The 56,665-nt window shown below is 54.3% G+C and carries 55 protein-coding genes, 1 pseudogene and 1 other annotated feature; of the genes and pseudogenes, 29 read left to right on the top strand and 27 right to left on the bottom strand.

Annotated features, from left to right (window positions below; all coding sequences use genetic code 11):
* The first annotated feature begins 82 nt into the window (after positions 1-82).
* The 6 genes from INF68_RS19725 to pdeR all read left to right on the top strand — a co-directional run bounded on the left by INF68_RS19725 (position 83) and on the right by pdeR (position 10,631).
* The gene (locus INF68_RS19725) at positions 83-994 is read left to right on the top strand and encodes an ABC transporter six-transmembrane domain-containing protein (RefSeq protein ID WP_193525402.1); all 912 of its coding nucleotides are present in this window, start codon (positions 83-85) and stop codon (positions 992-994) included.
* A gap of 4 nt (positions 995-998) precedes the next feature.
* On the top strand, positions 999-4,094 hold the full coding sequence (locus INF68_RS19720) for a multidrug efflux RND transporter permease subunit (protein WP_126786842.1): 3,096 nt from the start codon (positions 999-1,001) through the stop codon (positions 4,092-4,094).
* Positions 4,095-4,364: 270 nt separating this feature from the next.
* The gene (fabI, locus tag INF68_RS19715) at positions 4,365-5,153 is read left to right on the top strand and encodes an enoyl-ACP reductase FabI (protein WP_109843965.1); all 789 of its coding nucleotides are present in this window, start codon (positions 4,365-4,367) and stop codon (positions 5,151-5,153) included.
* Positions 5,154-5,306: 153 nt separating this feature from the next.
* On the top strand, positions 5,307-6,293 hold the full coding sequence (locus INF68_RS19710) for a CMD domain-containing protein (protein ID WP_126786841.1): 987 nt from the start codon (positions 5,307-5,309) through the stop codon (positions 6,291-6,293).
* 88 nt (positions 6,294-6,381) lie between these two features.
* A complete protein-coding gene (locus INF68_RS19705; RefSeq protein ID WP_109843963.1) occupies positions 6,382-8,316 on the top strand; it encodes an exoribonuclease II in 1,935 nt (644 codons plus the stop codon).
* A 323-nt stretch (positions 8,317-8,639) separates the two neighbouring features.
* Complete coding sequence (gene pdeR / locus INF68_RS19700) at positions 8,640-10,631, top strand: cyclic di-GMP phosphodiesterase (protein WP_029740520.1); 1,992 nt, start codon at positions 8,640-8,642, stop codon at positions 10,629-10,631.
* Here pdeR and INF68_RS19695 read toward each other — a convergent pair.
* Positions 10,628-11,497, bottom strand: coding sequence for a crotonase/enoyl-CoA hydratase family protein (locus tag INF68_RS19695; RefSeq protein WP_126786840.1), 870 nt, complete (start codon positions 11,495-11,497; stop codon positions 10,628-10,630). The two genes, pdeR and INF68_RS19695, sit on opposite strands and share 4 nt — an antisense overlap.
* Before the next feature lie 193 nt (positions 11,498-11,690).
* Between INF68_RS19695 and INF68_RS19690 the strand changes: the two genes are divergently transcribed.
* The 3 genes from INF68_RS19690 (at position 11,691) to osmB (ending at position 13,151) form a co-directional block, all read left to right on the top strand.
* The gene (locus INF68_RS19690) at positions 11,691-11,873 is read left to right on the top strand and encodes a hypothetical protein (protein WP_029740522.1); all 183 of its coding nucleotides are present in this window, start codon (positions 11,691-11,693) and stop codon (positions 11,871-11,873) included.
* A gap of 43 nt (positions 11,874-11,916) precedes the next feature.
* Positions 11,917-12,669 (top strand): DNA-binding transcriptional regulator YciT, encoded by a 753-nt coding sequence (locus tag INF68_RS19685; RefSeq protein ID WP_023312063.1) that lies wholly within the window; start codon positions 11,917-11,919, stop codon positions 12,667-12,669.
* Positions 12,670-12,932: 263 nt separating this feature from the next.
* Complete coding sequence (gene osmB, locus INF68_RS19680) at positions 12,933-13,151, top strand: osmotically-inducible lipoprotein OsmB (RefSeq protein WP_008501216.1); 219 nt, start codon at positions 12,933-12,935, stop codon at positions 13,149-13,151.
* 105 nt (positions 13,152-13,256) lie between these two features.
* Here osmB and yciH read toward each other — a convergent pair whose 3' ends face one another.
* The 5 genes from yciH to pgpB all read right to left on the bottom strand — a co-directional run bounded on the left by yciH (position 13,257) and on the right by pgpB (position 16,906).
* Positions 13,257-13,583, bottom strand: a complete 327-nt coding sequence (yciH, locus tag INF68_RS19675) for a stress response translation initiation inhibitor YciH (RefSeq protein ID WP_023312064.1) — start codon at positions 13,581-13,583, stop codon at positions 13,257-13,259.
* Entirely contained in the window at positions 13,583-14,320 is a 738-nt protein-coding gene (gene pyrF, locus INF68_RS19670; RefSeq protein WP_023312065.1) for an orotidine-5'-phosphate decarboxylase, read from the bottom strand. Before pyrF ends, yciH begins: the two co-directional genes overlap by 1 nt.
* A 185-nt stretch (positions 14,321-14,505) precedes the next feature.
* Positions 14,506-15,675, bottom strand: a complete 1,170-nt coding sequence (lapB, locus tag INF68_RS19665) for a lipopolysaccharide assembly protein LapB (protein WP_023312066.1) — start codon at positions 15,673-15,675, stop codon at positions 14,506-14,508.
* 6 nt (positions 15,676-15,681) lie between these two features.
* Entirely contained in the window at positions 15,682-15,990 is a 309-nt protein-coding gene (locus tag INF68_RS19660; RefSeq protein ID WP_023312067.1) for a LapA family protein, read from the bottom strand.
* 148 nt (positions 15,991-16,138) lie between these two features.
* Positions 16,139-16,906 (bottom strand): phosphatidylglycerophosphatase B, encoded by a 768-nt coding sequence (gene pgpB, locus INF68_RS19655; RefSeq protein ID WP_126786839.1) that lies wholly within the window; start codon positions 16,904-16,906, stop codon positions 16,139-16,141.
* Positions 16,907-17,103: 197 nt separating this feature from the next.
* On the opposite strand from pgpB, the gene ribA reads away from it, so the two are divergent.
* Entirely contained in the window at positions 17,104-17,694 is a 591-nt protein-coding gene (ribA, locus tag INF68_RS19650) for a GTP cyclohydrolase II (protein WP_008501210.1), read from the top strand.
* 37 nt (positions 17,695-17,731) lie between these two features.
* Here ribA and acnA read toward each other — a convergent pair whose 3' ends face one another.
* The 5 genes and pseudogenes from acnA to topA form a co-directional block, all read right to left on the bottom strand.
* Complete coding sequence (acnA, locus tag INF68_RS19645; RefSeq protein ID WP_126786838.1) at positions 17,732-20,407, bottom strand: aconitate hydratase AcnA; 2,676 nt, start codon at positions 20,405-20,407, stop codon at positions 17,732-17,734.
* 161 nt (positions 20,408-20,568) lie between these two features.
* On the bottom strand, positions 20,569-20,667 hold the full coding sequence (ymiC, locus tag INF68_RS23310; protein WP_032623144.1) for a small membrane protein YmiC: 99 nt from the start codon (positions 20,665-20,667) through the stop codon (positions 20,569-20,571).
* Positions 20,668-20,978: 311 nt separating this feature from the next.
* Entirely contained in the window at positions 20,979-21,119 is a 141-nt protein-coding gene (locus INF68_RS19640) for a YmiA family putative membrane protein (protein WP_213327741.1), read from the bottom strand.
* A 338-nt stretch (positions 21,120-21,457) separates the two neighbouring features.
* A complete protein-coding gene (cysB, locus tag INF68_RS19635) occupies positions 21,458-22,432 on the bottom strand; it encodes an HTH-type transcriptional regulator CysB (protein ID WP_008502814.1) in 975 nt (324 codons plus the stop codon).
* Between the two features lie 187 nt (positions 22,433-22,619).
* A pseudogene (gene topA, locus INF68_RS19630) lies at positions 22,620-25,167 on the bottom strand (type I DNA topoisomerase).
* Positions 25,168-25,566: 399 nt separating this feature from the next.
* On the opposite strand from topA, the gene INF68_RS19625 reads away from it, so the two are divergent.
* Complete coding sequence (locus tag INF68_RS19625) at positions 25,567-25,818, top strand: YciN family protein (protein ID WP_023312072.1); 252 nt, start codon at positions 25,567-25,569, stop codon at positions 25,816-25,818.
* 34 nt (positions 25,819-25,852) lie between these two features.
* On the opposite strand, the gene sohB is transcribed toward INF68_RS19625, so the two are convergent.
* Entirely contained in the window at positions 25,853-26,899 is a 1,047-nt protein-coding gene (gene sohB, locus INF68_RS19620) for a protease SohB (protein ID WP_126786837.1), read from the bottom strand.
* 251 nt (positions 26,900-27,150) lie between these two features.
* Between sohB and INF68_RS19615 the strand changes: the two genes are divergently transcribed.
* Positions 27,151-27,912, top strand: a complete 762-nt coding sequence (locus INF68_RS19615; protein ID WP_126786836.1) for a YciK family oxidoreductase — start codon at positions 27,151-27,153, stop codon at positions 27,910-27,912.
* Positions 27,909-28,499 carry a cob(I)yrinic acid a,c-diamide adenosyltransferase gene (gene cobO, locus INF68_RS19610; protein WP_126786835.1) on the top strand — a complete coding sequence of 197 codons (591 nt, stop codon included), beginning with the start codon at positions 27,909-27,911 and terminating at the stop codon, positions 28,497-28,499. The genes INF68_RS19615 and cobO overlap by 4 nt, the downstream gene beginning before the upstream one ends.
* Before the next feature lie 35 nt (positions 28,500-28,534).
* Here cobO and rluB read toward each other — a convergent pair whose 3' ends face one another.
* From rluB to rnm, 3 genes are all read right to left on the bottom strand, one after another.
* Positions 28,535-29,410 carry a 23S rRNA pseudouridine(2605) synthase RluB gene (rluB, locus tag INF68_RS19605; protein ID WP_023312076.1) on the bottom strand — a complete coding sequence of 292 codons (876 nt, stop codon included), beginning with the start codon at positions 29,408-29,410 and terminating at the stop codon, positions 28,535-28,537.
* Between the two features lie 96 nt (positions 29,411-29,506).
* Entirely contained in the window at positions 29,507-30,127 is a 621-nt protein-coding gene (locus tag INF68_RS19600; RefSeq protein WP_003856793.1) for an L-threonylcarbamoyladenylate synthase, read from the bottom strand.
* On the bottom strand, positions 30,124-31,005 hold the full coding sequence (gene rnm / locus INF68_RS19595; RefSeq protein WP_109843957.1) for an RNase AM: 882 nt from the start codon (positions 31,003-31,005) through the stop codon (positions 30,124-30,126). The genes INF68_RS19600 and rnm overlap by 4 nt, the downstream gene beginning before the upstream one ends.
* Before the next feature lie 139 nt (positions 31,006-31,144).
* On the opposite strand from rnm, the gene trpL reads away from it, so the two are divergent.
* From trpL to trpA, 6 genes are all read left to right on the top strand, one after another.
* On the top strand, positions 31,145-31,189 hold the full coding sequence (gene trpL, locus INF68_RS19590; protein ID WP_071524153.1) for a trp operon leader peptide: 45 nt from the start codon (positions 31,145-31,147) through the stop codon (positions 31,187-31,189).
* Positions 31,166-31,259, top strand: a sequence feature (Trp leader region). It overlaps the preceding gene by 24 nt.
* A 23-nt stretch (positions 31,260-31,282) precedes the next feature.
* On the top strand, positions 31,283-32,845 hold the full coding sequence (locus INF68_RS19585) for an anthranilate synthase component 1 (protein ID WP_023312078.1): 1,563 nt from the start codon (positions 31,283-31,285) through the stop codon (positions 32,843-32,845).
* A complete protein-coding gene (gene trpD / locus INF68_RS19580; RefSeq protein ID WP_126786834.1) occupies positions 32,845-34,440 on the top strand; it encodes a bifunctional anthranilate synthase glutamate amidotransferase component TrpG/anthranilate phosphoribosyltransferase TrpD in 1,596 nt (531 codons plus the stop codon). Before INF68_RS19585 ends, trpD begins: the two co-directional genes overlap by 1 nt.
* A gap of 3 nt (positions 34,441-34,443) precedes the next feature.
* A complete protein-coding gene (gene trpCF, locus INF68_RS19575; protein WP_126786833.1) occupies positions 34,444-35,802 on the top strand; it encodes a bifunctional indole-3-glycerol-phosphate synthase TrpC/phosphoribosylanthranilate isomerase TrpF in 1,359 nt (452 codons plus the stop codon).
* Between the two features lie 10 nt (positions 35,803-35,812).
* Positions 35,813-37,006 (top strand): tryptophan synthase subunit beta, encoded by a 1,194-nt coding sequence (trpB, locus tag INF68_RS19570; RefSeq protein ID WP_023312081.1) that lies wholly within the window; start codon positions 35,813-35,815, stop codon positions 37,004-37,006.
* Positions 37,006-37,815, top strand: a complete 810-nt coding sequence (trpA, locus tag INF68_RS19565) for a tryptophan synthase subunit alpha (RefSeq protein ID WP_023312082.1) — start codon at positions 37,006-37,008, stop codon at positions 37,813-37,815. Before trpB ends, trpA begins: the two co-directional genes overlap by 1 nt.
* A gap of 130 nt (positions 37,816-37,945) precedes the next feature.
* On the opposite strand, the gene INF68_RS19560 is transcribed toward trpA, so the two are convergent.
* On the bottom strand, positions 37,946-38,581 hold the full coding sequence (locus INF68_RS19560; protein ID WP_109843953.1) for a response regulator transcription factor: 636 nt from the start codon (positions 38,579-38,581) through the stop codon (positions 37,946-37,948).
* A gap of 619 nt (positions 38,582-39,200) precedes the next feature.
* Between INF68_RS19560 and yedE the strand changes: the two genes are divergently transcribed.
* The 3 genes from yedE to INF68_RS19545 all read left to right on the top strand — a co-directional run bounded on the left by yedE (position 39,201) and on the right by INF68_RS19545 (position 41,107).
* Positions 39,201-40,412, top strand: a complete 1,212-nt coding sequence (gene yedE, locus INF68_RS19555; RefSeq protein WP_126786832.1) for a selenium metabolism membrane protein YedE/FdhT — start codon at positions 39,201-39,203, stop codon at positions 40,410-40,412.
* Positions 40,409-40,642 carry a sulfurtransferase-like selenium metabolism protein YedF gene (gene yedF, locus INF68_RS19550; protein ID WP_003856774.1) on the top strand — a complete coding sequence of 78 codons (234 nt, stop codon included), beginning with the start codon at positions 40,409-40,411 and terminating at the stop codon, positions 40,640-40,642. The genes yedE and yedF overlap by 4 nt, the downstream gene beginning before the upstream one ends.
* 126 nt (positions 40,643-40,768) lie before the next feature.
* Positions 40,769-41,107, top strand: coding sequence for a hypothetical protein (locus INF68_RS19545; RefSeq protein WP_047174179.1), 339 nt, complete (start codon positions 40,769-40,771; stop codon positions 41,105-41,107).
* A 46-nt stretch (positions 41,108-41,153) separates the two neighbouring features.
* Here INF68_RS19545 and ompW read toward each other — a convergent pair whose 3' ends face one another.
* Positions 41,154-41,786, bottom strand: a complete 633-nt coding sequence (ompW, locus tag INF68_RS19540; RefSeq protein ID WP_023312086.1) for an outer membrane protein OmpW — start codon at positions 41,784-41,786, stop codon at positions 41,154-41,156.
* A 282-nt stretch (positions 41,787-42,068) separates the two neighbouring features.
* On the opposite strand from ompW, the gene INF68_RS19535 reads away from it, so the two are divergent.
* The 4 genes from INF68_RS19535 to yciA all read left to right on the top strand — a co-directional run bounded on the left by INF68_RS19535 (position 42,069) and on the right by yciA (position 44,338).
* Positions 42,069-42,473, top strand: a complete 405-nt coding sequence (locus tag INF68_RS19535; protein ID WP_021240310.1) for a YkgJ family cysteine cluster protein — start codon at positions 42,069-42,071, stop codon at positions 42,471-42,473.
* 25 nt (positions 42,474-42,498) lie between these two features.
* Entirely contained in the window at positions 42,499-43,242 is a 744-nt protein-coding gene (locus tag INF68_RS19530; RefSeq protein ID WP_032656704.1) for a YciC family protein, read from the top strand.
* 56 nt (positions 43,243-43,298) lie between these two features.
* Positions 43,299-43,838, top strand: a complete 540-nt coding sequence (locus INF68_RS19525; protein ID WP_023312088.1) for a septation protein A — start codon at positions 43,299-43,301, stop codon at positions 43,836-43,838.
* A 104-nt stretch (positions 43,839-43,942) separates the two neighbouring features.
* Positions 43,943-44,338: an acyl-CoA thioester hydrolase YciA gene (yciA, locus tag INF68_RS19520; RefSeq protein WP_008502796.1), complete on the top strand. Its 396-nt coding sequence runs from the start codon at positions 43,943-43,945 to the stop codon at positions 44,336-44,338.
* A 39-nt stretch (positions 44,339-44,377) separates the two neighbouring features.
* Here the strand turns inward: yciA and tonB are convergent, their stop codons facing one another.
* The gene (tonB, locus tag INF68_RS19515) at positions 44,378-45,100 is read right to left on the bottom strand and encodes a TonB system transport protein TonB (RefSeq protein WP_032668470.1); all 723 of its coding nucleotides are present in this window, start codon (positions 45,098-45,100) and stop codon (positions 44,378-44,380) included.
* 220 nt (positions 45,101-45,320) lie between these two features.
* On the opposite strand from tonB, the gene INF68_RS19510 reads away from it, so the two are divergent.
* Complete coding sequence (locus tag INF68_RS19510) at positions 45,321-45,617, top strand: YciI family protein (RefSeq protein ID WP_126786830.1); 297 nt, start codon at positions 45,321-45,323, stop codon at positions 45,615-45,617.
* A 41-nt stretch (positions 45,618-45,658) separates the two neighbouring features.
* Here INF68_RS19510 and INF68_RS19505 read toward each other — a convergent pair whose 3' ends face one another.
* From INF68_RS19505 to INF68_RS19495, 3 genes are all read right to left on the bottom strand, one after another.
* A complete protein-coding gene (locus tag INF68_RS19505; RefSeq protein ID WP_126786829.1) occupies positions 45,659-46,612 on the bottom strand; it encodes a helix-turn-helix domain-containing GNAT family N-acetyltransferase in 954 nt (317 codons plus the stop codon).
* Positions 46,613-46,705: 93 nt separating this feature from the next.
* Positions 46,706-47,341, bottom strand: a complete 636-nt coding sequence (gene leuE, locus INF68_RS19500; protein WP_126786828.1) for a leucine efflux protein LeuE — start codon at positions 47,339-47,341, stop codon at positions 46,706-46,708.
* A gap of 109 nt (positions 47,342-47,450) precedes the next feature.
* Entirely contained in the window at positions 47,451-47,624 is a 174-nt protein-coding gene (locus INF68_RS19495; RefSeq protein ID WP_086379783.1) for a YciY family protein, read from the bottom strand.
* A 144-nt stretch (positions 47,625-47,768) separates the two neighbouring features.
* Here INF68_RS19495 and cls point away from each other — a divergent pair, with 144 nt between their 5' ends.
* Positions 47,769-49,229 (top strand): cardiolipin synthase, encoded by a 1,461-nt coding sequence (gene cls / locus INF68_RS19490; protein WP_029741729.1) that lies wholly within the window; start codon positions 47,769-47,771, stop codon positions 49,227-49,229.
* Positions 49,230-49,262: 33 nt separating this feature from the next.
* Positions 49,263-49,592, top strand: coding sequence for an HI1450 family dsDNA-mimic protein (locus tag INF68_RS19485; protein WP_006810881.1), 330 nt, complete (start codon positions 49,263-49,265; stop codon positions 49,590-49,592).
* Positions 49,593-49,623: 31 nt separating this feature from the next.
* Here INF68_RS19485 and INF68_RS19480 read toward each other — a convergent pair whose 3' ends face one another.
* The 6 genes from INF68_RS19480 to oppA all read right to left on the bottom strand — a co-directional run bounded on the left by INF68_RS19480 (position 49,624) and on the right by oppA (position 56,091).
* Complete coding sequence (locus tag INF68_RS19480) at positions 49,624-50,493, bottom strand: ion transporter (protein ID WP_185874195.1); 870 nt, start codon at positions 50,491-50,493, stop codon at positions 49,624-49,626.
* Between the two features lie 14 nt (positions 50,494-50,507).
* Complete coding sequence (gene oppF, locus INF68_RS19475; protein WP_023312094.1) at positions 50,508-51,512, bottom strand: murein tripeptide/oligopeptide ABC transporter ATP-binding protein OppF; 1,005 nt, start codon at positions 51,510-51,512, stop codon at positions 50,508-50,510.
* The gene (locus tag INF68_RS19470) at positions 51,509-52,522 is read right to left on the bottom strand and encodes an ABC transporter ATP-binding protein (RefSeq protein ID WP_023312095.1); all 1,014 of its coding nucleotides are present in this window, start codon (positions 52,520-52,522) and stop codon (positions 51,509-51,511) included. The genes oppF and INF68_RS19470 overlap by 4 nt, the downstream gene beginning before the upstream one ends.
* Before the next feature lie 11 nt (positions 52,523-52,533).
* The gene (oppC, locus tag INF68_RS19465; protein ID WP_023312096.1) at positions 52,534-53,442 is read right to left on the bottom strand and encodes an oligopeptide ABC transporter permease OppC; all 909 of its coding nucleotides are present in this window, start codon (positions 53,440-53,442) and stop codon (positions 52,534-52,536) included.
* Positions 53,443-53,454: 12 nt separating this feature from the next.
* Positions 53,455-54,375 (bottom strand): oligopeptide ABC transporter permease OppB, encoded by a 921-nt coding sequence (gene oppB / locus INF68_RS19460; protein WP_008502786.1) that lies wholly within the window; start codon positions 54,373-54,375, stop codon positions 53,455-53,457.
* Between the two features lie 84 nt (positions 54,376-54,459).
* Entirely contained in the window at positions 54,460-56,091 is a 1,632-nt protein-coding gene (gene oppA, locus INF68_RS19455; RefSeq protein WP_193525401.1) for an oligopeptide ABC transporter substrate-binding protein OppA, read from the bottom strand.
* Positions 56,092-56,665 lie beyond the last annotated feature (574 nt).

The raw sequence follows: 56,665 nt of genomic DNA, 5'->3' as shown, positions 1-56,665 counted from the left end.
TAAACAGGCGCGCGGTAGAGTCTCTACCTCACTCTTTCACACAAAAATAACTCACTGCAAAGTCTGACATGACTTACCCATAATGATGAACAGTAATAATAATTTTCGTTCTTCTGAACCTGCCGGTATGATGCGCTCGCTAAAAAAACTCGCGATACGGCACCAGAAAAAACTGGTTGTCACTTTTTTCCTGGTGGTGGCCGAAAACGTGACGTTTTTACTTTATCCCGTTCTGGCTGGCATCGCGATAAATGCCATCCTCGCCGGTGAAACGCTTAACGCCGCGCTGTATGGCCTGATGGTGCTTTGCATGTGGTTCATCGGTGCGGCCAGACGAAGCGTAGACACGCGCACCTTTGCACGCATTTATGCCGGACTCGCGGTTTCCGTCGTCCAGGCACAGCGCAAATACCAGCTTAACCATTCGGCGATCGCCGCCAGGGTAACGCTCTCGCGCGAATATGTGGATTTCTTTGAAATGCACCTTCCCCTGCTTATTACCTCGCTGAGCTCACTTTTTGGTGCCGCAATTATGTTGATGTTTATTGAATTTTGGGCCGGCGTCATGTGCTTTGCGATTGTATTTATCCTGCTCGGATTTGTCTCAGGATATGCCCGTAAAAATGAATGGCTGTTCATGCGCCTGAATAATCGGCTGGAAAAAGAAGTGGATTATGTCCATAAGGCGGGCACAGCCACGCTTCACCGACATTACTCCACGCTGGCGCGTTTACGTATCGCATTATCTGACCGCGAAGCGTGGGGTTATTTGTGGGTTGGCGTGCTCGTTGCCGCGCTTTTTACGCTGACCATCGTCTGGATGACGCGCTCAACCGGCATCACCGCCGGACATATTTACTCCGTGATGACCTACATGTGGATGTTCGCGACGAGCCTCGATGACGCGCCGCAGCTTCTTGAGAAATTTTCGCAGCTCAGGGATATCGGCAAGCGCGTATCCACTGATGATGAAATTCACGTAACAGGACGTTAATTTAATGCCGCATTTTTTTATTGAACGCCCCGTTTTCGCTTGGGTAGTAGCGCTTTTTATCGTTCTGGCAGGACTCCTGTCAATTCCCCGTTTGCCGGTTGCGCAGTATCCGGCGGTAGCACCGCCTGGAATCATTATTTCCGTCAGTTATCCGGGGGCCAGTCCCGATATCATGAACACGTCGGTGGTATCGTTAATCGAGCGCGAAATCTCTGGCGTAGATAATTTGCTCTACTTTGAATCATCCAGTGACACAACCGGTTCGGCATCGATTACCGTCACGTTTAAACCGGGCACGGACATCAAGCTGGCGCAGATGGATCTGCAAAATCAGATTAAGATCGTCGAGCCTCGTCTACCTCAGGCGGTAAGGCAAAACGGGATTAACGTCGAGGCCGCTAACTCTGGCTTTTTAATGATGGTGGGGCTTAAGTCCGCGACGGGTCAATTTGAGGAAGCCGATTTAAGCGACTATTTTGCCAGAAACGTCAGTGACGAGCTTCGTCGCGTGCCCGGCGTAGGGAAAGTTCAGCTGTTTGGCGGCGAAAAAGCGCTGCGCATCTGGTTGGATCCCATGAAGCTCCACGGCTACGGGCTTTCGGTAAGCGATGTTCTTACCGCCGTTGGCCAGCAAAATGCCCTCGTTTCGCCCGGCAAAACGGGAGATGAGCCCGCCTCTGCAGGACAAGGGGTGGCGTATCCCATCACCGTGAAGGGACAGCTCTCCTCGGTAGAGGCGTTCAGCAATATCACCCTGAAATCTGACGCATCCGGCGCCCGCCTGAGGCTGTCCGATATTGCGCGGATTGAATCTGGTCTGCAAAGCTACGCTTTTGGTATCCGTGAAAATGGCGTGCCCGCAACGGCGGCAGCAATCCAGCTCTCGCCTGGTGCGAATGCGATGAGTACGGCTTCCGGCGTACGGGCGCGCATCGACGAACTTTCCCGGGTGTTACCCGAAGGAATGGCGTTTACGATCCCCTTCGATACCGCGCCGTTTGTGAAACTTTCTATCATGAAGGTTGTTCAGACATTTGTAGAAGCGATGGTCCTCGTCTTCCTGGTTATGCTGCTGTTTCTGCACAAGATACGCTGTACGCTTATCCCGGCGATTGTTGCTCCCGTCGCCCTTCTTGGCACCTTCACGGTGATGCTATTGAGCGGCTACTCCATCAATATTCTGACGATGTTCGGCATGGTGCTGGCGATAGGGATTATCGTTGATGATGCCATTGTGGTCGTGGAGAACGTTGAACGACTGATGGAGGAAAAAAGCCTGTCCCCGCGTGACGCCACGCGGCAAGCCATGCAGGAAATCACCCCGGCGATTATTGGCATCACGCTGGTGCTGACCGCCGTCTTTATTCCCATGGGGTTTGCGGAAGGATCCGTCGGGATTATCTACCGACAATTTTGTATTTCCATGGCGGTTTCCATACTGCTGTCCGCGTTTCTTGCCCTGACGCTGACGCCTGCCCTGTGCGCAACGTTACTCAAGCCGCATAAGGCAGGAAAGAGCGGAGGCGGAAGGTTCGCGGTCGGGTTTAACGCGCGCTTCCGTTCGCTCACCGCCTGTTACGAAGCCGGGCTGGGTGCCGTTCTGAAGCGAACCGGGCGTATGCTGCTCCTGTACGCTGCGCTTTGTGCTGCGCTGTTTTTGGGATTGTCTTCGCTACCGTCGTCTTTTCTGCCGGATGAAGATCAGGGCTACTTTATGTCCTCAATCCAGTTGCCTTCAGATGCCACGATGCAGCGTACCCTCAACGTGGTTAAAAAATTTGAAGAGGAAATTGCGACCCGGCCGGATATTGAAAGCAACATTATGATCCTGGGCTTTGGATTTTCAGGTTCAGGGCCAAACTCGGCTATGGCCTTCACCACGCTGAAGGACTGGAAAGATCGGCAGGGCTCGACGGCCCAGGGGGAAGCCGACCAAATACAGGCCAGCATGGCTAACGTCTCTGATGCCGTCACGATGAGCCTGCTCCCGCCGGCCATTTCGGATATGGGCACCTCGTCGGGCTTCACATGGTACGTGCAGGACAGAGCGGGACTGGGCTACGAGGCGTTAAAGCGCGCTGCCGACACGCTGGTCCTGCAGGCCAATCAGCGCCCTGAACTGAGTGACGTGTATATAGACGGTCTGCCGGAAGGAACAAGCCTTGCGCTCCAGGTGGACAGAGAAAAGGCGGAAGCGATGGGCGTCTCGTTTGATGAAATCAACCAGACGCTCTCCGTCACCCTGGGCTCAAATTACGTCAATGACTATACGAATAACGGCCGCGTTCAGCAGGTGATTATTCAGGCCGATGCGCCCTACCGAATGCAGCCTGAGCAGATACTGACATTATCAGTGAAAAACCGGATGGGGCAGATGGTGCCGGTATCAACGTTTGCCACGCTTTCCTGGCACGTTGCGCCGCAGCAGTTGACGCGTTATCAGGGATATTCGGCTATTCGCATTACCGGAAGTGCGGCGCCGGGAGAGTCCAGCGGCACCGCAATGAAGGTTATGGAGAGTTTGTCCAGAGATTTACCTCAGGGCATGGCGGGCGAGTGGGCCGGGAGCTCATTGCAGGAGAGAAAATCAGAATCTCAGCTTCCGGGCCTTATCGTCCTGTCGATACTGGTCGTGTTTATGGTCCTGGCCGCCCTGTATGAGAGCTGGTCTATTCCTTTTGCGGTCATGCTGGTCGTTCCGCTGGGCCTTATCGGCGCGGTGATCGCGGTGTCGGTTGCCGGCATGACGAATGACGTTTTCTTCAAGGTCGGCCTGATTACGCTTATCGGCCTGTCGGCCAAAAACGCCATTCTGATTGTTGAATTTGCCAGGCAGCTCCATCGCCAGGGGCAGCCCCTGCTGGCGGCAACCATTCATGCCGCCGGCCAGCGCCTGCGCCCTATTCTGATGACGTCGTTAGCCTTCACCTTAGGGGTTGTTCCGTTGATGCTGGCCAGTGGTGCGAGCGACAGTACGCAGCATGCCATCGGTACCGGCGTATTTGGCGGGATGATTAGCGGTACGCTTCTCGCCATTTTCTTCGTACCGGTTTTCTTTATCGTCATCGCGCGCTTCATCGACAACCTCAGGAAAGCGTGAATACCCTTACGGGATCGCGCTTCCTCGCTGGTTGGATGAGGCGAAGCTGTTGCCGGGTGATATACTGGACGAATGCTGAAATTTTGAGCCCCCGCGAGTCCGCGGCGCATTCTTCGGAGCAGGCGTCTTCGGAGAAGAGCGAGAAATATCGTGACACAAGGGGCTGTGAGTGGGCTATAATTTCGAGCTAATTTCGAATGATTTTGAAATACTGCCTGTAACGCTATGAATTACAAGGCAAAATTAGCAATGAATATAAGGATTAAAGCTATGGGTTTTCTTTCCGGTAAGCGCATTCTGGTGACTGGCGTTGCCAGCAAACTGTCCATCGCATACGGCATCGCACAGGCAATGCATCGCGAAGGCGCTGAGCTGGCGTTCACCTACCAGAACGACAAGCTGAAAGGCCGTGTTGAAGAGTTTGCCGCGCAGCTGGGTTCCAGCATCGTTCTGGAATGTGACGTTGCACAAGACGAAAGCATCGACGGCATGTTTGCTGAACTGGCAAAAGCATGGCCGAAATTCGACGGTTTCGTTCACTCCATTGGCTTCGCTCCTGGCGACCAGCTGGACGGCGACTACGTGAACGCGGTTACCCGTGATGGCTTCAAAATCGCTCACGACATCAGCTCCTACAGCTTCGTTGCGATGGCGAAATCCTGCCGCACGATGCTGAACCCGGGCGCAGCCCTGCTGACTCTGTCCTACCTGGGCGCTGAGCGTGCTATCCCTAACTACAACGTTATGGGCCTGGCGAAAGCCTCTCTGGAAGCCAACGTACGCTACATGGCGAACGCAATGGGTCCTGAAGGCGTGCGCGTTAACGCCATCTCTGCAGGTCCTATCCGCACCCTGGCAGCTTCCGGTATTAAAGATTTCCGTAAAATGCTGGCACACTGCGAAGCGGTTACCCCGATTCGTCGTACCGTTACCATTGAAGATGTGGGTAACTCTGCAGCATTCCTGTGCTCTGACCTTTCCGCTGGTATCTCCGGCGAAGTGGTTCACGTTGACGGCGGCTTCAACATCGCTGCAATGAACGAGCTGGAAATTAAATAAGCTGTGACTCTCTTCCCGCACGGGAAGAGAGTTTCTCCCCCGCACCGCCCCTTCGTTATTCCGTTCTGCTATTTGTTATCACCTAACAATATTTTTCCCTTTATCTGCCTTACGCCAGGATATTGATCGCCATTTTGAGATCAAGGAACGCACATGGAACAACGCCGTTTTTCCGGCAAAGGCCACTGGTATCACGAGACCCAGTCGAACCACGCGCAGACAGATGTTCTGCCTCTGGTGCCCGAAGCCGCTAACGTTGACGATCGTTTTTTGCTCGATTTAGCCCTGCCTGATGAGATTGTCGCCGCCTGTTCTGGCTGGCTTACCCCTGCCAGAGCCTTATGCCACCAGCTGTTTCCGCTCTCAATTCCCGTGAACCGCCTGCATACGCTCAGCGCCTACGATCGGCTCAGCACCGCGCTAACGGTCGCACAGGCCTGTGGCGTTCAGCGGCTCTGTAATCATTACGCCGCCCTCCTCGCCCCGCTTCCCGGCCCGGACTCCTCGCGTGAAAGCAACCGACGTCTGGCGCAAATTACACAGTATGCCCGCCAGCTCGCCAGCTCCCCTGATGTCATCGATGATAAAGCGCAGAACCAGCTTGATGAGGTTGGCCTGTCGACGTATGACATTGTGGTGATTAACCAGATTATCGGGTTTATCGGTTTTCAGGCGCGCGTGGTCGCGGTTTTTCAGGCGCTGTTAGGACACCCCGTTCGCTGGTTGCCTGGCCATCATATTCAGCCGCACACGCTGCCCGCGAGCCACGCCGCGTGGGTGCCGCTTTTGCCCGTCGTCGAGCTGCGCTATGCGAGCGCGCATCAGCTTGAGTCGCTGTCCCGCTGGCAGGCAGAATCCGCACTGGAGGCGCTGACGCCGGTCCTTTGCCATGAGCCGTCGCTGCTCGACCTGACCGGAGAGATCCTGTTAAACACCCGTGAAGCGATCCCGCTGACGTCCCCCGCACTTTCGGCGGCGGTCGAACTGCTGACGCGCTCTCCGGACCGCTTCAGCGCCGCGCAGTTTACCCCTCTCACGGATCAAGGACTCCCCGGCGAACATGCCATCATGCTGCTTACCTGGAGCGCGTTTGATGGCTGGCTCAATCGTTTGAAAGTCGCGTTTGGTAAAGAGGAATAACCATACTAATTACCCAAAGAGCGCTTGCTGAGACAGTGAGAATCGCGTAAAACTGTCAGCCGCTCAATGGCTACGAAAATAGAACATTATGTTTCAGGACAACCCGCTGCTAGCGCAGCTTAAACAGCAACTGCATTCCCAGACGCCGCGTGCAGAAGGGGTCGTAAAAGCCACGGAAAAGGGCTTTGGCTTCCTTGAGGTTGACGCGCAGAAAAGCTACTTCATTCCGCCTCCGCAGATGAAGAAAGTGATGCATGGCGATCGCGTCATGGCCGTCATTCATACCGAGAAGGACCGCGAGTCTGCCGAGCCGGAAGAACTGATCGAACCGTTCCTGACCCGTTTTGTGGGTAAGGTGCAGAGAAAAGACGATCGTCTTGCTATCGTGCCGGATCATCCCCTGCTGAAAGATGCCATTCCCTGCCGCGCCGCCCGTGGCGTTGAGCATGATTTTAAAGAAGGTGACTGGGCCGTAGCAGAAATGCGCCGTCATCCTCTGAAAGGCGATCGCGGTTTTTATGCTGAGCTGACCCAGTTCATCACCTTTGGCGCCGACCATTTCGTACCATGGTGGGTCACGCTGGCACGCCATAATCTTGAAAAAGAAGCGCCGAACGGCGTAGCGACCGAGATGCAGGACGAAGGTCTGACGCGCCGCGATCTCACCGCACTGGAATTTGTCACCATCGACAGCGCCAGCACGGAAGATATGGATGACGCGCTGTACGCTGAAGAAGGCGCCGATGGCAAACTCCATCTGACCGTCGCCATTGCCGATCCAACCGCCTGGATTGCCGAAGGCAGCAAGCTGGATGACGCTGCGAAAATCCGTGCGTTCACCAACTATCTGCCCGGCTTCAACATTCCGATGCTGCCGCGCGAATTGTCAGACGATCTCTGCTCGCTGCGTCCAAATGAAGTGCGCCCGGTCCTTGCCTGCCGCATGACTATCGCCGCAGATGGCGCGATTGAAGACGATATCGAGTTCTTTGCCGCCACCATCGAATCGAAAGCCAAGCTGGCCTACGATAACGTCTCCGACTGGCTTGAAAATACCGGTAGCTGGAAACCTGAATCAGACGCCATTGCCGCGCAAATCCGTCTGCTGCATCGCATCTGCCTCAACCGCGGCGAGTGGCGTAAAACCCATGCGCTGGTGTTCAAAGACCGCCCGGACTATCGCTTTGTTCTGGGCGAGAAAGGCGAAGTGCTGGACATCGTGGCCGAACCGCGACGCATTGCGAACCGCATCGTTGAAGAGGCGATGATTTCCGCCAACATCTGCGCCGCACGCGTGCTGCGCGACAAGCTGGGCTTTGGCATTTACAACGTCCACACCGGTTTTGATCCGGCGAATACCGAAGCGCTGGCGGCCCTGCTGAAGACTCACGATGTGCACGTTGATCCGGAAGAAGTGCTGACGCTGCCGGGCTTCTGCAAGCTTCGCCGCGAACTGGACGCGCAGCCGTCGGGTTTCCTGGACAGCCGCATTCGTCGCTTCCAGTCCTTCGCTGAAATCAGCACCGAACCTGGCCCGCACTTTGGTCTTGGCCTCGAAGCTTACGCCACCTGGACATCGCCGATCCGTAAGTATGGCGATATGGTCAACCACCGTCTGCTGAAAGCGATTATCAAAGGTGAAACCATTGCCCGTCCTCAGGAGGACACCACGCTGCAGATGGCCGATCGTCGCCGACTGAACCGCATGGCGGAACGTGACGTTGGAGACTGGCTGTACGCACGCTTCCTGCAGGATAAAGCCGGTACGGATACCCGTTTCGCCGCAGAGATCATTGATATCAGCCGCGGAGGTATGCGCGTTCGCCTGGTCGATAACGGTGCTGTCGCGTTTATTCCTGCGCCGTTCCTGCACGCGGTTCGTGACGAAATGGTCTGTAGCCAGGAAAACGGTACCGTGCAAATTAAAGGTGAAACAGTTTACAAAGTCACCGACGTGATTGACGTCACTATCGCCGAAGTTCGCATGGAAACCCGCAGTATTATCGCGCGCCCTATCGCCTGATAACCGGTTCAATTGTCGGCCATTTCCTTTCCGGAAGGGCCGACAATTTTTCTTTTTATCCCCGCCACAAAATCATTATTTTTCCTTACTATTTTCAGTATCCCTTCGCCCAAAACCGCCATAATTATCTACAGTAAAAGAGTGTTGTTATATTCGGTTACGTGAATTTCTATACGCTCAGTATCCTTTTTCACCTGGCTCGTTTTATTATAAGAAAGCAGGGAAAAACAATAGGTTCACTTCGGTTTTGCCGCTGTTTCTCAACGGAAAAGTCGACAGCAAATGAATAATTTGTGCGCTAATGAACAGCTGCGGGAGAAAACATGATGGACGATCTGGAGCAGAATTTGCTGTTTCGCTACATGGGGACTCACAGCCCGTGGTGGCGCCTGTCAGCTGACAGCAACGCTCTGCACCTTTCCACCAGCGAAAATGCCGATGTCACTCAGGTCGTGGCGCTGGACGATGAACAGGCCGATCTCATCCGTCATTTAACCGTTATAACCTCCAGCATTTCCATGTCGCTCTCCCTGTACGGGGAAGATGTCCCGGTTCATCTTGTGGGCCGTAAAATTACCCGCAACGAGTGGGCAGGCACCGCTTCCGCCTGGAATGATACGCCCTCCGTGGCGCGCGATCTGGCTCAGGGGCTCTCTTTTGCGGAACAGGTTGTCTCCGAGGCCAACTCCGTCATTGTTATCCTCGATCAGCACGGCAATATTCAGCGTTTTAACCGGCTTAGCGAAGAGTACACCGGCCTGAAAGAGCAAGAAGTCATTGGTCAGAACGTATTTAAGCTGTTTATGAGCCGCAGCGAAGCGGCAGCCTCAAAGCGCAATATTACCGGTTTTTTTCGCAACGGCAGCTCCTACGAAGTCGAACGCTGGATCAAAACGCGTAAAGGGCAGCGGCTGTTTCTGTTCAGAAACAAATTCGTGCACAGCGGCAGCGGTAAAAATGAAATTTTCCTCATCTGTTCCGGGACAGATATTACCGAGGAGCGCCGCGCTCAGGAGCGGCTGCGCGTGCTGGCCAATACCGATACCATCACCGGCCTGCCAAACCGCAATGCGATCCACGATCTGATTTCTGACGCCATCGACAACCGCGGCGACACGCAGGTGGGCGTGGTGTATCTCGATCTGGATAACTTTAAAAAGGTCAACGACGCTTACGGGCATATGTTTGGCGACCAGCTGTTGCAGGCTGTCGCCCTCGCCATTTTGAGCTGTCTGGATGAAGAACAGGTGCTGGCGCGTCTTGGCGGCGATGAGTTTATCGTCATGGCCACCAATACCTCTCAGGGCTCTCTGGAGGCGATGGCGTCGCGCATTTTAACCCGTCTGCGCCAGCCGTTCCGAATCGGTCTGATTGAGATTTATACCGGCTGCTCTCTGGGTATCGCCCTCGCCCCACAGCACGGGAACGACCGGGAAAGCGTTATTCGCAACGCCGATACTGCCATGTACACCGCCAAAGAGAACGGCCGGGGCAAGTTCTGCGTCTTCTCACCCGAGATGAACCAGCGCGTGTTTGAGTATCTCTGGCTAGATACCAACCTGCGCAAGGCCCTGGATAACGATCAGCTTCTGATCCACTATCAGCCGAAAATAACCTGGCGCGGAGAAGTCAGAAGCCTTGAAGCGCTGGTCCGCTGGCAATCACCAGAACGCGGCCTGATCCCGCCGCTGGAGTTTATCTCTTATGCCGAGGAGTCGGGGTTGATTGTGCCGCTGGGCCGCTGGGTGATGCTCGATGTGGTTCGCCAGGTGGCAAAATGGCGCGATAAGGGAATAAACCTGCGCGTGGCGGTGAACGTCTCTGCTCGCCAGCTGGCCGACCAGACCATCTTCAGCGACTTAAAGCAGGCGCTGAAGGATCTGAATTTTGAATACTGCCCGGTCGACGTCGAGTTGACCGAAAGCTGTCTTATCGAAAATGAAGAGCTGGCGCTGTCCGTGATCCAGCAGTTCAGCCGACTCGGGGCGCAAATTCATCTGGATGATTTTGGTACCGGCTACTCTTCCCTTTCTCAGCTGGCCCGCTTCCCTATCGACGCCATTAAGCTCGATCAATCTTTCGTCAGGGATATTCATAAGCAGTCTATTTCCCAGTCACTGGTGCGCGCTATCGTCGCGGTGGCGCAGGCGTTAAATCTGCAGGTGATTGCCGAGGGTGTGGAAAATGCAAAAGAAGACGCCTTTCTGACCAAGAACGGCGTCAACGAACGGCAGGGTTTTCTGTTTGCTAAGCCGATGCCCGCTGCCGCATTCGAGCGATGGCTAAAACGATATCAAGCGCGAAATCAGCGTTAACTGGCTTTACGCAGGCCCGCCGCGTGATGGCGGTTTTGCAGCGTGACCAGACGCTCCATGTAGGCGATATCTTTCGGCTCCAGGCAGAAAGCGGCATCAACCCAGTCTTCCGTGATGTCCATCAGTTCACTGCGGGGCAATTGCAGAACGCGCGTACGGGCGCGCAGCATCGCCCTGACGCCATTCAGTTTTGGCCGCAGCGTATCGATGAAGGTTCGGGTGGAGACATAGCTTTGTCCGGGTTCAAACAGAACATCCACCAGCCCATGCTGTTCGTGCCATTCAGCCGTATGGGATTCCCCTTTGTAGATAAGCTCTTCCGCCAGCTTCATGCCTGCACGGCGTGCAACCAGGGAATATCCTCCCATACCCGGAAACAGGTTGAAGGCAATCTCCGGGAAACCTAAACGGGCATCGCGCTGAGCCAGGACGAAATGGTGCGCCAGAGCGGCCTCAAACCCGCCCCCTAACGCACTGCCTTCGACCATTGCCAGAGTGATGGCTCCGGTATCGAACCCCCGCGAGGCCGCATGGACGCAATCAACGCAGGCGCGAGCGTACGCCCGTAACGCTTCCCGACGTCCGTTCTGAATGCACTCGACGAAGAACTGTAAATCACCGCCCGTATTGTACATCTCGGGAACCAGCGATCCGGTTACCCAAAAATCAACCGCAAACCCGGACTGGCGAACCAGCCATGAAAAGTTCATGATCTCCTCTATTAACGCATGGTTAAAGCAAGGACGTGGCTGAGCCCGCAGCATCATCCAGACCGTGTGACGCTCCGCCTCGTAATACCCTGACAGCTGCGTGAACCGTTCAGTATCGGTAAACAGTGTGCAGGTAGGCTGATTGATAACTGTCATAGTCTAATTCCTCTTATAAAAAAGCGCCTTGCGCGCAGTTTTAGACTAATCCACTCATTAAGCCTGCTGCATGAGGGGGAATAAATTTATCACTTACGTTTATGTAATTTAGTTATTGCATTTTTTCCCTTCTCTTTTGATCCTATTTTCTGCATCATTGAAAATATTAACTTTTCGCGCCTGGGGTGAGATTATGTCGACTATTGACGCACAAGCTGTAGCACAAAGAATTGATACCGTGCTGGATATCCTGGTGGCGGGCGATTATCACTCTGCTATCCGTAATCTCGAGATCCTGAAGTCTGAACTTCTTGCTCAGAATGGTGCCGACAATGCGCCAGAAAACGGACAGCCAAAAGCGCCGTGGGAAGTTTAATCCCACCGTCTCCGACCTCGTTTCGCTTTATTAAATGGATGCTATGAATTCCCGACAACAACTCATTTTGCAGATGGTCATCGATCAGGGACGCGTAAGCGTAGTCGATCTCGCTAAAACCACTGGCGTGTCTGAAGTCACCATTCGTCAGGATCTTAATCTGCTGGAAAAACAGAGCTACCTGCGTCGCGCGCACGGATATGCTGTCCCGCTGGACAGTGATGACGTTGAGACGCGCATGATGAATAACTACGCGCTCAAACGTGAACTGGCGGAATTTGCCGCGTCTCTGGTGAACAACGGCGAGACCGTCTTTATTGAAAACGGCAGCAGTAATGCCCTGCTGGCGCGCACGCTTGCCGATCAAAAAGACGTTACCATCATCACCGTCAGCAGCTATATCGCGCATTTGCTCAAAGAGACGCGCTGCGAGGTGATCCTGCTGGGCGGTATTTACCAGAAAAAAAGTGAAAGCATGGTTGGCCCGCTGACCCGTCAGTATGTTCAGCAGGTTCATTTCAGCAAGGCCTTTATCGGGATTGACGGCTGGCAGCCTGAGACAGGTTTTACCGGCCGGGATATGATGCGCTCTGACGTCGTGAATGCCGTGCTGGAAAAAGAGTGTGAAGCCATTGTATTGACCGACAGCTCTAAATTTGGCGCCGTTCACCCTTATACGATGGGCCCGGTTTCACGCTTTAGCCGCGTGATTACCGATGAACGGTTGAGCGACGCGCACCGTAATAAACTGGAAGATGACGGGCTGATCGTCAATATTATTAAAACGACCGCCTGAGTTCCCTCCGCGCCCGAATTTCGGGCGCATACGCCCTTCTTTCTCTGAGATGATTCCTGGTACTTCTTTAAGAGTTTTTACCTGTTTAACCTGCATTAAAGTCGTAAAATTAATGTTAGCGATATAACAGGAAGTGACTATCACCTGCGTGATTACGTAACGCCTGCGCGACCAGCTTTCACGGAGAACAGAATTAAGTATTCGATTCGTCTATACTTAACGTGTACATCTTTCCGTGAATCGATAATTCAGGAGAAAGTATTATGACCTTAACCAGCAAAAAATTAGCCGCCGCTGTTCTGGCAATCACTGTAGCAATGTCCCTGAGCGCGTGCTCTAACTGGTCTAAACGTGACCGTAACACCGCTATTGGTGCCGGTGCCGGTGCTCTCGGTGGTGCAGTATTAACGGATGGTAGTACGCTGGGTACATTAGGTGGCGCTGCTGTCGGTGGTATTATCGGTCACCAGGTTGGCAAATAATTATTATCTAAGCCTTCCCCGGTATTGCGATATTTGAACGCATTTCAGGTCTGACATACGCACGTATATAACACGAGCCACGGCATTTGCCGTGGCTCATTTATTTTAACCGCCTGCCAGTTTGACTTTCATCCCTTTGGCTTCCAGCAGAGATTTTATCAAATCGCGCTTATCTCCCTGGATTTCAATAATGCCGTCTTTCACGGCGCCGCCGCAGCCACATTTCTTTTTCAACTCGGCCGCCAGCTTTGCCAGTTCAGCATCATCCAGGTCAATGCCGGAGATAAGGCAAACCCCTTTCCCTTTTCGTCCACTGGTCTGGCGCTGGATCCGAACGATGCCGTCCCCCTTAGGACGTTCCACTTTCGCTTTCGGCTCGTCTATACGCCCGCTGTCGGTTGAATAGACCAGACGGCTGTTGGAATCGGTCATTAGGCCCCCTTTTTCAGCGATGCGTTAATAGCCTTAAGCGTCTCTGCCGGGTTGGCAGACTGCGTTACCGGACGCCCGATGACCATGTAGTCAACGCCAGCAGCCAGCGCCTGCTCAGGCGTCATAATGCGGCGCTGATCGCCCACTTCGCTGCCTGCAGGACGAATACCCGGCGTAACCAGTTTAAAATCCTGGCCCAGCGCTGATTTGAAACGTACCGCTTCCTGCGCGGAGCAGACGACGCCATCCAGGCCGCAATGCTGCGTCAGACGCGCGAGACGTTCGGCATGCTCGGCGGGTGACAACGTCACGCCCAGGTCGCGCAGATCGTTTTCGTCCATACTTGTCAGAACGGTGACCGCAATCAGCAACGGTGAATCTTTACCGAACGGCAGGAGCGCCTCACGGGCGGCCGTCATCATTCTTGCCCCACCCGATGCATGGACGTTGACCATCCATACGCCCAGCTCTGCGGCTGCGGCAACGGCGTGCGCCGTGGTATTCGGGATATCATGGAATTTCAGGTCGAGGAAAACGTCAAAGCCGCGCTGCTGCAGATCGCGAACGATTTGCGGTCCAAACAGCGTGAACATCTCTTTGCCAACTTTCAGACGGCAGTCGCGAGGGTCGATGCCGTCGACAAACGCCAGTGCAGCGTCACGCTTATTGTAATCAAGCGCAACAACAACAGGAGAATCCGTAATTACGCGGGAAGTGGAGGATGTAACAGACGTCATGACCAGCCCTTTTCGTCTATGGGCGCGCAGCGGCGCGGAACAGATAAACGGCCAGCATTCTACCTGCCGACGCCGCAAATTGACAGGATCCATTTACGCGCCTGCCTGGCCGGCAAACCGCACGGAGTTCAGGACAGGGGAAAAACCATTAGTATGTTGTAACTAAAATACGGCCTTTTAAAAAATTATTGCCCGTCCAGGCCGCGGATTGGCTTGATGGTGGACCAGGCGCGGCAGGAAGGACAGTGCCAGTAGAGCGTATACGCGGTAAAACCACACTTCTGGCAACGATAACGCGGCTTGCTGCGCACCTGTTCGCCAACCATGTCGCGCAGCACCATCAGGCTCTCTTTGGCGCGCCCTTCTTCAGCGTCGTTCAGGTGGTAATCCATCAGCTTATGGAACACCCGCATGGTCGGATGGCGCTGTAGCTGACGCGTAATATAAACCTGCGCGGTGTCGCTTCCCTCATACTGCTCAACGACGTCTGAAAGCATCAGTTCAGCGGTGGCACCGGTATTTTCTTCCACGCAGCGACGCAGGAAAGCTACCCACTCTTCCTGCTTGTCGAGCTGTTGATAGCAGGTTTGCAGCATTTCCAGCGTTTCACTGACCAGCTCTTTGTCCTGGTCGATAACCCGCAGCAGGCTTTCAACGGCTTTGGCGTAGTCGCCACTCGCCATAAAGACGCGCCCCATCATGATGGAGATTCGCGCGCTGTTGCGGTCCGCGGCGGCGCCTTTCTTCAGCAGCGCCATGGCTTTATCCATGTCGTCGTTGCCCATCTGCTGAAGCGCAAGCTCACAGTAGAAATGGGCGATCTCAACGCGCTGCTTATCTTTACCCAGCTTCACCAGACGTTCAGCGGTATCAATGGCTTTCTGCCAGTCGCTGGTGGCCTGATAAATCTGCAGGAGCTGCTGCAGCGCGCCGATGCGGAAATCTGTTTCGTCCACCAGCTGCGCGAACATATCTTCTGCGCGATCGTACAACCCTGCGGCCATGTAATCCCGCCCCAGCTGTTGTACCGCAAGGAGACGTTGATCGTAGGTCAGCGAGGCGCTTTCCATCAGGGTCTGGTGAATACGAATGGCGCGATCGACCTCACCGCGCGAGCGGAACAGGTTGCCCAGGGTGAGATGCGCTTCAACCGTCCCCGTATCCTCTTTCAGCATATCGAGGAACAGGTCTACCGCTTTGTCCTGCTGATTGCTCAGAAGGAAGTTCACCCCCGCAACGTAGTCGCGGGAGAGCCGGTTGGCCTCATCCTGTTTTGTTTGTTGCGCACTTCTGCGGCCCATATACCAGCCATAGGCTGCGGCTACAGGCAAAAGCAGAAACAACAACTCCAGCATAGTCGATTATTCCTTCACGACCGGCACACCAGAGCTTTCCGGAATGTCAGACGCAGGGGCAATGTTATTTTCGAGTCGCTTAATTTTACGTTCAGCGCGCGCAAGAGAAACACGGACTTTCAGCCAGAACAGACCGCAAACCAGCCAGCCAATGGCAAAACCGGCAGCGAATAATACCGCCAGCAGGCTCGAGACGCGATACTCACCCTGAGCCAGCAGATAGTTAAACGTCACCTGCTGATCGTTTTGTGCACCCAACGTGACTGAAATGACAAAAATCGCCAATACCAGTAAGAAAATGAGTAAATATTTCACATTACTTCCCGTTATGTGGTTCAAGCGAATAAAGTGTGTTCAATTCACCGCAATCAGCTTTATAAACTACCATTTTAGCGACGAGCGCGAAACGGAAAAAGTGACGCGCAGGTCATGGATCTATGGGCAAAATGCGGAATATCAACCGTCAGGCGTCCGTCTGGTCCCTTTCGGCTATTTCTTCTTTCTCTTCTGCCGGTGGCGTTAGCGGGCCGCAGAATCGTTCAGTGAGCCAGGTCGCCATCATAATCAGCAGCCATGAGATGAGCGTGGCGACGACCAGGTCGCGCGGCCAGTGCATCCCCAGCAGCAGGCGGCTGCCCATGACTCCCGTCGCCCAGACCAGTAAAATCACGATAGTGATCGTTCGGCGCCTTGGCCAAAGCAGCCCAACCCCCAGCAACGCCCAGCTGGCCGCAAACATGGTGTGACCGGAAGGAAACGCGAACCCGGTCTCTTTCTGCCAGTGTTTACGCAAGAATTTCGGGATATCCTGCTGTTCCGAAAGCTGTTCTTTCACCAGCGCGCCACGATCTTTTCGCTTTAAATTGTAGAACTCATCCACCGGAACATGATGCGTTTTTTCCAGCCAGACGACAAAAGGACGCGGTTCCTGAACGCGATCTTTAACCCAGGACTTCACGCCCTGACCGACAAGGATAGCGCCCCCAAGGATCGCAAAGAGCATCAGCGCCGCGCGCAAACGAAAGCGCAGGCACCACAGAAACCAGGCGCAGAGGAGTACGTGGGCAATTATCCCCCACGGCTGGGTGACCGTTTCCGTTATCCAGTATAACGTTTTCAGCCACGCGACATTATGCCCGGGCTGCCACATCCAGCCTGAAAGCCATACGGCCAGAGGCATAATCAGTAAAATGGCCGCACCTGCTGCCGTACGTCTGGCGATTGAAAGCATGTCTTCTCCTTTTTCGCTAAGCGTCACAATCATAACTGAAATTAATCATCCTGGTGGATATGTCGGATCGTGCGTTTAACGTTCATATAGCATGGTGCCCATTAGGCGAACCTGCTGAGCTTGTGGCAAAATGAACTGATACAGAAAGCAAAACAGGGCAAAGGCACGAAACGTGTCAGCCTACTCTGGAGAATCACATGCAGCTTAAACGTGTGGCAGAAGCCAAACTGCCAACCCCATGGGGCGATTTCCTGATGGTGGGTTTTGAAGAACTGGCAACCGGACAGGATCATGTCGCGCTGGTTTATGGTGACATTTCAGGGCAGACGCCGGTTCTGTCCCGCGTCCATTCAGAGTGTCTTACCGGCGACGCGCTGTTCAGCCTGCGCTGTGATTGTGGTTTCCAGCTGGAAGCCGCCCTGTCTCATATTGCAGAAGAAGGCCGCGGTGTGCTGCTTTATCACCGTCAGGAAGGTCGTAATATTGGTCTGCTGAATAAAATTCGCGCCTACGCGCTTCAGGACCAGGGCTACGATACGGTTGAAGCAAACCATCAGCTTGGCTTTGCCGCTGACGAACGCGACTTCACCTTATGCGCCGATATGTTCAAGCTGCTGGGCGTGGACGAAGTTCGCCTGCTGACCAATAACCCGAAAAAAGTGGAGATCCTGACCGAAGCGGGGATCAACATCGTCGAGCGCGTACCGCTGATTGTCGGCCGTAACCCGAAGAACGCCCACTACCTGGATACCAAAGCCGCCAAAATGGGCCATCTGCTGAAAGAGTGATGCTAAAAAGCCCGGCACGGGTGCCGGGCTCGTTTCATCAATCCAGCATCTTACGAATCACATAATGTAAAATGCCGTCGTTCTGGTAATAGGTCAGCTCGGTTGCCGTATCAATACGGCACCGGCAGTCCAGCACCTCGATTTTCCCGTCTGCCCGCGTTAACTTCACCGGCACCGTTTTTCCCGGCTGCAGGTTTTGCAGACCGCTAATCTCAATCTGCTCTTCCCCGGTCAGTCCCAGCGTTTTACGCGTCACGCCCTGCGGAAACTCGAGCGGTAGGATCCCCATACCAATCAGATTCGAGCGGTGAATACGTTCGAACGATTCGGCGATGACCACGCGAACGCCAAGCAGACGCGGACCTTTCGCCGCCCAGTCGCGGCTGGAGCCGGAACCGTACTCTTTCCCGGCGATCACCGCCAGCGGCGTCCCTTCCTGTTGGTATTTAACGGCCGCATCATAGATCGAAACAACTTCCGTTCCAGGCAGATGACGCGTCATGCCCCCTTCCACACCCGGCACCATTTCGTTACGAATGCGGATGTTGGCAAAGGTCCCGCGCATCATGACTTCATGGTTACCGCGGCGCGAGCCGTAAGAGTTAAAATCGCGGCGTTCGACACCCCGGCTTTGCAGGTAACGGCCTGCCGGGCTATCGGCTTTGATGCTCCCCGCCGGAGAGATATGATCCGTCGTGACGGAATCCCCCAGCATAGCCAGGATACGCGCGCCATGGATATCCTTAAGCGGCGCGGGCTCGGCCTGCATCTCATCAAAGAACGGCGACAGACGAATATAGGTCGAGTCATCCTGCCAGCCATAGGTATCCGAACCTGCAACATTGATGGCTTTCCATTCCGGCGTGCCTTCAAAGACTTCCGCGTACTCTTTGCGGAACATCTCGGTAGAGACCTTCTCAACGGCCAGCGCGATTTCTCGCGAGGATGGCCAGATATCTTTCAGATAGACAGGGTCATTCTTGCGATCGTGACCAATCGGATCGGTCACCAGGTTGATATTCATGTTCCCTGCGAGAGCGTATGCCACCACCAGCGGCGGCGAAGCAAGCCAGTTGGTTTTTACCAGCGGGTGAATGCGCCCTTCAAAGTTTCGGTTACCGGAAAGAACGGCGCCTACCGTCAGGTCACCCTGCTTGATCGCCGTTTCGATGGGTTCAGGCAGTGGCCCGGAGTTACCAATACAGGTCGTACAGCCGTAGCCCACGAGGTTAAAGCCTAGCTCGTCCAGGTACGGCGTCAGTTTGGCCTGAGCCAGGTAATCCGACACCACTTTGGATCCAGGTGCCAGCGAGGCCTTAACCCACGGCTGAGGTTTTAACCCAAGCTCGACCGCCTTTTTAGCCAGCAGACCGGCTGCCATCAATACGCTGGGGTTGGACGTGTTGGTGCAGGAGGTAATGGCGGCAATAACAACCGCGCCATCTGGAAGCTGATACTGATGCCCGTTCAGAACATAGTCGACAGGACGATGGTCTTTCTGCGCCACGTTCACTTCCAGGGCATTGCTGGCGGCAAAGGCTTTTGGCACGTCACTCAGCGCAACCCGATCCTGTGGACGTTTCGGCCCGGCGAGGCTCGCCTCGACGCTTCCCATATCGAGTTCAAGCGTGCTGGTGAAGACCGGTTCATCGCCCGGGTTTCGCCACATGCCCTGCGCTTTGGTATAGGCCTCCACCAGCGCGACCTGCTCTTCGCTGCGCCCGCTAAGGCGCATGTATTCCAGCGTGACGTCATCGATGGGGAAAAAGCCGCAGGTTGCACCGTATTCCGGCGCCATATTGGCAATGGTGGCACGGTCGGCAAGCGGCAGCGAATCCAGACCATCACCGTAGAATTCTACAAACTTGCCCACCACACCATGCTTACGCAGCATCTGGGTGACGGTGAGCACCAGATCGGTGGCGGTAATGCCTTCAGACAGCTTGCCGGTGAGCTTGAAGCCCACCACGTCAGGGATAAGCATGGACACCGGCTGGCCGAGCATGGCCGCTTCCGCTTCGATACCCCCGACTCCCCAGCCCAGCACGCCCAGACCATTGATCATGGTGGTATGGGAGTCCGTGCCCACCAGCGTGTCCGGATAGGCAACCCACTCTTTATCCTGCAATTCACTCCAGACGGCTTTACCCAGATATTCAAGGTTCACCTGGTGACAAATACCGGTACCCGGCGGGACGACGCTAAACCGGCTGAACGCCTGCTGCCCCCACTTCAGGAACACGTAGCGCTCGTGGTTGCGCTCCATCTCCAGACGCACGTTCTCGCCAAAGGCGTCGTCATCACCAAAGCGGTCAACGGTTACGGAGTGGTCAATGACGAGGTCAACGGGGGAAAGCGGATTCACTTTTGCCGTATCTCCGCCGAGACGCTTAACGGCCTCGCGCATCGCGGCTAAATCAACGACGGCCGGGACACCGGTAAAGTCCTGCATCAGCACCCTGGCCGGACGGTAGGCTATTTCTCTGTCGGCGTGGGCATTTTCCAGCCACCCTGCCAGCGCCTGGATATCATCGAGGGTGACAGAGTCACCGTCCTGCCAGCGCAACAGATTTTCCAGTAAAACTTTCAATGACTTGGGTAAACGCGAAATGTCCCCAAGCGTTCTGGCAGCCAGCGGCAGGCTGTAGTAATGCCAGGTTTTATTTTCTGCCTGTAACGTGTCCTTACTGGCTTCGCGTAGGGTTAACGACATAAGCTCCTCCTTAATCACAGAGATGCCCCGACAATCATCAGGGCCGTAATTAAAGATAACACAAAGATGTCGTAACGTTTTGATAACAACCCAAATTGATAAATTTAGGATTGGTCCAGAAAGGAAAAACAAAAAACCCCGCCGTAGCGAGGTTTTACAATTTAGTGGAGGGCCAACCAGATGAGCTGACTCCAGAACAGAATCGACACGGTAAAAACGCCGATCCATGACCAGTATTTGTGAGACGTCATGTTATTCATCATAGGGACACCAGGCATTATTTATTAAAAGTTCCGAGGTAAGTCCTCAGTGCTATATTGCTGATGTGTATTTATTAAAGAGTACGAAAGTGCAGAGTCGATATTCAGACTATTTGCATCATTACGCAATTAACTAAATTATTGTTTTTTGGGTTCGTCTTCTGCGAACACATCAATAAACGCTTGCTGCTGCGGCGTTAGTTTCCAGGACGCGGGTACAACAGTCGCAGGTGCTTTACGCCCTCTGTGGCCGTTGTCACGATGCTGACACATCTGTTTTACCGTTTCTGTACGTACCGTCACTGCCATATTTAACCCCAATATTTCCAGGCCAGGAGAGCAACCACCACCCAAAACAGGGTAGAGACGAGAAAGACCGCCAGCCAGGCTTTACGCTTGAGCGCAGGATCCCTTTGCGGTTCTTCACTTCCTGAAGGCATTGCTAACCTCATACAATCGACATCGCTTATCATTTAGGACCAAACAATTGGTACAATTAATCATCTGTTGAGATAAATCCTAAAGAAACTTTAGCCGAAAAGCCAGTGAATTTACGCACCGGAAGGTATGAAATATTCAATCTTTTGACCAGAAATAAATAATTGAAAAGAAAAATTTGCGAAGGCGTAAATTAGTTTCTACTTTTGTCGCCAATTCACGACATTATAACCTTACAGATTAAATGGATAATGACATTATATGACAGGGGATGCGTAGATGATGATAATTCTAATTTAGCTTTGAGGCGTTATTTCGGTATCTTTCCCTAAGGGAAAGATACCGGGTGTGATTATTTTTCGGGGAGTTTGATGTCTTTAAACATCTCTTCAATATCTTCATTTGAGCGTAATGCAACGGCGGTATCAACCACGTCACGCGTTAAATGAGGGGCAAAGCGCTGAATAAAATCATACATATAGCTGCGGAGGAAGGTGCTACGACGGAAGCCAATCTTTGTAGTGCTATGACTGAAAACATCATGCGCATCAAGACGCACCAGGTCAGGGTCTGACACCGGATCCACCGCCATGCTGGCAATAACGCCCACCCCCAGACCAAGCCGCACATAGGTTTTAATCACGTCGGCATCCGTCGCGGTAAAGACAATGCGCGGCGTTAACCCTGCCCGGTTAAAGGCCGTATCAAGCTCGGACCGTCCGGTAAAGCCAAACGTATACGTTACCAACGGATATTGCGCCAGCTCTTCGATAGTGACCGACCCTTTACCCGCCAGGGGGTGATCGGGGGTCACCACGATAGAACGGTTCCAGTGATAGCATGGAAGCATCACCAGATCGTCATACAGATGAAGCGCTTCGGTGGCGATGGCAAAGTCTGCATTCCCCTTGGATACGGCTTCAGCAATTTGCGTTGGCGAGCCCTGGTGCATATGCAAAGAGACGCGAGGATAACGCTCGATAAAGCCTTTGATCACACCGGGTAGCGCATAGCGCGCCTGGGTATGCGTCGTGGCAATATACAGCGAACCTTTATCCGGCCAGGTGTGTTCACCCGCCACAGACTTAATCGCATCGACTTTGGAGAGGACTTCCCGCGCAATGCGGATGATTTCCTGCCCTGCGGGCGTCACCTGAGTGAGATGCTTACCGCTGCGGGCAAATATCTGGATACCTAACTCGTCCTCAAGCATACGAACTTGTTTGCTGATGCCCGGTTGCGAGGTATACAACCCCTCGGCGGTAGAAGAGACGTTAAGGTTATGATTCACCACCTCAACGATATAACGAAGCTGCTGTAATTTCATGCCAGACCATCCGATTTAGCGCATGCGGTCAATCGCTTAAGACGATTTAATAATAAGAAACAGGTTAACTATAACCACTATATCATTTATAGCCTGACTGTATAGTACGGAACAAAAAATAATAACAAGGTAATAAAAAAGGGCCGGAAATCCGGCCCTTTTACAGGTAAGTTACGGTAAGGGAAGATTATTTCTTGCCTTCAACCCATTTGCCATCGACAAAGAAGGCTGACCATCCGGTCGCTTTACCCTCTTTCTCTGCCGCAACATACTGCTGCTTAGTTTTACGGCTAAACCGTACCACGGTTTTGTTACCTTCCGGATCCTGCTGTGGCGCATCGGCCAGATAACGCAGTTTCTCAGGCAGACGATCGCGGAAGCGATGCAGCTCTTCCACCAGCGGCGCGCGCGTTTCACGCGATTTCGGGAAGGTGTTGGCGGCCAGGAAGACACCTGCGGCACCATCACGCAGCACGAAGTACGCGTCTGATTTCTCGCACGGCAGTTCTGGCAGCGGAACCGGATCTTCCTTAGGAGGAGCCACTTCGCCGTTACGCAGAATTTTGCGCGTGTTTTTACACTCGTCGTTGGTACAGGCCATGTACTTACCGAAACGCCCCATTTTCAGGTGCATTTCAGAACCACACTTCTCGCATTCCACAATCGGGCCGTCATAGCCTTTAATGCGGAACTCGCCCTCTTCGATCTCATACCCGTCACACGTTGGGTTATTACCGCAAACGTGCAGCTTACGTTTTGGATCGATCAGGTAGCTGTCCATTGCCGTGCCGCATTTCTTGCAGCGGCGTTTGGCACGCAGAGCGTTAGTTTCCGCATCGTCACCTTCCAGCACGTTGAGAACTTCGTTCTCAGGCACCAGGTTGATGGTGGTTTTGCAGCGCTCTTTCGGTGACAGCGCATAGCCGGAGCAGCCAAGGAATACGCCCGTGGTTGCGGTACGGATCCCCATCTTGCGGCCGCAGGTTGGACAGTCGATGCTGGTCAGAACCATCTGGTTAGGCAGCATGCCGCCTTCTTCAGGGTCTTTCTCCGCTTTTTCAAGCTGGTCGGTAAAGTCGCTGAAGAAGCTGTCGAGTACCTTTTTCCATTCCGCCTGATGGCTGGCAACCTGGTCGAGGCTGTCTTCCATTTGCGCGGTGAAATCGTAGTTCATCAACTCGCGGAAGTTTGCTTCCAGACGGTCAGTGACGATCTCACCCATTTTTTCCGCATAGAAACGGCGGTTTTCAACGCGCACGTAGCCGCGGTCCTGAATGGTCGAGATGATGGACGCGTAGGTCGATGGACGACCAATACCGCGTTTTTCCAGCTCTTTCACCAGGGACGCTTCACTGAAGCGCGCAGGCGGCTTGGTGAAGTNNCGGCAGCGTCCGGTCTTCATCACCTTTACGCAGCGCAGGCATCACTTTCGTCCAGCCGTCGAAGCGCAGAATACGACCGCGCGCCTTCAGGCGGAAATCACCCGCGCCGACGGTCAGCGTGGTGGAGTCGTACTGCGCCGGGGTCATCTGGCACGCCACGAACTGGCGCCAGATCAGCTGATACAGTTTCTGCGCGTCGGCTTCCATGTCTTTCAGCGATTCCGCTAACACCGAGACGTCAGAAGGACGAATCGCTTCGTGAGCTTCCTGAGAGTTCTCTTTGCTGGCGAACTGGTTAGCGCTTTCCGGCAGGTATTTCTTACCGAAATTGTCGCTGATGTAGCCGCGGACCATGTTGACCGCATCCTGGCTCAGGTTGGTTGAGTCGGTACGCATGTAGGTGATGTAGCCCGCTTCATACAGGCGCTGCGCCATCATCATGGTCTTCTTCACGCCATAACCCAGACGCGTGCTTGCAGCCTGTTGCAGCGTAGAGGTAATAAACGGAGCACCCGGCTTGCTGCTGGTCGGTTTGTCTTCACGTTCCAGCACCTGATAGCGTGCTTTTTCCAGCAGCGCTACGGCGGCCATGGTCTGGTCGCGGTTTTCCGGACGGAAAGGTTTATCGTTGTGATGGCTCACCTGCAGCGGCAGAGCGTCACCGCCCGGCGTGGTCACATTGGCATCGACTTCCCAGAACTCTTCCGGCACGAAGGCTTTAATTTCGCGCTCACGCTCAACGACCAGACGCACGGCGACGGACTGCACGCGACCTGCGGACAGGCCACGGGCAATCTTCTTCCACAGCAGTGGAGAGACCATGTAGCCCACAACGCGGTCCATAAAGCGACGTGCCTGCTGTGCGTTCACGCGGTCAATATTCAACTCGCCCGGCTTCTCAAACGCCTGACGAATCGCATTCTTCGTAATTTCGTTAAACACTACACGGCTGTAGCGTTTGTCATCACCACCGATCACTTCCCGCAGGTGCCACGCAATGGCTTCCCCTTCGCGGTCAAGGTCGGTTGCGAGATAGATGTGGTCTGCTTTTTCAGCAAGCTGCTTCAGTTCGTTAACGACTTTTTCTTTACCGGGCAGCACTTCATATTGTGCATCCCAGTTATGCCATGGGTTAACACCCATGCGGTTGACAAGCGCGCTACGTTCATCCTTTTTAGGCTTTTTAGCCCCTTTGGTGGAGGTAGAGTCTGCGCTCTTTTTGCTGGCTGAGCCACTGGTCGGCAAATCGCGGATATGACCCACGCTGGACTTAACTACGTAGTCATTACCCAGATACTTATTGATCGTTTTGGCTTTTGCCGGGGACTCAACGATGACGAGAGCTTTACCCATATTCACCTTTACCTAATTTAATTCTTCCAGGAATACGCCGCACGTTGATTTCCCTTCCGCTGACGACGAGCCAATGATATTGCGACTGCGTCAGGAGATATCAACCCCTTTGTCTTACCGGACGTTAATGAGAAGACGCCCAGGTGATTGAGTTTTCGGGTATTTTTCTCACATCTCGTGTAATTCGTGACGAATTCCCGGTTGAATGTCAAGCAATTCTGTTGCCAGAATGACGAAAGCGCACACTCTACCTGATAAAATTCGTTACGCAACTTTATTAGCATGCAAAAGCAGATCCCGCCAGCCAGGACCCTGCATCTTATCCCCTCACATTACAGGGAAAATTTGCCCCCAAAGCGCCCTCGGCGTAGACTATTGTCACTGTTTAAGGAGTGGATTATGCAGAATACGACCCAACCTATTGACCGAGCCTCTCTGCTTATCGAAGCAAACAAGCTTATCCGTGACCATGAAGATACGCTGGCGGGCATTGAAGCCACCGGCGTAGAGCAGCGTAATGGCGTGCTGATTTTCAGCGGCGAATACTTCCTTGACGAACAGGGTTTACCGACCCCGAAAAGCACCGCCGTGTTTAACATGTTCAAATACCTGGCGCATACGCTTTCAGAGAAATATCACCTGGTCGATTAACGCAAAGCGCGAGGCATATGCCTCGCGTTTTTGTTTACAGCAGCGGTTTTTGTCCGCGCTGTAGCCAGCGCAGCAGCAGGCGGTCCGCGCTTTCTGCGGCACTGTTGGTAAAGCGGTCAAGGAGTCGCTTACGCTGGGTAAAGCGCACGCCCACCAGTTCCCGACCTTCCATCAGATTGAGCAGCAGATCGTCGCTGGTTCCAACTTCATCCACCAGCCCTTTCTCCTGCGCCTGGGCGCCGTACCAGTGCTCGCCCGTCGCGACCTGTTCAATATCGAGCGTTGGGCGCATACGGTGTACAAAATCTTTAAAGAGATGATGCGTTTCATTGAGATCTTCGCGGAATTTTTGACGCCCTTCTTCCGTGTTTTCCCCCAGCAGCGTCAGGGTACGTTTGTACTGACCCGCCGTGTGAAGTTCGATATCAATCTCTTTATTTTTCAGGAAGCGGTTAAAGTTAGGAATTTGCGCGACCACGCCGATCGAGCCAATAATGGAGAACGGCGCGGCAACAATTTTGTCCGCCACGCAGGCCATCATGTAGCCACCGCTCGCCGCCACTTTATCCACGGCCACGGTCAGCGGGATCTGTTTTTCACGCAGGCGCTGCAGCTGTGAGGCGGCCAGTCCGTATCCGTGAACCACCCCGCCCGGGCTTTCAAGACGCACGACAACCTGATCCTGCGGTGTCGCCACGGCCAGAACGGCAGTCACTTCCTCCCGCAGAGAAGACACTTCATGCGCATCCATACTGCCTTTAAAATCGAGCACATAGACGAGCGGCGTGGCCTTATCCTGCGGCGCATTGAGCTTTGCTTTTGCCTTTGCCGCTTTGGCTTCCTGTTTATGCTTTTTCTTCTGCGCTTTCAGCCAGAGTTTCTGTTGATGACTATCCAGCAGCGCCAGAGACATCTCTTCCTGCATCTCTTTATACTGCTCGCTCAGGCGGGTGATGCGTAACTCCCCACGCTGACGCTTGCGCTGCGTCAGGTTGACAATCAGAACGGCAACCACCGCAATGGCAATCACCACCGTCGCGATTTTGGCCAAAAACAACCCATATTGAGAAAGTAATTCCACGCGTTCCACCTTGATTTAACCACGAATCTTTCACGGCAGTGTACAACAGCCCTGCCCATGCGTCTCGCTCGTGACATTACCTCTGCGAGCCGCCTTCAGGAATCCCCGGGCTGGTCTTTAAATATTTGCAAATTGTTAATTTTACTGTAATGCGTCCTGTAGACTGATTGAATTATCAGGCGAATTCGGGCATAAAGCCGAAAAGTCATCATAAAGGCACCATTGCGTCACCGGTCGCCTGAGGAGTCACCGTGCATTATCAACCGCAAAAAAATCTGCTGCACAACCGGATTATTCTTGTCACCGGTGCCAGCGACGGGATTGGCCGCGAGGCGGCCCTGACATACGCCGAATACGGCGCGAACGTCATTCTGATCGGGCGCAACGAAGAAAAACTGAAAAACGTCGCTCAGGAGATTGAGTCGGTATCTGGTACGCCAGCCCCGTGGTATACCCTCGATTTACTGACCTGCACGCCCGCAGTGTGCCAGGAATTAGCCCAGCGCATTAGCGCTCACTATCCGAGACTCGACGGCGTGCTGCATAACGCCGGTTTGTTAGGTGAAGTGCGTCCGATGGATGAACAGGATCCTGATATCTGGCAGCAGGTGATGCAGGTCAACGTCAACGGCACGTTTTTCCTCACACAGGCATTGCTTCCTTTATTACTCAAATCCGAGTCCGGGTCCCTGGTCTTTACCTCGTCCAGCGTTGGCCGTGAAGGACGCGCAAACTGGGGAGCCTATGCCGTATCAAAATTCGCGACCGAAGGCATGATGCAGGTGCTGGCGGAGGAGTACCAGAGTCGCCATCTCCGCGTAAACTGCATTAACCCGGGCGGTACGCGCACCAAAATGCGCGCCAGCGCGTTCCCGAGCGAAGATCCGCAGAAGCTGAAAACTCCGGCAGACATTATGCCGCTCTATCTCTGGCTGATGGGCGACGACAGCCGCCGCAAAACCGGGATGACCTTTGACGCCCAGCCGGGACGTAAACCAGGAATTTCGCAATGAGTGAAGAACGTCATCAGCAGCGCCAGCAGCGGTTGAAAGAACAGGTCGATGCGCGCGTCGCGGCAGCCCAGGACGAACGTGGGATCGTCATCGTTTTTACCGGCAACGGAAAAGGGAAAACCACCGCCGCATTCGGCACGGCGACACGCGCAGTCGGACACGGTCAAAAAGTGGGCGTGATCCAGTTTATCAAAGGCGAATGGCCCAACGGTGAGCGGAATTTGCTTGAGCCTCACGGCGTTGAGTTTCAGGTGATGGCTACCGGGTTTACGTGGGATACCCAGAACCGGGAAACGGATACTGCAGCCTGTCTCGCCGTCTGGGAGCATGCAAAGAGAATGCTGGTCGATCCCTCGCTGAATATGGTTCTGCTGGATGAGATCACCTATATGGTCGCCTACGACTACCTGCCGCTGGAAGCCGTGCTGGATGCTCTGAAGAATCGTCCTGTACACCAGACGGTTATCGTTACGGGGCGCGGATGTCATCGGGATATTCTGGAGATGGCCGATACCGTCAGCGAGCTGCGTCCGGTCAAACATGCGTTTGATGCAGGCATCAAAGCGCAAATTGGAATTGATTACTAAAGAAAAAAGCCCGGTGCGTTCACCGGGCTTTAATATTAACCGTTGTTGTTACGGCTGCCGGAGCGGCGGCTGCTGCTCACCTGGCTGTGGCGCTTCACCGCGCGACGGATCTGATTCGCCTTCATGCGACGACGATCTTTTTCCACCGCCACTTTTGAGGTGGTTTCCGGCGTCAGGCCAACCAGCTCGCGCAGGTAGTTGGTTTGGGTCAGATCCAGTTCGGTATAACCCCCACGTGGCAGTCCTTTCGGCAGCAGAATGTCGCCGTAACGGACGCGGATCAGACGGCTCACCTGGACGCCTACCGCTTCCCAGAGACGACGCACCTCGCGGTTACGGCCTTCGGTCAGGGTCACGTTGTACCACTGGTTAATGCCTTCCCCACCGGTAAACTTGATGGTTTTGAACGCCGCAGGACCGTCTTCAAGCTGAACGCCACGCGACAGATCGCGCAGTTTATTTTCGTCAACCTGGCCAAATACGCGCACCGCGTATTCACGTTCCACTTCACGGCTTGGGTGCATCAGACGGTTTGCCAGTTCACCATCGGTGGTAAACAGCAGCAGACCGCAGGTGTTCACGTCCAGACGACCGACGGCAATCCAGCGAGCGCCACGCAGTTTAGGCAGACGGTCAAACACCGTCGGACGACCTTCCGGGTCGTTGCGGGTGCACAGCTCGCCTTCTGGCTTGTAGTAAGCCAGCACGCGGCAGATCTGTTCAGCGGACTCTTTCACGGAGATGAGGTGACCGTCGATGCGGATCTTCAGCCCCGGTACGATTTCAACGCGGTCACCCAGCGTGGCGATTTTACCGTCCACACTCACGCGACCCGCTTCAATAATGGCTTCGATTTCACGGCGTGAGCCGTGGCCGGCGCGCGCCAGCACTTTCTGTAACTTCTCGCTCATTGAGCTTCCTCAGGTGTCGCCTTCACAGGCGTCGAATCAGGTCAAAAGAGGGCTGAGCCCTGCTTTGATGGCCGCGTAGTATATCTGCTTATACCTTTACAAGAAAGGCTTTACGTCACCCACGCCTTCACGAATCACTTCCGGTGCATCTTCGGTTAAGTCGACCACGGTGGTCGGCTGCTGGCCGAGATAGCCGCCGTGAATAATCAGCTCGACCACCTTCTCCAGACGATCTTTGATCTCTTCCGGATCGGACTCGGTAAACTCACTTCCGGGCAGCATCAGCGAGGTAGAAAGCATCGGTTCGCCGAGGGTTTCCAGCAGCGCCTGCGCAATCGGGTTCGACGGCACGCGCATACCGATGGTTTTGCGTTTCTCCTGCAGCAGACGACGCGGTACTTCCTTCGTGCCCTTCAGGATGAAGGTGTAGTTGCCCGGCGTGTTGTTCTTAATCAGGCGAAACGCCACGTTATCAACATACGCATAGGTCGACAGCTCAGAGAGATCGCGGCACATCAGAGTAAAGTTATGGCCGTCCGGCAGCTGGCGAATACGGCAAATGCGCTCCATTGCCCCTTTATCTTCAATTTTACAGCCCAGCGCATAGCCTGAATCGGTCGGGTAGACAATCACGCCACCTTTGCGGACGATCTCCACGGCCTGGTTGATCAGACGTGGCTGCGGGTTATCCGGATGGATATAGAAAAACTGACTCATACTTCCCTCTCTTCAATTTGCTGCGGCTGTTCCCAGAGCTGCCAGACCGGCTCAACGCCAGCGGGCAACCAGAGCTTGCGCCCCAGTTCGATCCACGCGCAGGGCTGATGGAAATCAGAGCCCTGTGACCCAAACAGGCCGAACTGGCGGGCATAGGTCGCGAGCTGCGCGCGCTCGTTGGGCGCCTGCTGACACTGGGCGACTTCCATCGCCTCGCCACCGCATTCGGCAAAGTGTGCCAGCAGCCTTTTCAGCCATTTAGCAGAAAGATTATACCGCCCAGGATGGGCCAGCACGGCCTTACCGCCAGAATGATGAATCACATCAATAGCTTGTTTTATTGTACACCACTGTGGCGGAACGTATCCGGTTTTACCGCGTGCCAGATACTTTTTAAAGACGTCCGCCATGTTCGTCGCTTTGCCCGCCTCGACCAGAAAACGGGCGAAATGACCGCGGGTGACCGCCCCGCCGTTCGCCATCTTTTGCGCGCCTTCCAGCGCGCCCGGAATATGCGCCTTTTCCAGACGCTCGCCGATCATCTCTGCGCGCTGATTGCGGCGCGTTTTTTGTTCTTGCAAAAATGCCGTAAGTGCCGGATGGTCTATATCGATGTTCAGGCCAACAATATGAATCTCATGGTTTTCCCAGACGGTCGAGATCTCGACGCCGGACACCAGATTCAGCGCCAGCCCGCTGCGGGCAATCTCTGCGCGCGCCGCCGGAATGGCATCAGTGGTATCGTGATCGGTTATCGCCAGCGTGCCGACGCGCATTTCAACGGCGCGATGAACCAGGGCTTCGGGTGTCAGCAGGCCGTCAGAGGCCTGAGTATGGCTGTGTAAATCATAAATAATGGCGTAGGTGGTATCGCTCAAAGCACTTCCCATAACAGGTTGGAGACATCCGAAAACACCATGATACCGACTTAACGCGAAATTCTGAAATCAAGGGTTGACAACTTGCCATCGAACTAGTTAACTAGTACGCAAGTTCACACGAGAAAGGTATCTGAAAATGACAGCACATTTCGCTCTTCACGGCTGGTGGCGCACTTCCTGATCTTCGGGCAGTGTCACGCGTCTGCGAAATGCAAACAGATACCCGCCCGCTACCCAGCGGGCTTTTTTTTGAACAAAATATGAGAACAACAACATGCAAACAGCCAAACCTCATCTCGAACTGCTGACCTGCGAGGCGGCCTATCGCCACAACCCGACCGCGCTGTTTCATCAGGTGTGCGGGGCTCGTCCGGCAACGCTGCTGCTGGAGTCTGCGGATATCGACAGCAAGGACGATCTCAAGAGCCTGCTGCTGGTCGACAGCGCGCTGCGCATTACCGCTTTAGGTGACACTGTCACCATCAAGGCATTATCAGACAATGGCGCATCGCTGCTGCCGCTGCTGGATGCCGCCCTGCCGTCGGGCATTGAAAATGAACGTCATCCAGAAATGCGCATTCTGCATTTCCCGCCGGTGAGCCAGCTGCTGGACGAAGACGCGCGCCTCTGCTCCCTGTCCGTTTTCGATGCCTTCCGCCTGCTGCAGAATCTGGTCACCGTGCCGGAAGACGAGCGTGAGGCGATGTTCTTCGGCGGGCTGTTTGCTTACGACCTGGTTGCCGGTTTTGAAGATTTGCCGGAAACCGAGCAGGGCAATCGCTGCCCGGATTATTGCTTCTATCTGGCTGAAACGCTGCTGGTGATCGACCACCAGAAGCAATACACCCGCATCCAGGCAAGCCTGTTCACGCCGTCTGCCGCTGAGAAAAACCGTCTCGAGTACCGCATCGCTCAGCTGCAGCAGCAGATGACGGAAGCACCACCCGCGCTGCCGGTGCAGCGCGTGGAGAAAATGACCTGCGACGTTAACCAGACTGACGATCAGTACGGCGCCGTGGTTCGCCAGATGCAAAAAGCGATTCGCGCCGGGGAAATTTTCCAGGTCGTGCCGTCCCGTCGCTTCTCGCTGCCCTGCCCGTCGCCGCTCGCAGCCTACGACGTGCTGAAAAAGAGTAACCCAAGCCCGTACATGTTCTTCATGCAGGACAACGAATTCACGCTGTTCGGCGCCTCGCCGGAAAGCTCGCTGAAATACGACGCCACCAGCCGTCAGATTGAGATCTACCCGATTGCCGGTACCCGTCCACGCGGGCGTCGCGCCGATGGCTCGCTGGACCGGGATCTGGACAGCCGCATCGAACTGGAGATGCGCACCGACCACAAAGAACTCTCCGAGCACCTGATGCTGGTTGACCTGGCGCGTAACGATCTGGCACGCATTTGTACTCCCGGCAGCCGCTACGTGGCGGACCTGACCAAAGTCGACCGCTATTCGTTCGTGATGCACCTGGTCTCCCGCGTGGTCGGCGAGCTGCGCCACGATCTCGACGTGCTGCACGCCTACCGCGCCTGCATGAACATGGGCACCCTCAGCGGCGCGCCGAAAGTACGCGCCATGCAGCTGATTGCTGCCGCCGAAGGACGCCGTCGCGGCAGCTACGGCGGCGCGGTGGGCTACTTCACCGCCCACGGTGACCTCGACACCTGCATCGTAATCCGCTCCGCCTACGTTGAAGACGGTATCGCCACCGTTCAGGCGGGTGCCGGGATTGTTCTTGATTCTGTTCCGCAGTCTGAAGCTGACGAAACGCGCAGTAAAGCCCGTGCGGTCCTTCGCGCCATTGCTACCGCACACCATGCACAGGAGATTTTCTGATGGCTGACATTCTGCTGCTCGATAATATTGACTCCTTCACCTATAACCTGGCAGATCAGCTGCGTGCGAATGGCCACAACGTCGTTATCTACCGCAACCACGTTCCGGCGCAGACCCTGATTGACCGTCTGGCCACCATGCAAAACCCGGTGCTGATGCTCTCCCCGGGGCCAGGCGCGCCGAGCGAAGCCGGCTGTATGCCGGAGCTGCTGACCCGTATGCGCGGCAAACTGCCGATCGTCGGCATCTGCCTCGGCCATCAGGCGATTGTTGAAGCCTATGGCGGCTACGTTGGCCAGGCGGGTGAGATCCTGCACGGTAAAGCGTCCAGCATTGAACATGACGGTCAGGCGATGTTTGCCGGGCTACCGAACCCGCTCCCGGTCGCGCGCTATCACTCGCTGGTTGGCAGCAATATTCCCGCCGGGCTGACGATCAACGCCTCGTTTGAAGGCATGGTGATGGCGGTACGCCACGATGCGGACCGCGTCTGCGGCCTGCAGTTCCACCCGGAATCAATCCTGACCTCCCACGGCGCCCGCCTGCTGGAGCAGACTCTCGACTGGGCGTTACAGAAGCTGGAGCAGACCAACACCCTGCAGCCGATTCTGGAAAAACTGTACCAGGCGCAGACCCTGAGCCAGCAGGAGAGCCATCAGCTCTTCTCCGCCGTGGTTCGCGGTGAGCTCAAGCCAGAACAGCTGGCAGCCGCGCTGGTGAGCATGAAGGTGCGCGGCGAAAGCCCGCAGGAGATTGCCGGTGCCGCTACGGCCCTGCTGGAAAATGCCGCCCCGTTCCCGCGCCCGGACTATCAGTTTGCGGATATCGTCGGTACCGGCGGTGACGGCAGTAACAGCATCAATATCTCCACCGCCAGCGCCTTCGTGGCGGCGGCGTGCGGTTTGAAGGTCGCAAAGCACGGTAACCGCAGCGTTTCCAGCCGGTCAGGTTCTTCCGATCTGCTCGCCGCATTCGGTATTAACCTCGATATGAACGCCGAGCGTTCCCGCGAAGCGCTGGATGACCTGGGCGTCTGCTTCCTGTTTGCGCCGAAGTATCACACCGGTTTCCGCCACGCGATGCCGGTTCGTCAGCAGCTTAAAACCCGCACGCTGTTTAACGTGCTCGGCCCGCTGATCAACCCGGCTCATCCGCCGCTGGCGCTGATTGGCGTTTACAGCCCGGAACTGGTTCTGCCGATTGCCGAGACGCTGCGCGTGCTGGGTTATCAACGTGCCGCCGTGGTGCACAGCGGCGGTATGGATGAGGTTTCTCTTCATGCGCCAACGCTGGTGGCCGAACTGCGCCACGGCGAAATCCTCAGCTATCAGCTGGACGCTGCCGACTTCGGCCTTGCCCCGTATCACCAGGAAGCACTGGCAGGCGGTACGCCGGAAGAAAACCGTGACATTCTGACGCGCTTATTACAAGGTAAAGGAGAGGTCGCCCATGAGGCCGCCGTTGCTGCCAACGTCGCCATGCTGATGCGTTTGCACGGTGAGGAAGACCTGAAGGCCAACGTTCAAAAAGTTCTGGATGTACTGCGCTCCGGTGCAGCTTACGATCGCGTTACCGCACTTGCGGCAAGAGGGTAAAGAATGCAGACCGTTTTAGCGAAAATCGTTGCCGATAAGGCCATCTGGGTGGAAGCCCGCAAGCAACAGCAGCCGCTTGCCAGTTTCCAGAATGACGTCGTCCCGAGCAGCCGTCGTTTCTATGACGCCCTGCGGGGTACGCGCACCGCGTTTATTCTTGAGTGCAAAAAAGCGTCCCCGTCCAAAGGCGTTATTCGTGACGATTTCGACCCGGCGCGTATTGCCGGCATTTATAAGCATCATGCTTCAGCCATCTCCGTGCTGACGGATGAGAAATATTTTCAGGGCAGCTTCGATTTTCTGCCCATCGTCAGCGGCATCGCGCCGCAGCCGATCCTGTGCAAAGACTTTATTATCGACCCGTATCAGATCTGGCTGGCGCGTTTTTACCAGGCCGACGCCTGCCTGCTGATGCTCTCGGTGCTCGACGACGAGCAGTATCGCCAGCTTTCCGCCGTGGCGCACAGCCTGAATATGGGCGTGCTGACCGAAGTGAGCAACGAAGAGGAGCTGGAGCGCGCGATTGCGCTGGAAGCCAAAGTGGTCGGCATTAACAACCGCGATCTGCGCGACCTGTCCATTGACCTTAACCGTACGCGTCAGCTGGCGCCGCGTCTGGGGTCTGGCGTTACGGTGATCAGCGAATCCGGCATTAACAGCTACGCCCAGGTGCGCGAGCTGAGCCACTTCGCCAACGGTTTCCTGATTGGCTCCGCCATGATGGAGCATGACGATCTCAATGCGGCCGTGCGTCGCGTGCTGCTGGGTGAAAACAAAGTCTGCGGCCTAACCCGCGAACAGGATGCTCAGGCCGCGTATGAAGCCGGGGCGATTTACGGCGGGCTGATCTTTGTGGATTCCTCCCCACGCGCGGTCAGCGAAGAGCAGGCGCGTAAGGTCATCGCAGCGGCTCCGCTCAGCTACGTGGGCGTTTTCCGCAACGCAGATATTGCAGACGTTGCGGCCAAAGCCGACGCGTTATCCCTGAACGCGGTGCAGCTCCACGGCGATGAAGACCAGAGCTACATCGATGCCCTGCGCGCCGCGCTGGCACCACAGGTGCAGATCTGGAAAGCGCAAAGCGTTGGCGATACGTTGCCCTCGCGTAACCTGAACCATGTGGACAGATACGTCCTCGATAACGGCCAGGGCGGTACCGGCCAGCGTTTTGACTGGTCGCTGCTGAACGGCGCAAAGCTGGACAACGTCCTGCTGGCGGGTGGATTAGGCCCGGATAACTGCGTAGAAGCCGCCAAAACGGGCTGCGCAGGCCTCGATTTCAATTCAGGCGTAGAGTCCCAACCGGGTATTAAAGATGCCAGCAAGCTGGCCTCGGTTTTTAAAACTCTGCGTGCATATTAAGGAAGAGAAGATGACGACATTACTTAACCCGTATTTTGGTGAGTTCGGCGGGATGTACGTCCCGCAAATCCTGATGCCCGCGCTGCGCCAGCTGGAAGAAGCGTTTGTCAGCGCGCAGAAAGACCCGGCTTTTCAGGCTGAATTTACCGACCTGCTGAAAAATTACGCCGGTCGTCCGACCGCGCTGACCAAATGCCGCAACCTGACGGAAGGCACCAAAACCACGCTGTATCTGAAGCGTGAAGACCTGCTGCACGGCGGCGCGCATAAAACTAACCAGGTGCTGGGCCAGGCGCTGCTCGCGAAGCGTATGGGCAAAACCGAAATCATCGCCGAAACCGGTGCGGGTCAGCACGGCGTGGCCTCTGCGCTTGCCAGCGCCCTGCTCGGTCTGAAATGCCGCATCTATATGGGAGCGAAAGACGTTGAGCGTCAGTCTCCGAACGTCTTCCGTATGCGTCTGATGGGAGCAGAAGTGATCCCGGTGCACAGCGGCTCCGCGACGCTGAAGGATGCCTGTAACGAAGCGCTGCGCGACTGGTCTGGCAGCTATGAAACCGCACACTATATGCTTGGTACCGCGGCGGGCCCGCACCCGTTCCCGACTATCGTGCGCGAATTCCAGCGCATGATCGGTGAAGAGACCAAAGCGCAGATCCTCGAAAAAGAGGGTCGCCTGCCGGATGCGGTGATCGCCTGCGTCGGCGGCGGCTCCAACGCCATCGGCATGTTTGCAGACTTTATCGACGACACCAGCGTGGGCCTGATTGGCGTAGAGCCTGCCGGTCACGGCATTGAATCGGGTGAACACGGCGCGCCGCTGAAGCATGGCCGCGTGGGGATCTACTTCGGGATGAAATCCCCGATGATGCAAACCGATGAGGGTCAGATTGAGGAGTCTTACTCTATTTCTGCCGGCCTCGACTTCCCGTCCGTCGGGCCGCAGCATGCGTATCTGAACAGCACCGGCCGCGCGGACTATGTCTCCATTACCGATGACGAAGCGCTGGAAGCCTTTAAAACGCTGTGCCGCAGCGAAGGGATCATCCCGGCGCTGGAGTCTTCGCACGCGCTGGCGCACGCGCTGAAAATGATGAAAGAAAATCCGGAAAAAGAACAGCTGCTGGTGGTGAACCTTTCCGGCCGCGGTGACAAAGATATCTTCACCGTTCACGATATTCTGAAAGCACGAGGGGAAATCTGATGGAACGCTACGATAACGTATTTGCAGAGCTGAAATCCCGCCAGGAAGGCGCGTTCGTTCCCTTCGTCACCCTGGGCGATCCGGGCCCGGAACAGTCGCTGAAGATTATCGACACCCTGATTGAAGCCGGCGCCGACGCGCTGGAGCTGGGTATTCCGTTCTCCGATCCGCTGGCGGATGGCCCGACCATCCAGAACGCAACGCTGCGCGCATTCGCCTCCGGCGTGACGCCAACCCAGTGCTTCGAGATGCTGGCGGCGATTCGCCAGAAGCACCCGACCATTCCGATCGGCCTGCTGATGTACGCCAACCTGGTCTTTAACCGCGGTATTGATGAGTTCTATGCCGAGTGCGCGCGCGTGGGCGTCGACTCCGTTCTGGTGGCAGACGTGCCGGTTGAGGAGTCTGCGCCATTCCGTCAGGCGGCCATGCGCCATAACGTCGCCCCGATTTTCATCTGCCCGCCGAACGCCGATGACGAACTGCTGCGCCAGATTGCCTCTTACGGACGCGGGTATACCTACCTGCTCTCCCGCGCGGGCGTGACCGGTGCCGAGAATAAAGCGGCGTTGCCTCTACATCATCTGGTGGAGAAGCTGGCCGAGTACCATGCCGCGCCTCCGCTGCAGGGGTTCGGGATTTCCTCCCCGGATCAGGTCACTGCAGCGATTGACGCGAAGGCGGCTGGTGCCATCTCCGGCTCCGCGATTGTGAAGATCATCGAAAAGAACGTGGACAAGCCAGAGCAGATGCTGGCCGAGCTGAAAGCGTTTGTGACCGCAATGAAAGCGGCGACGCGTAAAGCATAACCCTTCCACCGTCTGGCTTCCTGCCAGACGGTTATCCTTCCTGGCGATCGCTCGTCATGTAGCTTTCTCGCGAACCGCTATTTAAGACCGAAAGACCAGGCAGCAATGACGCGCCTTCGCTTTGGGTGTATTAATAGTTTTTCCGGGGCGGACAATGTGACTTTCCTATTTGTAACGTACCGGCAGCATGGACCAAATCAGCTAAAGTACGCACCTGCATTTTATCCATCACTCTGCGTCGGTGGACCTTCACGGTAATTTCTGATATGCCAAGTTCAGACGCAATTTGTTTGTTTTGTAGGCCGTTAATCGCTAACTCAAAGATCTGCTTTTCGCGTCGTGTCAGGGCATGGTAGCTTTTGCAAAGCTCGAATAATCTTTGTTGCTCTAAAAAATTGTGGCTCGCTTCGTTTAGCACATCTTTCACGACATCGATCAATTCTTCTGGTTCGACTGGCTTCGTCAAAAAATCCCTAACACCTGCTTTCATCGCTCGTACGCAGAGTGGGATTGAGCCGGCCATGGTCAGGATAATTATCGGTATTGTACAGCCACGTTCCTTCAGGGCATCTATCACATCGAAACCGTTAGTGTCTGAGGTGTTAATTTCAAGTATTAAGCATGAAGGACGATCGACAATGGAGCAGGAGAGAAATTCTTCGGCATCTTTGAAGTCAAAAGCCTGATAACCTTTCGCCATTAACAATTTAACCACAAACAGCCTATATGCATCATCATCATCGATAACATAAACAACATCTTCCATATCACTCTCTCCTAACCAGGCCTTCTACGTTCATAATACGAACGGAGGCGTCCATTCACAAAAACTTTTAGAAATGCCAGCCTCTATGGCTGATATCGTTTAATATCCGGAAGTAACAAAATCAAAGACTAACAGTCCATATGGGAATATTCTAATTTAGCAAAGGTAATTAGCATGAGGATATTCTGAAAAAAAGATACATATAAAAGTCGTTTTTGAGCAGCGGTACTGTTAAAACTCAGCTTTCAAGCAAACCCTTTTGTATATATTTGACTCATATCACGGGAATTATCTCAGCCCTGTCGTTTTAAGGTGCAGTTTTTATATCTGCCAGGTGGTTAGCTGAATAAGAGTGCGTTTTTGGTGTTAACGCCGATTCAGGATCCACCCGCACTCCAGCCAGAGTCTCTCTCAGAACATCAGGTATATCAACGGCTCTTGCTTCTCTGAATTCCGCAGCCGTGCCGAGAATCCAAACTCAGCACGGTTTAATGACTGAGGTCATAAAAAGAGGCGGTATTTTGGAGAAAAGGTTTGGAGAGGTTTTGAGGCAAACGAAAAAGATATATATTCCAGTCCGTTAAATTCACTTACACCTTCTGAGTTCAGAGGCTTATTCATGTCATGGCACGCCTTCAAACAGACTTACCTGGTTAAGTTCTGGTCACCTGTTCCGGCCGTTATCGCGGCAGGCATTCTCTCTACCTACTATTTCGGCATCACCGGCACCTTCTGGGCCGTGACCGGCGAGTTCACCCGCTGGGGTGGTCAATTGCTACAGCTCGCTGGCGTGCATACCGAAGAGTGGGGTTACTTTAAACTCATTCATCTGGACGGCACGCCGCTTACCCGCATCGACGGGATGATGATCATCGGCATGTTCGGCGGCTGTTTCGCGGCGGCGCTGTGGGCAAACAACGTTAAGTTGCGGATGCCTAAAAGCCGCATTCGTATAATGCAGGCGGTAGTCGGCGGTATCATTGCCGGGTTTGGCGCCCGCCTGGCGATGGGCTGTAACCTGGCCGCTTTCTTTACGGGGATTCCTCAGTTTTCGCTTCACGCCTGGTTCTTTGCTGTCGCCACGGCCATCGGCTCTTACTTCGGTGCAAAATTCACCCTGCTACCGCTGTTCCGCATTCCGGTGAAAATGACAAAAGTCAGCGCAGCGTCTCCGTTAACCCAGAAGCCAGACCAGGCGCGTCGCCGTTTCCGCCTCGGTATGCTGATCTTTTTTGCTATGGTCGCCTGGGCGCTTTGCACTGCGATGAATCAGCCCAAACTCGGCCTGGCGATGCTGTTCGGCGTGGGTTTTGGTCTGCTCATTGAACGCGCGCAGATCTGCTTTACCTCCGCGTTTCGCGATATGTGGATCACCGGCCGTACGATGATGGCAAAGGCGATTATCGCCGGGATGGCGGTCAGCGCCATCGGTATCTTCAGCTATGTTCAGCTCGGCGTCGAACCGAAAATCATGTGGGCCGGTCCTAACGCGGTCATTGGCGGCCTGCTGTTCGGCTTCGGGATCGTGCTGGCTGGCGGGTGTGAAACCGGCTGGATGTACCGCGCCGTTGAAGGTCAGGTGCATTACTGGTGGGTGGGCCTGGGAAATGTTATCGGCTCGACGATCCTGGCTTACTTCTGGGACGAACTGTCCCCGGCGCTTGCCACGAGTTGGGACAAGGTCAACCTGCTGAACATCTTCGGCCCTCTCGGCGGCCTGCTGGTCACCTACGCCCTGCTGCTGGTCGCTTTTTTACTGGTTGTCGCGCAGGAGAAACGCTTCTTCCGTCGCGCGAGTGTTAAAACAGAAACCCAGGAGAATGCTGCATGAAAGAGATCGTGCCCGATTACCGTCTGGATATGGTCGGTGAACCCTGCCCTTATCCGGCTGTTGCCACGCTTGAAGCCCTACCGCAGCTCAAAAAAGGGGAAATTCTGGAAGTGGTCAGCGACTGTCCGCAGTCCATCAACAACATTCCGCTGGATGCGAAAAACCACGGCTACACGGTGCTGGATATCCAGCAGGATGGCCCGACCATTCGCTATTTGATTCAAAAATGATCGCTAAGGGCCTCGCGTGGGGCCTTTATCGTATTGAATTATAAGACATCTTGATCCACGGCAAAAACGCGTTTTTTGACTTAAGTAAAATCTCACTTCCCTTTTGAAGGAGGTTTTCGCGGTTTGATGTATTTACGAGCTTTACTGGTTTTCGCCTTATTGATTCCCTTCCATGCGCTGTCCCTGAATTTCTCTTCTACCTTCCTGCGCCTTAATTGTCCGCAAAGAGGACTTGTCGAGGTCATTCTGCACGTTTATGACCATACCCAGGAACGATGGCACGGCCATTTTGAAACCGGCGCGGGACATAAACGTGCAGGTGATACCGAAATCATCCCGTTTGCCAACGGCGATATTCTCTTTCATTCCCTGTCCAGCGACGCTTTCAGCTATTTATATGATGGAGAAAATATCCTGAGGCACTGCGTAAAGCTTGATGAGCGGCCGGTTTATCCGTCGTTTTGAAGTGAGCAAAGCAAACTGGCCACCCTGTGGCCAGTTTGACGGGGGATTAGAAACGATAACCCGCAGAGAACATAAACACCCACGGATCCAGGCGAGTATTGATACTTTGCTGCTGACCGCCCGCTTTGAAGCGTACGTCCGTATCAATATCCATGTACCAGACCGAGGCGTTAATCAGCCAGTCGCGGTTAATCAGATAGTCCAGACCGACCTGCCCCGCCATACCCCATGAATCTTTCAGGCTGAGGTCAGTCAGACCGGCCTCTTTACCGGTATCGTTAAACTTCTCGTCGAAGAAAGTGGTGTAGTTCACACCGGCGCCAATATAAGGACGCACCTTGCTGCTGGCATCACCAAAGTACCATTGCGCCATCAGCGTTGGCGGTAAATGGTGAACCGTAGCGATATCACCGGTTGCGCCCAGACCTACGCGATGACGGAACGGCGTTGCAGCCAGAAGCTCAACACCAACGTTTTCCGTCGCCATATAGGTGAACGTTAACCCTAACTGGGTGTTATTACTGACGTTAAAACCGCCCATACCCAGCACGTTATCCGATCCTTCAGTCGGGCGAACCGTAGCCGAACCGGCACGAATAAAGAATTCGCCTGCTTCATGCGCATACGCGCCGCCAGAGAGACTGCTTAATACAAGGGCTGCCACCGCTAATTTTTTCATATCCGCTCCATCGTTGTGGTTTTAATCGCGGATGAGAATATACTTACAAATGAGTAATAAGTGATCTGCTACAGATCACATTAAAACCAGTAACTTAACATTCATTGATCTGGATTAATTTTTTGTTACGCATCCAAAAGCGATAAGTTGTTTCCATGTCAATTTTTGGCATTTCACGGTTACAAAATTTTCCCTTTTCCCCCTCTTGCTCTTCCTCTGGCGGCTGGATAATTTATCGCTCTCACAAGTTGATTTGATGCGTTCTTCTTTAGCAGGTGTGCCATGAGTGATATCAACCCGTGCATGACGTGCGGAGCCTGTTGTGCGTATTTTCGAGTCTCTTTCTACTGGGCCGAAGCCAGCGATGGCGGCGGTACCGTTCCGGTTCATCTCACAGAGCCGCTAACGCCCTTTCTGCGCTGCATGAGCGGCACAAACCAAAAGCAGGCCCGCTGCGTGGCGCTACAGGGCGAGCCCGGGGTCTCTACCCGGTGTTCCATCTATGAGGATCGGCCCAGCCCGTGCCGGGAATTTGCCATGTCGGGGGAAGATGGCCAGGTCAACGAAGCCTGCAATCGCGCCCGGGCGCGCGTTGGATTACCGCCGCTTTACAAAGATATGCTTTTCCATACAAGCCTTGATGCTGCCACAGCAGGTGCATCCGGTGTACAATTGCCGGCTAATTAACACCTGCAATACTCAAGGAGAGTGCATGTCTATCACGGCGAAGTCTGTCTACCGTGACACGGGAAACTTTTTCCGCAATCAGTTCATAACCTTTTTACTGATCGCGTTGCTATGTGCCTTTATCACGGTGGTGCTGGGCCATGCCTTCTCACCGAGTGAAGAACAGATTGCCAGCCTGAGCCAGGGCGACCATCTTGCCGGAAGCGTGGGGCTGTTTGAACTGGTGCAAAACATGACGCCGGAACAGCAGCAAATTCTGCTGCGGGCGTCTGCCGCGTCAACTTTCTCAGGCCTGATTGGTAATGCGGTTCTGGCGGGCGGCGTTTTGCTGATGATTCAGCTGGTCTCGGCGGGTCACCGGGTCAGCGCCTTACGGGCGATTGGTGCGAGTGCGCCAGTCTTACCTAAGCTGTTTATCCTGATCTTTTTAACCACCATGCTGGTGCAAATGGGGATTATGCTGGTCGTGGTGCCGGGCGTATTACTGGCTATCGTGCTCTCATTTGCGCCTGTGATGGTGGTGCAGGATAAGATGGGAATTTTTACCGCGATGCGCAGCAGCATCAGACTGGCATGGGCGAATATGCGTCTGGTGGCTCCCGCCGTGATCGGCTGGCTGCTCGCCAAAACGCTCCTGCTGTTGTTTGCACCGAATTTTGCGGTATTAACGCCGAACGTTGGCGCGGTAGTGGCGAATACGCTGAGCAATCTGATTTCAGCGGTACTGCTGGTCTATCTGTTCCGCCTGTATATGTTAATTCGTCAGTAATCCTGAGGCGGGCGGCATCGCTGCCACCCGCCCCGTTCAGAAGATGGAATCACAGAATGAAGCAGTTTCTTGATTTTTTACCGCTCGTGGTCTTTTTTGCTTTTTATAAGCTGTATGACATTTATGCCGCGACCACTGCGCTGATCGTTGCAACGGCTGTTGTTCTGATCTACAGCTGGGTTCGCTATCGTAAAGTCGAAAAGATGGCGCTGATAACGTTCGTCCTGGTCGCCGTGTTCGGCGGGCTTACGCTGTTCTTCCACAATGATGAATTTATTAAGTGGAAAGTGACCGTCATTTATGCGCTGTTCGCTGGTGCACTGTTAATCAGCCAGTGGGTGATGAAAAAACCGCTGATCCAGCGCATGCTGGGCAAAGAGCTGACGCTGCCTCAGGAAGTCTGGTCCCGTTTGAATATCGCCTGGGCGGTCTTCTTTATTCTCTGTGGTCTTGCCAATATCTATATCGCCTTCTGGCTGCCGCAGAATATATGGGTCAACTTCAAGGTCTTTGGCCTGACTGCGCTGACCCTTATCTTCACGCTGTTAAGCGGCGTATACATCTATCGCCACATGCCGCAAGACGACAAGCACTGATTAATGACTGACCAGAACGTCAACGACAGGCGTTCTGGTCTATTCTCTCCACTGTAAAATCATAGTAGCATCCCGCCTGAAGTCTTCCGTTACGAGTTAAAACAATGACAACAACTAACGCCCCGCAGGGCGAACTGGTTTTACGCACACTGGCAATGCCCGCTGACACCAATGCCAATGGCGATATTTTTGGCGGCTGGCTGATGTCGCAGATGGATATGGGCGGCGCAATTCTGGCAAAAGAGATTGCCCACGGGCGCGTGGTGACTGTGCGAGTGGACGGCATGACCTTCCTGCGCCCGGTTGCGGTGGGAGATGTGGTTTGCTGCTACGCGCGCTGCGTCAAACGCGGCAACACCTCTATTTCAATCAACATCGAAGTATGGGTTAAGAAAGTCTCTTCTGAACCTATTGGGCAGCGTTATAAGGCCACCGAAGCGCTGTTTATTTATGTTGCAGTGGACAGCGAGGGCAAACCTCGTCAACTTCCGCAGGCCTGATTGACAGGCAAAAAAAAAGCCTCCATCAGGAGGCTTTTTTTATTCCATTTGCGCCCCGCCATTCAGGCGGAAAACTATATTCACAATCAGTCCGTTGCCCGGTTTCCCGGCCTCATAGCGCCATCTGCGCATCGCCGATTTCACTTCGCGCTCAAACATATTAGAAGGCTGAGCGGACAATATTTCCACGTTATCCACGCGGCCATCGGCAGTAACGTCAAATTTAACCCGTACGCGGCCTTCAATACGCAAGGCCTGCGCTCGCGCCGGATACTGAGGCTGGTTGCGACTCAGCGCGCGCGGACCCGCAGGGGCACTGACTGTCGGCTTAGGCGCGGCTGCGGTGTTATTCATCACCGGACGCGAAGGCGCCGCATTCTCCACCGTCTGGGTCGCGCGCGGTTCAACCGGACGTTCCTCGCGTTTCGGACGCTCCTCGACCTTCTTCACCGGCTTTGGCTTCGGCTTAGGTTTTGGCTTCGGTTCAGGTTTGTGGATCACTACCGGGGCTTCCTTCGGTGGCTCCGGAACGGGCTCGGGTTCTGGCTCAGGCTCTGCCACCGGCTGCGGCGGCGGAGGGGCAACCTGCGGCGGCTCGAGATCCGCTGGCGATACCATCGTCACCGAAATCGGCTGCGCGGGCGCGGGCATTTCAATAACCTGATGAACCGAGGTATACAGCAAACCCGCCACAACGGCACCGTGAATCACGACAGAAAGCAGCGTCGGCCAGGGAAAGCGGCGAGGTAAATCAAGGGTCATCGAAGTCATATTCATCAACGTTAAAAAACCGAACACTGATTTTAAATGCAAATAGCAATCATATTCAATAAGACACTTTGTTCTGACGCAACTTTAGCGCATGAGAGGCCAAAAAAGGCGCATTCAGATCAGGGTATTAACATTGTTTTTATTTTACATTGCAGTCGTTTACCCTTTCACATAACGTAACTGACACTTTTACCGGTTAAGGAGCTTCGCCGTGTTATACGTGATTTACTCTGAAGATGTTGCTGATTCGCTCGAAAAACGCCAGTCCGTGCGCCCTGCGCATCTGGCACGTTTGCAGCTGCTCCAGGATGAGGGCCGTTTACTGACCGCTGGCCCCATGCCCGCAGTAGACAGCAACGATCCGGGTGCTGCCGGTTTTGCTGGTTCCACCGTGATTGCTGAGTTTGAATCTCAGGAAAGCGCTCAGGCATGGGCTGACGCAGATCCGTATGTTGCCGCAGGTGTGTATGCGAAAGTAACGGTCAGACCGTATAAGAAAGTGTTCTGATACCAAAGCGGCTCCGAAAGGAGCCTTTTTCATAGTAGAGGTTACGCGTCTCTGCGCCGGGTAAACTGTTGCTCCGTTATAAGGGTTCCCCACTGATCGCCCTTCCACTCTTTGGCGAGCGTAAATCCAAACGATTCGTATAAACGTCGTGCCGCAGTCAATTTATTGAATGTCCAGAGATGCACGGCAGAAAAACCCACGCTGTCGCAAAAACGCATCGCTTTGGTCAGCAATTTTTTCCCCACGCCGTGTCCCCGACAGCCATCATCAAGAATAAACCAGCGAAGATGGGCTTCACCCGGCGCTAAATCCTCGCCGTCTATCGCCACAGATCCCACTATTCTGCCGTCCATCACCGCCAGCCAGATCTGATTGCATGGCTTATCCAGGCGGTCACTAAATTCTGCAACCCCTGTAGCCACTTTGGCCTCAAAAAAGCGGCCAAAATGATGTTCACGAACGTAATAACTCCCGTGCATTTCCGCAATACGGCCAATCATGCCGGGGATATACCCCTGCACTATCGTAAGCTCGTCAGGGTGCGTGTCGTTGCCCTTTTCACGGCACGCCAGAAGCGCGTTGGCATAAAGGGAGAGTCCTTCAGAAATGGTCTGCTGCTGGGCAGGAGCAAGACTCTTTATTGCTGAGACCACGCGCTCGTTGCTAAAGGTATTAATTTTACTGACCGTCTCATGACCTTTCGCGGTCAGCCTGAGACTCTTCGCTCTCGCATCTTCAGCTGAAATAACCTCCTCGAGCTCCCCCGCGGCAATCAGACGAGCCAGCATCCGACTGACGCTGGATTTATCCAGGCCCAGCAGCTGCACCAGCTGGCTCGCCGTCATTTCTTTGCGTAGAGCAATTTCGACCAGAGTATGGACGGCCGAAGGCGAGTAATTCGTTGAGGCCAGGGTAGACCCCATAAATCCTAACTCTCGCACCATCAGGCGCGAGGAACGTCGAATAACACTGACTAGTGGAGTTTCGCTGTGCATGTTCTGCCCTCATCGGTTAGTTGCACTATACAACTAACAGTTGAGGTGTTGTCAAACATAATAAAAAGGCTCCCTCAGGAGCCTTTCAAACCATCAATGCAGCGAGGCTAACCTCGCCGCAAACCCGACAAACAGCAGCCCTATCAGCCCGTTCCCCAGCTTTGCCAGTTTCTTTTTCGTTTTCAGATAACGCGTCACAAACGCGCCGGAGAAGATCAGGAAGCTCATGTACATAAAGCTTATTAACTCCAGCGTCGTCGCGAGGATCAGGAAAGAAGTGCCGGTGCTCTGTGCCTTCACGTCAATGAACTGAACGAAGAACGATACGTAGAACAGAATCGCTTTGGGATTGGTCAGGCTTAACACCAGCGAACGTTTCATGATCATACTGGCCGGTTCAGGGCCGCTCTCATGCGCATTTTTCTGGCGGTTCACCACTGACCAGAGCATTTTGCCGCCCAGCCAGAGCAGATAGAAGGCCCCGAGATAGCGCACGATATTAAACAGTACCGGCGTGGTCTGAATTAATGCCGCGACGCCCGCCCAGGCCAGAAACATCAGCACCGCATCGCCGATAAATACGCCCGTGGCGGCAAGATACCCTTTTTTAACGCCGTGACCGATCCCGGTTTTTAGCACAAACAGGGTATTCGGCCCTGGCACCAGCACGATAAAAAATGCGCCGACAACATACGTCCAGAAATTCAGTACGCCAAACTCCGCAAACACTTCTCCCTCCTTTTGCTAAACACAACAGGAATATCGCTGCAAATACGCTATTCCTAAAAAATCAGACGCTATAAAATCAGTGGGCACCCGTTACGGTGCCCTCATGGTTTCAGATATCCTGGACTGCGAACAGCAACGCATTGCGGTGCCTGGTCAATCCACATTTTCTGATGGCGTGAATACGCATATTGCGGCGGGATTGTGCTTCCAGCCAACGAGCCTTGCGACGACTCACCTGTCGCAACATGCGCCAGCGCCCTACTTCTGTTCTACTGCGCTTCATGTCTACAACTCTTTAACTAACAGAGTCGCCATTATAAACCCAACCCGGCAGCAAACCAGCGCTTTTACCTGGCGTTTTTATTTGCCAGATGAATCCTGATGCGTACACTCATAACAATACGCTTTCAAAAGGATTTTTTTACCTATGACAACCTTCTACACCGTGGTGAGTTGGCTGGTCATTTTGGGATACTGGCTGTTAATCGCGGGTGTGACATTACGCATCCTGATGAAGCGCAGAGCCGTACCCTCTGCCATGGCCTGGCTTCTGATCATTTATATCCTCCCGCTGGTGGGAATTATTGCCTATCTCTCTTTCGGCGAGCTTCATCTGGGTAAACGCCGCGCCGAGCGGGCCCGCGCCATGTGGCCCTCCACCGCGAAGTGGCTGAACGACCTTAAAGCCTGCAAACATATTTTTGCCGAGGAGAACAGCAGTGTCGCCTCCTCACTGTTTAAGCTGTGCGAGCGCCGTCAGGGGATTGGCGGCGTTAAGGGCAATCAACTGCAGCTGCTGACCTCGTCCGACGACGTCATGCAGGCGTTAATCCGCGATATTCAGCTGGCGCGTCATAATATCGAGATGGTTTTTTATATCTGGCAGCCCGGCGGGATGGCTGACCAGGTCGCGGAATCCCTGATGGCCGCGGCGCGACGCGGCATTCACTGCCGCCTGATGCTTGACTCCGCGGGTAGCGTGGCATTTTTCCGTAGCCCCTGGGCGGGCATGATGCGTAATGCCGGGATCGAAGTGGTTGAGGCGTTGAAGGTGAATCTCCTGCGCGTATTTCTGCGCCGGATGGATCTTCGTCAGCATCGCAAAATGATCATGATCGATAACTATATTGCCTACACCGGCAGCATGAATATGGTTGACCCGCGCTTCTTCAAACAGGACTCGGGCGTAGGTCAATGGGTTGATTTGATGGCGCGAATGGAGGGGCCGATTGCCACCTCGATGGGCATCGTGTATTCCTGCGACTGGGAGATTGAAACCGGCAAGCGTATCCTACCGCCACCGCCGGACGGCAATATTATGCCGTTTGAAGAGGCCAGCGGTCACACCATTCATACCATTGCTTCCGGGCCGGGCTTCCCGGAAGACTTAATCCATCAGGCGCTGCTGACGGCAACCTACTCGGCGCGTGAATATCTGATCATGACGACGCCCTACTTTGTCCCCAGCGACGACCTCCTGCACGCGATCTGTACCGCCGCGCAGCGCGGTGTCGATGTGAGCATCATTTTGCCACGCAAAAATGACTCCCTACTGGTGGGCTGGGCCAGCCGGGCATTCTTCAGCGAACTGCTGGCCGCAGGGGTGAAAATTTACCAGTTTGAAGGCGGATTGCTCCACACCAAGAGCGTTCTTGTCGACGGTGAGCTGAGCCTGGTGGGAACGGTCAACCTGGATATGCGCAGCCTGTGGCTAAACTTTGAAATTACGCTGGTCATTGATGATGCAGGCTTTGGCGGCGACCTTGCGGCGGTGCAGGATGATTATATCTCCCGCTCGCGGCTGCTGGATGCCAGACTGTGGGTAAAACGTCCGATGTGGCAGAGAATTGCCGAACGACTGTTTTACTTCTTTAGTCCGTTGCTGTAAAACGTGCCCAACGATGTTAAACAGGTAGTCATCATGGAAATGGATCTGAACAATCGCCTGACCGAAGACGAAACGCTCGAGCAGGCCTATGACATTTTTCTCGAACTGGCGGTTGATAACCTCGATCCCGCAGACGTGATCCTCTTTAATCTGCAGTTCGAAGAGCGCGGCGGCGCTGAATTGTTCGACCCTTCAGAAGACTGGGCTGAGCATGTGGATTTCGACCTGAATCCTGACTTCTTTGCCGAAGTGGTGATTGGGTTGGCCGATGAAGACGGCGGCGAAATTAACGATATTTTCGCCCGCGTCCTGCTCTGTCGGGAGAAAGACCACAAGCTGTGCCATATTCTCTGGCGCGAATAATAAAAAAGGCTGCGATTGCAGCCTTTTTTATTTACTCCGGTAATTCACTGCCGCAGCGGTGACAAAACCGCGCGTCGTGTTCATGTTCGCCCTGCTGGCAATGAGGACATTTGCGCTGCTGCTTGCGGCTCTGAAACGCGCTGCTCATGTGTGTGGTAATAAGTCCCGTCGGGATGGCAATAACCGAATAGCCAATCAAAATCAGCACGGACGCCACGATGCGCCCCAGTGGCGTATGGGGCGTAATATCACCGTAACCCACGGTCGTGACGGTCACAATGGCCCAGTAGACGGACGCATTGAGCGTCGTAAAGCCATATTTAGGCCCTTCTATTAAATACATCAGCGCGCCAAAAACAATCATGACGATGGCAATAAACGAGTAGAACAAAATAAGCTGATGGCGGGCGCTGACGATCGCACTCCAGAACACGCGTAATGACGGCATAAAACGCAGTAATTTCAGAATACGTAATACCCGAATCACGCGCATCGCTCGCCAGGCAAAGACATAACTCAGGCTAATCTCCGGCCACAGCCACATAACATAGAGCGGCAGGATGGTGGCTAAATCGATAAATCCCCAGAAGCTGAAAACATATCTGGCCGGGTTGGGCCAGGCTATTACCCGCAGGAGATATTCAGCGGTAAAAACCAGGGTAATCGCCAGCTCAAGCCAGACAAAGATATGCCATTCGTCAAACGTCAGGTGGTATTGCGTCCCGGCACCCGATTCAATAAAGATGACAACCACGCTGAGGAGCGCAAATAAACCGCACAGACCTTCAAAGCGCCTCCCGGAAACCGTTTCAGGATCGAATAAAAAATGATATAGCCGCCGACGGGCTAACGTGAATAAACGCGACACAGTTACCTCGCAAAAAATAAGGGCTGACATCATGTCAGCCCTTGCGATTATAACGGGTCTACTTTCAGGCAGGAAACCGCATGTCGGAAGCTGCCTTCGAGAACCGGTCGCGTTTTAGCACATTCCGGCCCGGCCATCGGGCAGCGCGTGCGGAAGACGCAGCCTGAAGGCGGGTTAATCGGCGAAGGTAATTCCCCTTCCAGAAGCTGGATGGTTTTATTCTTTTCCAGATCCGGATCGGGGATCGGCACCGCGGACATCAGCGCTCTGGTGTATGGGTGCAATGGATTATGGTACACCTCGTCATAGGTGCCCAGCTCCACGGCATGCCCCAGATACATCACCAGCACGCGGTCAGAAATGTGTTTCACCACGGCCAGGTCATGCGCGATGAAGATCAGCGACAGCCCCATTTCGCGCTGCAGCTTCTGCAGCAGGTTAACCACCTGCGCCTGAATGGACACATCCAGTGCGGAAACCGGCTCATCGCAGATAATCAGCTTCGGTTCGAGGATCAGCGCACGGGCAATACCAATACGCTGGCACTGACCGCCGGAGAACTCATGCGGATAGCGGTTGATGAGGTTTGGCAACAGGCCGACTTTCATCATCATCGCCTTCACGCGGTCGCGCACTTCCTGACGAGACATCTTCGGATGATAGGTGCGCAGCGGCTCGGCAATAATCTCACCGATGGTCATACGCGGGTTTAATGATGCCAGCGGATCCTGGAAAATCATCTGGATATCGCTGCGCACCTCGCGCCACTCGTCGGGCTTCATGCCCAGCAGATCTTTACCCAGCCAGGCCACTTTACCGTCGGTGGCTTTGACCAGACCGATAATGGCTCGCGCAAAGGTCGATTTACCGCAGCCGGACTCTCCCACCACGCCCAGGGTTTCCCCTTCGTACAGGCGCAGCGTGACGCCGTCCACCGCTTTCAGGGTCTTCGGCGGCTGCCAGAACCACTGTTTTCCGTCTTTGATGTCGAAATGCACTTTAAGATCGGCGATTTCGAGCAGCACGTTGCGTTTTTCATCTAATGCGTTCATACCAGCTCCTCCTGCGGCTTAAAGCAGGCGCGCAGACGGCCTGGTGCAAACTCTTCCAGCGGCGGAGCGCTGTTGCAGATTTCCATTGCGTGCGGGCAGCGCGGCTGGAAAGGACAGCCTTTCGGCAGACGCAGCAGGTTTGGCGGGTTGCCCGGAATGGTGAGCAGGGATTCCCCTTCCGCATCAAGACGCGGCACCGCGTTCAGCAGACCAATGGAGTACGGGTGCGCAGGCTGATAGAAGACATCGCGCGCTTTGCCGTATTCCATGGTACGACCGGCGTACATCACCAGCACTTTGTCGCAGATGCCCGCCACAACGCCCAGGTCGTGGGTGATCATGATAATCGCCGTGTTGAACTCGCGCTTCAGCTCGTTCAACAGGGTCATGATTTGCGCCTGAACGGTAACGTCCAGCGCGGTGGTAGGTTCATCGGCAATCAGCAGCTTTGGACGGCACAGCAGCGCCATCGCAATCATCACGCGCTGACGCATACCGCCAGAAAACTCGTGAGGGAACATGCGCATACGCTTACGCGCTTCCGGCATTTTCACCGCATCCAGCATTTTGACCGACTCTTCAAAAGCTTCCGCTTTGCCCAGGCCTTTGTGCAGCATCAGGACTTCCATCAGCTGCTCGCCTACGCGCATATACGGATTCAGCGAGGTCATGGGATCCTGGAAAATCATCGAGATCTGCTCAGCGCGCAGCTTGTTCAGCTCGTGTTCCGGCAGGTTGAGGATTTCACGACCGTTGAATTTAGCGGAGCCGCCAATCACGCCGTTAGCAGCCAGCAGGCCCATCAGCGCAAAGGCAGTCTGTGATTTTCCGGAACCGGATTCCCCCACGATCCCCAGCGTTTCACCCGCGCGCAGGTTGAAGTTGAGATCGTTGACGGCGGTAACATCCCCGTCCGGCGTTTTAAAGGTCACGCGGAGGTCTTTCACATCCAGCAAAAGGTTATTCTGCTGTTGCGCCTGTGGCGCAGTGGCCGTTTCAATAATTGTCATGACGGCGCTCCTTAACGGTCTTTCGGGTCGAGGGCATCACGCAGGCCATCGCCGATAAAGTTAAAACAAAACAGGGTGACGACCAGGAAACCCGCCGGGTATAACAGCAGCCACGGAGACACTTCCATTGAGTTTGCACCGTCACTCAGCAGCGCGCCCCAGCTGCTCAGAGGCTCTTGTGTGCCGAGACCGAGGAAGCTCAGGAAAGATTCAAACAGGATCATGCTTGGCACCAGCAGTGAGGCATAGACCACCACCACGCCCAGCACGTTAGGAACGATATGGCGAACCACGATATTCCCGGTAGAAACACCGCCCACCTGCGCGGCTTCGATAAACTCTTTGCGTTTGAGGCTCAGCGTCTGGCCGCGGACAATACGCGCCATATCCAGCCAGGACACCATCCCGATGGCCACGAAGATCAGCAGGATATTCTGGCCGAAGAAGGTCACCAGCAGGATGACGAAGAACATAAACGGGAAGGAGTTCAGGATTTCCAGCAGACGCATCATTACCGAGTCTATTTTGCCGCCGAGGTAACCGGAAAGTGAGCCGTAGAGCGTACCCACGATCACCGCGACCAGCGCGGCAGCAATACCGACCATCAGCGAGATACGGCCACCGATAGCGACACGCACCAGCAGGTCGCGTCCCGAGGAGTCCGTGCCAAAATAGTGGCCTGATTCCATATCCGGCGCGCTGGACATCATGCCCCAGTCGGTGTCGAAATAGGTAAATTGCGACAGCATCGGCGCCAGGGTCACAAACAGCGCGATGATCACCAGAACAACCAGACTGGCAACCGCTGCACGGTTGTGCATAAAGCGACGGCGCGCGTCCTGCCAGAGGCTACGACCTTCTACTTCCAGTTTTTCACTGAAGTTTTCCAGCGCCTCGCTGTTTTTCTTACTCAACATCATGGCGTGCTCCAGTTAGTAACGGATTTTCGGGTCGATGACGGCATACAGCACATCGACGATAGCATTAAAGAGAATGGTCAGCGCACCGACGAGAATGGTCAGGCTCAGTACCAGCGAATAATCGCGGTTGAGCGCGCCGTTTACAAACAGCTGACCAATGCCAGGCAGGCCGTAGATTGTTTCGATAACCATCGAGCCGGTGATGATCCCGACAAATGCCGGTCCCATGTAGGAGAGCACGGGCAACAGCGCCGGTTTGAGCGCGTGGCGGAAGATAATCCGACGCATCGGCAGTCCTTTAGCGCGCGCGGTACGAATGAAGTTCGAGTGCAGAACTTCGATCATTGAACCACGGGTGATACGCGCGATGCTGGCGATGTACGCCAGAGATAATGCCACCATCGGCAATATCATGAACTTCAATGCCCCGCCGTTCCAGCCGCCGCCAGGCAGCCACTTCAGCGTAATGGCAAATATCATCACCAGTAATGGCGCGACAACGAAGCTGGGTATCACTACCCCGGTCATTGCCACCCCCATTACGGCATAATCCCATTTGGTATTTTGTCTGAGCGCGGCAATGACGCCTGCGGTGACCCCGAAAACGATGGCCAGAATGAATGCCGCAGCACCCAACTTAGCCGAAACCGGGAAGCTGGACGCGACCAGGTCGTTAACGGAATAGTCTTTATATTTAAATGACGGTCCAAAATCGCCGTGCGCTAGCTGCTTCAGGTAGTTGAAGTACTGGGTGGAGATAGGATCGTTCAAGTGGTATTTCGCTTCAATATTCGCCATGACTTCAGGCGGTAGCGTACGCTCACCGGTAAATGGACTTCCCGGCGCAAGGCGCATCATGAAGAAGGAAATCGTGATGAGAATAAATAGCGTTGGAATCGCTTCAAGACAGCGACGTAGGATAAATTTCAACATTGCCCGTACCTTCTGGCGTGTGCCTATATTATGTGACGTTGGTTAGACACCGTGGGGCGAGCACGCCCGCCCCACTCATTGCCATTAATGCTTGATAATATACAAGTTTTTAACGTAGATATTATCCATCGGGTCTTTACCGGTATATCCACCTACCCACGGTTTCACCAGACGGGCGTTAACGTAGTAGTAAACCGGAACGATCGCGGAATCTTTATCCAGCTGCTGCTCGGCCTTAGAGTACAGTTCTGTACGCTGTGCTTCGTCAGTGGTTTTCAGCGTGTCGCCAATCAGCTTGTCGAACGCCGGGCTCTTATAGTGAGCGGTGTTGTTCGAGCTGTCGCTCAGCATGGTATTCAGGAAGGAGGTCGGTTCGTTATAGTCCGCACACCAGCCAGCACGTGCCACATCAAAGGTGCCCTGATGACGGCTGTCGAGGAAGGTTTTCCACTCCTGGTTCTCCAGCTTCACGTTCGCGCCCAGGTTTTTCTTCCAGATCGAAGCGACGGCGATAGCCAGTTTTTTGTGCAGATCGGAGGTGTTGTACAACAGGCTGAAGGTCAGCGGCTTATCTGCGGTATAGCCCGCTTCGGCCAGCAGTTTCTTCGCTTCTGCGTTACGCTGTTCCTGAGTCTGTTTGAACCAGTCTGGCTCGGTCAGTTTTGCACCATCGGTGTATGGAGGGGTATAGCTGTATGCCGGCAGATCGCCCTGGTTTTTCACTTTGTTTACGATGATATCGCGATCCAGAGCCAACTTCAGCGCAGTACGAACGCGTACGTCGGTGAACGGTGCTTTCTGGTTGTTGATTTCATAGTAGTAGGTGCACAGATACGGATCGACGTGAACTTCTTTAGGGATCTCTTTTTTCAGTTTCTGGAACAGTTCAATCGGCATGTTGTTATAGGTCATGTCGATTTCACCGCTGCGGTAGCGGTTAACGTCAGTCACTTCAGACGAAATTGGCAGGTAGGTCACCTGATTAATGACGGTTTTCGCGTTGTCCCAGTATTGCGGGTTACGCTCAAGCACCATACGCTCGTTGACCACCCAGTCTTTCAGCTTATAGGCACCGTTGGTCACGATATTGACAGGCTGCGTCCATTTTTCACCAAATTTTTCCACGGCGGATTTTGGTACCGGGGAGACGGACGGGTGAACCAGCAGCTTATAGAAGTACGGAACAGGTTCGCTCAACGTCACTTCAAAGGTATTGGCATCGATCGCTTTTACGCCCAGGTCGGTAACAGGTTTTTTGCCCGCGATGATGTCATCAATATTGGCAATGTGGCCATATTGCAGGTAGCTCGCATACGGAGAGGCGGTGGTTGGATTCGCCAGACGCTGCCAGCTATAAACGAAATCTTCGGCCGTGACCGGCGTACCGTCGGACCATTTCGCATCTTTACGCAGATGGAAGGTCCAGACTTTGAAATCTTTGTTTTCCCATTTTTCGGCTACACCCGGCGCCGGGTGGCCGTCTACGTCTGTCACCAGCAGGCCTTCGAACAGGTCGCGGTTAACGTTAGACTCAGGAACACCTTCAATTTTGTGCGGGTCAAGAGACTGAACTTCCGCACCGTTGTTACGCACCAGCGTCTGTTTCTCAGCCAGTTGAACACCTGCAGGAACGTCCGCAGCCATTGCAGCGTTGCCCGCGATTAGCGCAGTTAAAATCCCCGCCGCTACCAGATTTTTTTTTGTGATGATGGACATTGTGTTGGTACTCCACTCATTATAATGACTGGCCTTCGCCAGCTGTGTAATCCCCTGTTGGGGCCTGTACAGCGCAGGAGTTTTTTTTGCTGCTGTCAGGTTCTTCTTTTACTGCTTGCTATCACCGACTTTTTTATTACTGACCGCTCGTATGGCCGTCTTGCGTCGATTCTTTACAGGCCTCCCCTGTTTGAGACCTGCGCTGGATATCTGAGAAGAGAACCATATGAAAATAATTCTCATCTGCTTGTTTTATGCTGCAAAATATTAGGCCGGAAAGTATCAAATGGCGTAAACGCGCGCCAATACATTTTGCAAATTTGTTAAGCAATTCTCTTTTACGGTGAGTACCGCATCGTTGAGGGCAGCCTTGCCGGACATCGAGCATCACTAAAAAAACATGATATTCAATAGGATAGAGAGAGTTTTCTCTACAAGCGCGTCGCTGCGCTATCATCGAGTGATTTTGTACAAAAATTTAACAACTGGTTATTATTTAGCACATTCATCTAAGGGAATGTTGAATTTACTAATATCATTTCGGTTATCTCTCAGCAAGCCCCAGAGTATCATG

The organism is Enterobacter cloacae complex sp. P16RS2 (genome assembly GCF_014982155.1).
GTDB classification, from domain to species: domain Bacteria; phylum Pseudomonadota; class Gammaproteobacteria; order Enterobacterales; family Enterobacteriaceae; genus Enterobacter; species Enterobacter cloacae_M.
This window is presented reverse-complemented; position numbering and strand designations above follow the sequence as displayed.

What these genes read in the sequence shown, in the direction of transcription:
- INF68_RS19685 (WP_023312063.1), top strand. Translation starts at nt 11,917, where the DNA reads ATGAATTCCCGACAACAACTCATTTTGCAGATGGTCATCGATCAGGGA.
- trpB (WP_023312081.1), top strand. Translation starts at nt 35,813, where the DNA reads ATGACGACATTACTTAACCCGTATTTTGGTGAGTTCGGCGGGATGTAC.
- INF68_RS19470 (WP_023312095.1), bottom strand. Translation starts at nt 52,522, where the DNA reads ATGACAATTATTGAAACGGCCACTGCGCCACAGGCGCAACAGCAGAAT.
- rluB (WP_023312076.1), bottom strand. Translation starts at nt 29,410, where the DNA reads ATGAGCGAGAAGTTACAGAAAGTGCTGGCGCGCGCCGGCCACGGCTCA.
- yedF (WP_003856774.1), top strand. Translation starts at nt 40,409, where the DNA reads ATGAAAGAGATCGTGCCCGATTACCGTCTGGATATGGTCGGTGAACCC.
- INF68_RS19705 (WP_109843963.1), top strand. Translation starts at nt 6,382, where the DNA reads ATGTTTCAGGACAACCCGCTGCTAGCGCAGCTTAAACAGCAACTGCAT.
- INF68_RS19585 (WP_023312078.1), top strand. Translation starts at nt 31,283, where the DNA reads ATGCAAACAGCCAAACCTCATCTCGAACTGCTGACCTGCGAGGCGGCC.
- INF68_RS19485 (WP_006810881.1), top strand. Translation starts at nt 49,263, where the DNA reads ATGGAAATGGATCTGAACAATCGCCTGACCGAAGACGAAACGCTCGAG.
- trpD (WP_126786834.1), top strand. Translation starts at nt 32,845, where the DNA reads ATGGCTGACATTCTGCTGCTCGATAATATTGACTCCTTCACCTATAAC.
- osmB (WP_008501216.1), top strand. Translation starts at nt 12,933, where the DNA reads ATGACCTTAACCAGCAAAAAATTAGCCGCCGCTGTTCTGGCAATCACT.
- cobO (WP_126786835.1), top strand. Translation starts at nt 27,909, where the DNA reads ATGAGTGAAGAACGTCATCAGCAGCGCCAGCAGCGGTTGAAAGAACAG.
- tonB (WP_032668470.1), bottom strand. Translation starts at nt 45,100, where the DNA reads ATGACCCTTGATTTACCTCGCCGCTTTCCCTGGCCGACGCTGCTTTCT.
- yciH (WP_023312064.1), bottom strand. Translation starts at nt 13,583, where the DNA reads ATGACCGATTCCAACAGCCGTCTGGTCTATTCAACCGACAGCGGGCGT.
- lapB (WP_023312066.1), bottom strand. Translation starts at nt 15,675, where the DNA reads ATGCTGGAGTTGTTGTTTCTGCTTTTGCCTGTAGCCGCAGCCTATGGC.
- INF68_RS19535 (WP_021240310.1), top strand. Translation starts at nt 42,069, where the DNA reads ATGAGTGATATCAACCCGTGCATGACGTGCGGAGCCTGTTGTGCGTAT.
- oppB (WP_008502786.1), bottom strand. Translation starts at nt 54,375, where the DNA reads ATGTTGAAATTTATCCTACGTCGCTGTCTTGAAGCGATTCCAACGCTA.
- INF68_RS19505 (WP_126786829.1), bottom strand. Translation starts at nt 46,612, where the DNA reads ATGCACAGCGAAACTCCACTAGTCAGTGTTATTCGACGTTCCTCGCGC.
- yedE (WP_126786832.1), top strand. Translation starts at nt 39,201, where the DNA reads ATGTCATGGCACGCCTTCAAACAGACTTACCTGGTTAAGTTCTGGTCA.
- INF68_RS19725 (WP_193525402.1), top strand. Translation starts at nt 83, where the DNA reads ATGATGAACAGTAATAATAATTTTCGTTCTTCTGAACCTGCCGGTATG.
- fabI (WP_109843965.1), top strand. Translation starts at nt 4,365, where the DNA reads ATGGGTTTTCTTTCCGGTAAGCGCATTCTGGTGACTGGCGTTGCCAGC.
- oppC (WP_023312096.1), bottom strand. Translation starts at nt 53,442, where the DNA reads ATGATGTTGAGTAAGAAAAACAGCGAGGCGCTGGAAAACTTCAGTGAA.
- pdeR (WP_029740520.1), top strand. Translation starts at nt 8,640, where the DNA reads ATGATGGACGATCTGGAGCAGAATTTGCTGTTTCGCTACATGGGGACT.
- ribA (WP_008501210.1), top strand. Translation starts at nt 17,104, where the DNA reads ATGCAGCTTAAACGTGTGGCAGAAGCCAAACTGCCAACCCCATGGGGC.
- ymiC (WP_032623144.1), bottom strand. Translation starts at nt 20,667, where the DNA reads ATGAATAACATGACGTCTCACAAATACTGGTCATGGATCGGCGTTTTT.
- pgpB (WP_126786839.1), bottom strand. Translation starts at nt 16,906, where the DNA reads ATGCTTTCAATCGCCAGACGTACGGCAGCAGGTGCGGCCATTTTACTG.
- INF68_RS19545 (WP_047174179.1), top strand. Translation starts at nt 40,769, where the DNA reads ATGTATTTACGAGCTTTACTGGTTTTCGCCTTATTGATTCCCTTCCAT.
- cls (WP_029741729.1), top strand. Translation starts at nt 47,769, where the DNA reads ATGACAACCTTCTACACCGTGGTGAGTTGGCTGGTCATTTTGGGATAC.
- INF68_RS19600 (WP_003856793.1), bottom strand. Translation starts at nt 30,127, where the DNA reads ATGAGTCAGTTTTTCTATATCCATCCGGATAACCCGCAGCCACGTCTG.
- oppF (WP_023312094.1), bottom strand. Translation starts at nt 51,512, where the DNA reads ATGAACGCATTAGATGAAAAACGCAACGTGCTGCTCGAAATCGCCGAT.
- INF68_RS19695 (WP_126786840.1), bottom strand. Translation starts at nt 11,497, where the DNA reads ATGACAGTTATCAATCAGCCTACCTGCACACTGTTTACCGATACTGAA.
- trpCF (WP_126786833.1), top strand. Translation starts at nt 34,444, where the DNA reads ATGCAGACCGTTTTAGCGAAAATCGTTGCCGATAAGGCCATCTGGGTG.
- INF68_RS19495 (WP_086379783.1), bottom strand. Translation starts at nt 47,624, where the DNA reads ATGAAGCGCAGTAGAACAGAAGTAGGGCGCTGGCGCATGTTGCGACAG.
- ompW (WP_023312086.1), bottom strand. Translation starts at nt 41,786, where the DNA reads ATGAAAAAATTAGCGGTGGCAGCCCTTGTATTAAGCAGTCTCTCTGGC.
- INF68_RS19710 (WP_126786841.1), top strand. Translation starts at nt 5,307, where the DNA reads ATGGAACAACGCCGTTTTTCCGGCAAAGGCCACTGGTATCACGAGACC.
- INF68_RS19690 (WP_029740522.1), top strand. Translation starts at nt 11,691, where the DNA reads ATGTCGACTATTGACGCACAAGCTGTAGCACAAAGAATTGATACCGTG.
- INF68_RS19530 (WP_032656704.1), top strand. Translation starts at nt 42,499, where the DNA reads ATGTCTATCACGGCGAAGTCTGTCTACCGTGACACGGGAAACTTTTTC.
- acnA (WP_126786838.1), bottom strand. Translation starts at nt 20,407, where the DNA reads ATGTCGTTAACCCTACGCGAAGCCAGTAAGGACACGTTACAGGCAGAA.
- INF68_RS19720 (WP_126786842.1), top strand. Translation starts at nt 999, where the DNA reads ATGCCGCATTTTTTTATTGAACGCCCCGTTTTCGCTTGGGTAGTAGCG.
- INF68_RS19560 (WP_109843953.1), bottom strand. Translation starts at nt 38,581, where the DNA reads ATGGAAGATGTTGTTTATGTTATCGATGATGATGATGCATATAGGCTG.
- pyrF (WP_023312065.1), bottom strand. Translation starts at nt 14,320, where the DNA reads ATGACGTCTGTTACATCCTCCACTTCCCGCGTAATTACGGATTCTCCT.
- trpA (WP_023312082.1), top strand. Translation starts at nt 37,006, where the DNA reads ATGGAACGCTACGATAACGTATTTGCAGAGCTGAAATCCCGCCAGGAA.
- oppA (WP_193525401.1), bottom strand. Translation starts at nt 56,091, where the DNA reads ATGTCCATCATCACAAAAAAAAATCTGGTAGCGGCGGGGATTTTAACT.
- cysB (WP_008502814.1), bottom strand. Translation starts at nt 22,432, where the DNA reads ATGAAATTACAGCAGCTTCGTTATATCGTTGAGGTGGTGAATCATAAC.
- INF68_RS19480 (WP_185874195.1), bottom strand. Translation starts at nt 50,493, where the DNA reads ATGATGTCAGCCCTTATTTTTTGCGAGGTAACTGTGTCGCGTTTATTC.
- INF68_RS19525 (WP_023312088.1), top strand. Translation starts at nt 43,299, where the DNA reads ATGAAGCAGTTTCTTGATTTTTTACCGCTCGTGGTCTTTTTTGCTTTT.
- INF68_RS19640 (WP_213327741.1), bottom strand. Translation starts at nt 21,119, where the DNA reads ATGAGGTTAGCAATGCCTTCAGGAAGTGAAGAACCGCAAAGGGATCCT.
- INF68_RS19625 (WP_023312072.1), top strand. Translation starts at nt 25,567, where the DNA reads ATGCAGAATACGACCCAACCTATTGACCGAGCCTCTCTGCTTATCGAA.
- yciA (WP_008502796.1), top strand. Translation starts at nt 43,943, where the DNA reads ATGACAACAACTAACGCCCCGCAGGGCGAACTGGTTTTACGCACACTG.